We start from the raw sequence: 48208 nt of genomic DNA on the forward strand, positions 1-48208 counted from the left end.
GAACACAGGCCAAAAATGTCAATTTGATAGTATTGAAATCTTGTCAGCCATTTTTGACTTGAGTTCGCTGAGCATCCTAACTTGGAATGGACAATCTTTTACTTTCGTGATTTATTTTCTTTTTAATACACTCCCAACAGCATACCTTTTTTGATAGCAAAAGTACAGGATTCTAAATTAGTCGGGCGCATAAACCGGTCGGCTACGCCTTCCTATTTATAGCCCTCTTCTAATTTAAAATCCCGAAGGTAACAACTATCAAAAAAGGTATTGCGACGGCTCTGGAGGAAGTAAATGAAACAACCAGAACCCGTATACATTTTGATCTACAAATCTATTTTAGTTGAGCAAAAAAGGATTTGCTCAAGATGAAATAAGTAAATGGTTGATGTATGTGATTTAAGTTCCTGTATTTCACTGATTGTTTTTCTTTCACAAGCTTATTGATGACTCTTCCTATAAAAGATTTATCAGGCTCTATTAAAACCTATTAACAGGAATTGTAGACAAAAATTAAGAAGCGACTTTTTTCAAGATAAATGGAAGTGAAAATTTGAGCCGATTATCATTCCTAATCGGCTCATTTTTTGATTATATTTGAGCCAATTAACTACTTTAATCGGCTCATCATGTATAACTGGCAACAGAAAGACTGGCCTAATTTTAAGTATACTACAACTGAAATTGAAGAGAAGCTCTTTGAGTTCAGCCAAAGGGCCGGGCGTGTTAATGGTATATTAGAAGGACTCTCAGATACCATGCAAATGGAAGCTATCTTATCGCTAATGGTTGCTGAGGCTGTTAAAACGTCAGAAATCGAGGGAGAATACCTGAGCCGGGAAGATGTGATGTCTTCTATACGAAACAATATGGGTTATGGTACGCCCAAAGCGGTCAAAGACCCAATGGCACGGGGTGTAGGAGATTTAATGGTGCGCGTTAGGCAAAATTTTGCAGAACCTTTGACAGATCTGAAATTGTTCGAATGGCACAGAACACTATTATCGAGTGCTAAACGCATAAATACCGGGCAATGGCGTAAGCACTCCGAACCGATGCAGATCGTATCCGGTAGCTGGGGCAGGGAGAAGATCCATTTTGAAGCTCCGCCTTCCCAGTTGCTTCCGAATGAAATGCAAGCCTTTATAACGTGGTTTAATGAATCTCATCCAGAAGGAGCCAATCCTATTAAAAAACCACTTATCCGTTCAGCGATTGCACATCTGTATTTTGAGAGTATTCACCCTTTTGAAGATGGTAATGGAAGGATAGGAAGAGCGCTTTCTGAAAAGGCGCTATCTCAAGACTTAAACCGCCCTATTCTGCTGAGTCTTTCAAAAGCAATAGAGCACGATAAACAAGCTTATTATAAGGCATTAAAAAAGGCCCAGCAGTCCAATGAAATAACCGATTGGATTATCTATTTTGTCAATACAGTTTTAGAAGCGCAATCTCAGGCGGAAGAGCTTGTTTCTTTTACGTTAAGAAAAGCCCGTTTTTTTGATCGCTATAGAAATTCGCTCAATGAGCGCCAATTAAAGGTCGTCAATCGAATGCTTGATGAAGAACCGGAAGGGTTTAAAGGGGGGATGACGGCAAAAAAGTATATCGCCCTTACCAAAACATCAAAAGCTACAGCAACGCGCGACCTTCAGGATTTAGCAGCAAAAAAACTATTTATACCTATAGGGGAGGGACGGAGTACACGTTATGAAATCAACTTTGAGGACTAAAGTTTTTTAATAAGCGATCGACTTGAACCCTAGTCTCGTTAAGGGCATTTTTTATACTTAAAAGATATTAAAGACCATCAAATCAGATCAATTTGAATGTTCATTTAAGTATAGTGAATTATTTGGTAAATAGATCGAATAATTCAGCTGCAAGATACAGGAAATATAGGGGGTGAGTTGGTTTGCAAATTCCCTGCCCTCAATTGTTAGTGTGAATCAAATCATAATCGAAGATCAAAATGACTCTTTAGTATTCCTAGCTTCCATTTTACGCATTAAGGCATCCATATCGTCTCCAACTTTCTTTTGCAGTACTCTTGCATAGATTTGAGTTGTTTGTAGCTGTGTGTGGCCTAAAAGCTTTGATACGGTCTCAATGGGTACTCCGTTAGATAGCGTAACCGTAGTTGCGAAGGTATGACGGGCTACGTGGAAGGTTACATGTTTATGTATTTGACAGACCTCAGTTATTTCCTTAAGGTATTTGTTCACTTTCTGATTACTATATAAGGGCATTAATTTGCCGGAGACCTCCAACTCCTCATCCTTTGTATATTTCTTGACCAGTGCCAGAGCCTGGGGCAGGAGGGGAACCTTAACAGGCTCGTTAGTCTTTTCTCGTTTGGTATAAATCCACAAGCGTCCATTAGACGCCGGAATCAACTGGTCTTTTCGTAATGCTTTTAAATCCACATAGGCAAGTCCCGTGTAACAAGCAAACAGAAAGCAATCTCTTACGCGTTCATAACCTTTACTCGTAAACTGCGTTTCTTCAATACGATGTAATTCACGCTGGGTTAAGTAGCAGCGTTCCTTTCGTTCCAATTTCAATTTATAATTGACAAAGGGATCTTTAGGCAACCATTCCATTCTTACTGCCAGATTAACCATTTTTCGAAGCCGTTCTAAATGCTTCCTCGTACCGTTTATGGAGCATGTCTTTCTTTCCTTCTTAGGCTTATAAGTACGTATATAGTGTTCAAACTCTGTTATAAACCGGTAGTTTAAATCAACCAAGAAGAAGTCATCTGATTTATAATGATCTAAGAGATAAGCCTTGATATACTTTTCGGTAGAATAGTAATTTTTCATTGTACCGGGCTTTAGCGACAATCCCATATTATCATTATGATACTTAACAAGTTCTAAGAGCGTCATACGCTCTTCATCTTCGCCCATATAGCGTAATTTGATCGCTTTCGCCGTAATTACTTTTCGTTCTGCATGCAGCTCTTTATGTGCGTTTAAAATTTCAGCCTTCACATCATCCATATAGGAGTTAAGCGTGATAAGTTGATCTGAAGTTTCTTTGGCTTTTACCCGGAGTATATCCCAGTCTTTTACATCAATATCTCGCTTTATACTCATTTCAGAGCGCTTTTTATTGACTGTAATTCTAAGATAGATATCCAGTTTATTGGGGTTGTTTCTTTTGGGGCGTGTAAAGAAGTTCACGCCTAATGTGCTGTTTACAGGCATTTTGTAAGTCTTTTAGTTAAACGATTTTTAGTTAAAGACTACATCCAGATGGCCTAAATGCTATATAAATCTACGATAATTTGCACACCTTATTGCACACCGAATTGTACACATTTACCTTGATTTTAGATGATATCAGATGGTATCATAAAAAATGAAAAGCCTGTTAATTCATTGATTAACAGGCTTTTTAATGTAAACCGTGATTTGGTTCGTCGGGATGAGAGGATTCGAACCTCCGCTCTCGCGCCCCCCAGACGCGCACTTTAACCGGACTAAGCTACATCCCGAAATTTCAGGGTGCAAATATAAATATTTGGGTTAGATAGTAAAGACTTTAGACTAGAATCTATAATTTTTTTAAAGAGAACTATAAAATCAAAATAGTGATTGGAAATAATTAATAAATTCTCCATTTAACGTAATTTTTTAAAAATTACAACGATATAGTTTGTTGATTATTAATTTTTTGTAACTTAATAAGAGATAAATGTTGAATTCCTCAATCTTATGTATTATGAAACTTTCACTTATTACTTTGCTTTTTTTGATCTCTATTTCATCGAGTACTAATCAAATATTCCCAAAACAGGATAACGACGAGTTAATCATAGGCACCTGGGAACTCCAAGGTTTTTATCATTATGATGGAAATGAAATAACAGATACCGTACCCACTACAGATGGTTATCGCCAAATTAAAATGTACACAAAAGATCATGTTATGTGGACACGCTATGTGCCCAAAGACTCTATTGAATGGTTTGGTTACGGTAGCTATGTAGCATCAGAAAATCAACTTATAGAAACGCTTGAATATGGTTCTGAAAGCATGATGAATGTAATAGATACGCTAAGAATATTTACATTTGAACTTCAAATTTCAGAAAATGAATACAGTCAAATCACTGTAGATGAAGAAGGTAATCGAATATTTTCCGAAAATTATAAGCGTATTGAATAGTTATTTTTCAATTTGCGCTACTTCCTTTTCAGTTACCATTTTTGATGATGTGTTGTTCCAGGAATTTAGAATATAATTCATAACATCTGCCACTTCTTCATCATATAAGCCCAACGGAGCCATAATACTCGTGTAGATGGCTCCGTTTACTTTTACTTCTCCTTTTAGCCCATATTTTACAGCTTTTATGGCTTTGACTCTGTTTTCTAATAAAAAGTCAGCTTGTGCTAGAGGAGGAAACGTGCCGGGTATACCTTCTCCTGTTGCCATATGGCACTGCATACAAAAGTCTTCATAAACCACTTTACCACGTTTTATGCTTGCTGTAAGTAAAGTGTCTTGTTGTATGGATATATAGTTTGCACTGAATGTCTTTTCAGGTTTGTTTTGATTACAAACAAACAACCATAAAATACTCGACGCGATAAGAATTAAAGTCTTCAATTTTTGATAAGTTTCACAATTCCTACTCCTTCGACACCTATATATATCAAGCCATCAGGACCTTGAACAACATTACGCACACGGCCAATACCGTCTAGTAGTTTCTCTCTTTTAACAACCTTATCATTTGCTAAATAAAGTGCTTCGAGATAAACAAATTTCAGAGAACCTACTAATATATTTCCACTCAACTCAGGATATTTATTTCCGGTTACCAGAGTCATTCCGCTTGGAGCAATAGAGGGAACCCAATAGTAAAGAGGCTGTTCCATACCTTCTTTTTTAGTTTCGTCTGTTATATCCGTGCCGCTATAATTAATACCGTAAGTAATCACAGGCCAACCGTAATTAGCTCCTTTTTTTATTACATTAATTTCATCACCACCACGCGGACCGTGCTCATGAACCCATATTTCTTGAGTTTCAGGATTAATAATCATTCCCTGCGGATTGCGATGCCCATAGGACCAGATGGCCTCTTTGGCATTTGCTTGTCCTACAAACGGATTATCTGAAGGAATGCTTCCATCCAGATTAAGGCGATACACCTTACCATTATCACGTGTTATATCTTGTGGGTTAACATCTCGTTCGCCGCGTTCTCCTACGGTAAAATAAACATGACCAGAATTATCAAAAACAATTCGGCTTCCCCAGTGTTGCCCTTTAGTAGTATTTGGTGAAGCTTTGTAAAGAACTTCTTGATCTGTTAAGCTGTTCCCGGAAAGTTTGGCTCGCATCAGTGCGGTATTTCCCCCTTTTTCGTCACCTTCGGTAGAAGAGTAGGTGATATAAATCCAGTTGTCCTTCGCATAATCTGGACTTAAGCGTATATCCAATAAACCTCCCTGGCCACGATTATAAACTTCAGGAACTCCCGAAATTTCAGTTTTAACACCTTCTTTGAAGTGAATAAGCTCGCCAGATTTTTCAGTAACGAGCAAACTTCCGTCAGGTAAAAAAGCCATTCCCCAGGGATTTATAAGGTCTGGCACAATAACTTCATGACTATATGCTTCAGAAACTGTTATAGGAATATCATTTGCTTTAACCTCTTTAGGGTTTTGACCGCAGGCTAAAAATGTAGTAAGTAATGCAAGGAATACAAGTGTACCGTTTTTCATATCAATTTATTTGATTTAAAAATAATCAAAACAAACTTCAATGCAATTTTTTTACACGTCTATGTCTGTAAATTTACAATGTTAATAACGACTTATAATTGTGCTTTGTAACTTTTTATAAAGTGTCTTTAAAGAAGTATTTTTGTAAGAATATTTAATGCCTTTTTGCGGCTTCTTATTTTTTATAGAGGTCTTTTATTTAAAATTCCACATTGTGGACTAAAATAATTTATATGTCAGTAGAACGAATTAAATGTCTAATTATAGGATCTGGTCCTGCGGGTTATACCGCTGCAATTTATGCTTCGCGTGCAGATTTAAAGCCTGTGATGTATACCGGAATGGAGCCTGGCGGACAGTTAACTACAACCACAGAGGTTGATAACTTTCCCGGTTATCCAGAAGGAATAGATGGACCTACTATGATGGTGCAACTGCAAAAACAAGCAGAACGTTTTGGTACCGAAGTGCGTATAGGGATGATTACTAAGGTCGAATTTTCTCCTGAAATAGGAGGTATTCACAAAGCAGTTGTAGACAATACAACTGAAATAGAAGCAGAAACCGTAATTATCTCAACTGGTGCAACAGCTCGTTATTTGGGTTTACCTAGTGAGCAAAAGCTGCGTGGTGGTGGTGTATCAGCTTGTGCCGTTTGTGACGGATTTTTCTATAAAAAGCAAAATGTGGCCATTGTGGGTGGGGGTGATACCGCTGCAGAAGAAGCTACCTACCTGGCCAATATATGCGAGCATGTTACCATGTTAGTACGTAAAGATGAGATGCGTGCTTCTAAAGCAATGCAACACCGCGTAAATTCTCGTAAGAATATTACTGTTTTGTATAATACTGAAGTTGACGAAGTATTAGGTGAGCAAGTTGTTGAAGGGCTTAGAATGATTAATAGTGAGACTAAAGAAACTTCTGAAATTGAAATAACCGGTTTATTTATCGCTATTGGACACAAGCCCAATACGGATATTTTTAAAGGCCAGTTAGAGATGGACGATACCGGCTATATTATTACCGAAGCTAAATCTACTAAAACTGCTAAGCCTGGAGTTTTTGCCAGTGGAGATGTGCAGGATAAAGAGTATAGACAAGCAATTACCGCTGCCGGATCTGGCTGTATGGCTGCTTTAGATGCAGAACGTTATTTAGCATCTATAGAAGAGGAAGTAGAAGCTTAACGTTTATTTCAAATAAATCAAATAAAAAATGCTCTCAAATTATTGAGAGCATTTTTTATTTGTAAAGATGTTTGAAAAGGAATTAATCTTCGTCTTCTTCATCATCAGATTCTTCAGGAAGATCTTCATCTTCATCAGCAATTTTCTCAGGAATTTCGCTAATTGGTTCTGTTAGATCTTCATCATCGTAATCGTCTACATCATAATTCTCCATAGAGGTTTCAAGTTTTTTACTCACTTTAACCAGATAGATGGTATCTGCAGTACGAACTTCAACACACTCGATGAGTTCATTTTTTGCATTTTTAAAAGATATGATTTGATCATCATCATATCCGTAGGGATACTTATCAACCAAGAGTGCTAAAATCTCAGGGGTAAGCTTCTTAAAATCAACAATAACGCGACGCATAAATAGTTTTTAATAATTGGTGCAATGTGTGGTTAAATGTAAAAAAAAACGATTGGGTTCTGCAAGACTAATCAATTATTTATTGCTTATTTTTTTATAATAGTCAAAAGCATTAAAAATCAGTTCGTTTGAAACTTCCTGATTTAGTACCGGTTTGCCTATAGCATCAAGGAGTACAAAATAAATGATGCCGTGACTGTTTTTCTTGTCGTATTTGAGCAAAGTAATGATCGCTTCAATATCTTTTTCTTCAAATTTCACATACGGATAAAAGCTTAATATAGCTTTAGAAGTTTCATTGCACGTATCCTTATCTAAAGATCTAAGTGCTGTAGAAAGAAAGTTAGCTAAAACCATTCCTACAGAAATGGCCTCACCGTGAAGTAAACGAGTTTTATCTTTACGTTCCATAAAATAAGACTCAATTGCGTGACCGAGTGTGTGGCCATAATTGAGGCTTTTTCTAATATTCTGCTCAAACGGATCTTCTAAAACAACCTCATTTTTGATAGCAATAGATTGTCTTATCAATTCTCCCAGACTTTCAAGGTCAGTATATTTAGCATCCTTTACCGCATTCCAGTAGCTTTCAGAATTGATAAGCCCGTGTTTCAGCATTTCGGCATAACCACTGCGCAATTCTTCAATAGGAAGTGTACCTAGAAAATTAGTATCAACTAAGACCATTTCTGGGTTACTAATAACTCCTATTTGATTTTTTAAAGAACCAAGGTCTACTCCGGTTTTTCCACCTACGGAAGCATCAACCATCGCAAGTAGAGTAGTGGGGATATTGATAAAATCTATACCTCTTTTAAAGCAACAAGCTACAAAACCGCCTAAATCTGTAACTACGCCACCTCCAAGATTTAGTAAAGCGCTTTTGCGATCGGCATTTAATTCAGATAAAACATTCCAGACTCCTTCACAAGTTTCTAAATTTTTAAACTCTTCGCCTGGATCAATCTCGATGATTTCTATAGTTTGAGTAGTTTCAACGTTTTGAAGAAAAGAAGCTAAACAATTTTCGTGCGTATTGCTATCGACTAAAACAAAAAGTATACTGTAGTTTTTTTCTTTTAATAAGACATTTAGATTTTCGTAGCCATTATTACCAAAAACTACCTTATAATCCTTTGCTTGAATTGCTTGCATGTTAAAATTATTTTGGGCTGTGAAATTAATATCTTTTTATAATAATCCCTTTGCGATTTAGCTATATTTGACGCCTAATTTTTCAATATGTTAGAACAAAGAATATTTGATGATACAAAAACTGCTTTTTCTTTAAAATCAGATAGTGAACTGACTCGTGCCTATTATTTATTTAAAATGATATCGCTTCAGCCATTAGTTAAAATAGGATCGGTTGTTACCAATTTTGCTCTAAATGCAAATCTACCAATAAAGAGACTGGTTAAGGCTACTGTATTTGATCATTTTTGTGGAGGCGAAAGTGAAAAAGAGTGCACCGATACAATAGAAGCAATGTATTCTAAAAATGTACATTCGGTATTAGATTTTTCTGTAGAAGGAAAGGAAACAGAAGAACTTTTTGACGCCGCATTAAAGAGGGTGGTAAGTATTATCGATTTTGCTAAAGATAGAGCAGGTATTCCTTTTGCTGTTTTTAAGCCTACAGGCTTTGGAAGGTTTGAAGTTTTGCGTAAAGTGACTGAAAATGAAAAACTATCAGACAAGGAGCGAGCAGAATGGAAACGCATTCAAGAACGGTTTCATGAAGTTTGCAAAAAAGCCAAATCTTGCGATATAAAACTACTCATAGATGCCGAAGAAAGTTGGATGCAAGGAGCGGTAGATGATTTGGTTTTAGAGATGATGCAAACCTATAATAAAGAAAAACCTATTGTATTTACAACCTTACAATGTTACCGCTGGGATCGTTTAGCATACCTTAAAGAGTTACATCTAGATGGTATTGAAAAAGGGTATCATTTAGGAGTTAAAATTGTTCGTGGAGCTTATATGGAAAAGGAACGCGCTCGTGCAGATAAGCATGGTTATGCTTCTCCAATTTGTAAAGATAAACCCGAGACAGATGCTCATTTTAATGCGATGCTGGTTTATATCTTTGATAATCTTGATGATATTTGGGCCTTTGTAGGAACTCATAATGAAGAAAGTAACTATCTGGCGATAGAAATAATGGCGCAGAAAGAAATTGCAGCAAATGACGACAGAGTCTGGTTTGGTCAACTTTATGGAATGAGTGATCACATCAGTTTCAATCTTGCAGAAGTAGGTTACAATGTAGCTAAATATTTGCCGTTTGGTCCTGTTAAAGATGTAATGCCATACTTAATTAGACGTGCTGAAGAAAATACTTCTGTTGCCGGTCAGACAAATAGAGAACTTACCTTAATTAAGGAAGAATATAAACGAAGAAAGCACAAGAAATAATTTTTGAAAACTGTTTTACTGTTTTCTTATAACAGTTAAAACTTCAAATTTTTCATCACAAAGCTGTAAAGTTGTAATGATTGGGGTTGGCATCGTCTCTCGAGAATTTATGGTGTAGAGACCACAAGGTTTTTTTTGAGTATCACTAGTACTGAAATCTACTTCACCTTCTAAAAAAACCGTATTGAGATCAGTCGTGTCTAGTTTTAAAGCACTGAGTTGTTTCTCGGCATTTTCAGAAATGGAATATCCATTATTTCTAATGGTTTTTAAAACGCGAGCATTTGGCATATAATCGCAAGAGGGTAATTCTACACCACTACCTTTAATGAAAAAAGCCAGTAAAATAAGGCCAATTGCAAAGCCACCCAGATAAAAACCGAATCTATATAAAACTTTCATGTAACTAATTAACAATTAAAAAAACAAGAGATTAATATCTCTAAATGGAAGATCAAACCATTCTGCAACAGATTTGCTAGTGAGAATTCCGCGGTAAAAGTACAACCCGTTTTTCAAACCTTTGTTCATACGCAGACTATTTTCTAGTCCTCCATGTTCACCGATTTCCAGAAGGTAAGGTGTGAAAATGTTACTGATTGAAAGTGAGGATGTTCGGGCATACCTGGAAGGGATATTAGGGACACCATAATGAATAACACCATGTTTTATAAATGTCGGTTTATCATGAGAAGTAACTTCGCTGGTTTCAAAACAACCGCCCATATCGATACTTACATCAATAATAATAGAGCCCGGTTTCATGTATTCGATCATTGTTTCGGTAACAATAACCGGTGAGCGATCATTACCTCTAACTGCTCCTATAGCGACATCGCAACGTCTTAACGATTTTAATAAGTTTTTAGGCTGAATGGTAGAAGTATATAAGGGTCGCCCAACATTCACCTGAAGATTACGCAGCTTTGTCAACGAATTATCAAAGACTTTTACATTGGCACCAAGACCTAGTGCCGATCGAGTGGCAAATTCACCTACAGTTCCGGCACCAATAATAACAACTTCAATAGGAGGAACACCACTTATATTGCCGAACATCAAGCCATTTCCTTCATCTTGCCGAGACATTATCTCAGAAGCGATAAGCACGGATGCAGTCCCGGCAATCTCACTCAATGCTCTAACAGCAGGGTAGGTGCCATCTGCATCTTTTATAAATTCAAACGCAAGTGCTGTTATGCGTTTAGTGGCGAGAACTTTGAAATACTCTTTTTTTTGAGTCTTAAGTTGAAGAGCAGATATAATTACTGTCTGCGGGTTCACCAATTCAAGTTCTTTTAGAGAAGGTGGTTCTACTTTAAGAACCATCGGGCAACCGAATACCTTAGAACGATCTGATGTGATTTCTGCTCCAGCTTCCGAATAATCGTGATCTGTAAAACGAGCATCTTCACCAGCTTTAGATTCCATTAAAACCCGATGACCATGTGCTACTAAAGCTCCTACTGCATCTGGAGTGAGACACACTCGTTTTTCCTGAAAATGATTTTCTTTAGGAATACCTATAAAAAGAGAACCTTTACGTTGCTCTATCTCAAGTTTTTCTTCCTGTGGAATAAGTTGTTCGCGTGTAAACGGACTGTTTGAAATCATTTTAAAAATTATGGAATACTAGACTTCAAAGTAAGTATAAATATATTGAATAGAAAAGATGATTTATAGGAATGACTATCAGATACTAACCCATAAACAAGGGCTCGTCATCATCTTCATCAGTAGAGGAATATGGAGAGGTTAGTTCATCCTCATCTTTAATTTCTCCTTTAAGTGAAACGCGTTTCAACTCTGAAAGATCAATGTTATGGATTCGGTCAAAAATTTTCATTCTTATAGTATACATAAAAATAAGAGCAACTAATATAATAGGAGCCATATAATAAATATCAACACTATCTGCAAAAGCTAAATCATCATTGAACGTACTTACTATTTGAAAGAAATACATACATATAGGAACTAAAATAGCATGATACCACCAATGCTTGCATGTTAAAAACCATATAAGAAAAAGTAACATTGGAATAGCTTTACTAAAAACTATCCAAGCTACCACATCAACACCTACAAAATTTATACTTTCATATTTTAATGTAAGCCCAAAAAAAGAGGTTTCCCAAATTTTTGACTTTGGGAAACCTTCATATAAATAAAAAAAGTATGGAGAAGCAACAATAAATGCTGCTATTAAACTACCCGTTAGTAGGGATAGTGATCCTGCTTTTTTCGATTTTTTTTGATGCATAGTCTGCTTTGCTGTCTTGAACTGTGTAAGTAACTGCTGTTGCACCTGCAATTAAAAGACCTAGGAGTAATGCTTTAATTTTCATAATAAAATGTGTTTGAGTATTAATGATTTGTTGATTCAAATATCATAAACCTCATATACAAATCCGCATTTTATAATAGCACTACTTTTGCATCCTAAATATTTTATTTAACACTTTTCAACGATTATATTTATCAGACTAATTTAGGAATAATTAACTTACTCGTATAATTTTTAAGTACAACTTTTAATGAATGTTCAAAATGTAAGAAATTTCTTCAAAAGGCATATTTACCCATTAACATATATTTAACAATTTAAATGAATTGAATTTTTCGTGTTGCTTCATTTATCGAACTAATTTTCGCTGAATGGACATCGTTTTCAAGTAAAGTGTTAATTTTTTGAGGCCATTCAATTAATTTTACACTATCGCTTTCTAAGATTTCCTCAATACCAAGATCAAAGGCTTCATTTTCGTTCTTTAGGCGGTATAAATCTAAGTGGAAAATACTAGCATTAGTTTCAGTTTTATACTCATTTATAAGCGAAAAAGTTGGACTCGATACGGTATCATTCGAGCCCAACTCTTTAACTAGTGCTTTTATTAAGGTTGTTTTACCTGCACCCAAATCGCCGTAAATTAAAATGGTGTCAAACTTAAGTTGATCAATTAATTCTCGGGCGACCTTGTTCACTTCAGATAAGTCATAATCCAACTCCATAATAGTATTTCTTAATTGAACTAACGGGGATTTAAAACCACAAAAGGAATAATAACCTCTTCTAATGATACACCGCCGTGTTGATAAGTGTTGCGAAAATAACTAACGTAATGGTTATAATTATTGGGGTACGCGAAAAAAAGATCTCCTTTTGCAAAAATAAATGAGCTACTCATATTAATTGTAGGTAAGTGTATTGCTTTTGGTTCTTTTGCTTCTAGAACATCTTTTTTGTCATAAGTAAGGCTTCGACCAGTTTTATACCTCAAGTTTAGACTGGTATTTTTATCTCCAATAACTTTTGAAGGATTCTTCACATTGATAGTTCCGTGGTCTGTTGTTAGAATGATTTTAAAGCCTAATTGCTGAGACTTCTGAATCATTTCTAGTAATGGCGAATTCTTAAACCAACTTTCAGTTAGCGAGCGATACGATTTATCATTGCTGGCTAGTTCTTTAATAACTTCCATTTCAGTTTTAGAATGACTTAACATGTCTACAAAATTATAAACCAACACGGTTAAATCATTATTCTTCAACGAATTGAAATTCTCTACCAATTTCTTTCCACTCTTTAAGTTGGTGATCTTGTGATATTCCCATTTTAAATCCAACCCCAGGCGTTTCAGTTGAGCATCAAGAAATTTGTCTTCATTTAAATTCTTTCCGCCTTCATCAGTATCATTTAACCATAAATCGGGATGTTTTTTTTCCATTTCGCTAGGCATTAAACCTGAGAAAATAGCATTTCTGGCATATTGAGTAGCGGTAGGGAGTATACTGTAATACGTACTTTCACTTTCCTTCTTATAATAATTGCTAATAATAGGTTCAAAAGATTTCCACTGATCGTATCTAAGATTGTCAATTACTATTAATAAGACAGGTTCTTCACTTTCACCTAAATGAGGAACAATTTTGTCTTTAAATAAAGTATGAGACATTGTTGGCCTGTCTTCATTTGTAAACCAATCTTCATAATTACGTTCTACGAATTTAAAGAATTGATTATTGGCTTCCGTTTTTTGAGATTCAAGTATTTCTTGCATACTTTGATCTTCTATGGCTTCTAGCTCTAATTCCCAGTAAATAAGCTTTTGATACAGTTCAGACCATTCCTCGTAAGAGTTGACCTGCGCCATATCCATCGCAATTTTTCTAAACTCCTGCTGATAGCTGAGTGTTGTTTTTTCTGAAACAAGGCGACTGGTGTCTAGATTCTTTTTCAGACTTAGAAGAATCTGGTTGGGATTTACCGGTTTTATAAGGTAATCTGCGATTTTAGAACCTATCGCTTCTTCCATAATATATTCTTCCTCACTTTTAGTAATCATTATTACCGGTAAAGTGTCTCTTTTAGATTTTATTTCACTTAATGTTTCTAGCCCTGTAAGACCCGGCATGTTCTCATCAAGAAAAACAACGTCAAAATTCTGTTCTTCAACTAATTCTATAGCTTCTGTACCACTTTGGCAGGTGGTTACATCATAATTTTTCTTTTCTAAAAAAAGAATATGTGGCTTAAGTAAATCAATTTCATCATCAACCCACAGTATTTTTATCGTACTCATAATAGTATCTTTGTTATAGAACTGGTTATAAAACCAATTCAAATGCGCTTTTGCGTAAATAATTATAAAGCCTTTCTATTGAAGACTTCTAACAAACTTACGATAATTAACGACCCTATATATGGGTTTATTACCATACCTAAAGGACTCATTTTTGATCTCATTGAACATAAATACTTTCAGCGCCTGCGTAGAATCTCGCAGATGGGAATGTCATACTTGGTATATCCCGGGGCACACCATACCCGTTTTCATCATGCTATAGGTTGTTTGCATATTATGCGAAAAGCTCTAGAAAAGCTTGAACAAAAGGGTGTTGAGATTTCTGAAGAAGAAAAGCAAGCTGCTATGATTGCGATTTTGCTCCACGATATAGGTCACGGACCATTCTCGCATGCTATGGAAAATAGTATTGTAGAAGACGTGCATCACGAGCAAATATCGCTTCAATTTATGCAGGCACTCAACGAGGAGTTTAACGGAAGTTTAACCCTTGCACTTAACATTTTTAAGGGAACTTACGATCGCCCATTTTTACATCAGTTGGTGTCTGGACAATTAGATATGGACCGTACAGATTACCTGAAGCGCGACAGTTTCTATACTGGTATGGCTGAAGGAAACATTAATACAGACCGTATTCTTGCCATGCTTAATGTCAAGAACGATGAGTTGATGGTAGAGGAAAAAGGAATTTATACCATTGAAAAATTTTTGGTAGCGCGACGTTTAATGTATTGGCAGGTTTATTTACATAAGACTAGTCTGGTTGCCGAACAAATTTTGGTACGTGTTTTAATGCGTGCAAAAGAGTTGACACAAAAAGGTGTTGAGTTGCCGGCGAGCAAGCCATTAGCTTTCTTTTTAAAAAAGAAAAATGCTGAAGGTGTTTTTGATAAGAATGCGCTTGAAATTTTTGCCACATTAGATGATTATGACATTATATCAGCAATGAAAGCTTGGTGTACCGAAGGAGATTTCGTTTTAAGCAGGCTCTCTAAAATTATCATCAATAGAGAACTTCCTCGGATAAAAATTAAAAAGAAACCCTTTAAAAATGAGTTTATTAAGGCTGAGAAAGACCGTGTTCAGCAGCAATATAACTTGACTGAAGAAGAAGCAGGATACTTTGTTTTTACAGGAACATTAACCAATCAAGCTTATACCTTTAAAAAGGAAGCAATCAATATTTTGACAAAAAAAGGAAAGGTTGTAGATGTTATTTCAGCAAGCGATCAATTGAGTCTTAAGGCTTTATCTAAGGTAATTACAAAAAACTATATCTGTTACCCGAAGCATTTAAATTAACCCTTTTTTTCTATTTTTGCGATGATGAAATTTACAGCTGAACAAATTGCTGGAATTTTAGAAGGTTCTGTTGAAGGTAACCCCGAAATAGAAGTTTCTAAACTTTCAAAAATTGAAGAAGGAAAGCAGGGATCGCTTACATTTTTAGCGAACCCTAAGTATACCTCATATATATATAAGACTAAAGCTTCAGTAGCTATAGTAAATAAAGATTTTCAACCAGAGCATAAAATTGATGTAACGCTCATACGTGTAGATGACGCTTATAAAGCATTTTCAAAACTTCTGGAATATTACAATCTGGTAAAACTTAACAAAACCGGAGTAGAAGAACCTGTTTTTGTTTCTGAAAATGCCACTTATGGTAACAATATTTACCTAGGTGCTTTTGCTTATTTAGGTAATAATGTGAAAATAGGGGACAATGTAAAAATTTACCCGAATGTTTATATAGGTGATAATTGTGTTATAGGTGATAATTGTGTGATTTTTCAAGGAGCTAAAATTTATTCAGATAGCATTTTAGGAGATACTGTTTACGTTCATAGCGGGGCAATAATTGGTGCAGACGGTTTTGGTTTTGCTCCCAATGATTCTGGTGAATATAGCCGTATTCCGCAAACCGGAAATGTTGTTATTGAAGATAATGTTGATGTGGGTGCAGGTACTACAATAGATCGTGCAACTCTAGGCTCTACAATTATTCGAAAAGGGGTAAAACTTGATAACCAGATACAGATAGCTCATAATGTTGAGATTGGCGAGCATACTGCTATAGCTGCTCAAACAGGAATTGCCGGTTCAACTAAAATCGGTAAAAATTGTCTTATAGGTGGTCAGGTTGGTATTGTGGGGCATATTACTATAGGAGATCGTGTTAAGATTCAGGCTCAGTCTGGTATTGGGCGTAATTTGAAAGATGATGAGACGGTTCAAGGCTCTCCTGCATTATCATACAGCGACTTTAATAAGTCGTATGTACATTTTAAAAATTTACCAGGTTTGGTACAACAAATAAATAATTTGGAAAAACAAAAATCCAATGATAAGTAAAGCTGAAGGAAAGCAAAAAACAATCGCCGGTGAGGTTTCCTTAACCGGCGTTGGTTTACATACGGGTAAAAACGTAACCCTAACATTTAAACCTGCTGAAGAAAATACTGGCATGTTTTTTAAACGTGTCGATCTTGAAGGTCAGCCCATCATAGAAGCCAATGCTGATTATGTAGTAAATACTCAGAGAGGAACAAACCTTGAGAAGATGGGAGTTCACATTCAGACTAGCGAGCATGTTCTTGCCGCTTGTGTGGGACTTGGTATTTATAATATTTGTATTGAACTCGATGCTTCTGAACCACCTATAATGGATGGGTCATCTAAGTTTTTTGTTGAAGCTTTAGAAAAAGCCGGAGTTGTTGAACAAGATGCTTGCAGAGAAGAGTATGTGGTAACTGAAGTTATCAGTTATGTAGATGAAAACTCTGGTAGTGAAATTATGCTGATGCCTTCAGACGAGTATCAACTTACTACAATGGTAGATTTTGGGACAAAAATATTAGGTACTCAAAATGCCAGTATCAAGAGTATATCAGAATTTAAAGATGAAATATCAGACTCGAGAACCTTTAGCTTTCTTCATGAAATAGAAATGCTTCTTGAACATGGTTTGATTAAAGGCGGTGATCTTAATAATGCAATTGTATATGTAGATAAAGAATTATCGCCAGAAACAATGGATAAGTTGAGAGAAGCTTTTAATAAAGATTCTATTTCAGTAAAACCTAATGGAATTTTAGATAACCTTACATTACATCATCCTAACGAGGCTGCACGTCACAAATTACTTGATGTTATAGGTGATCTAGCACTCGTAGGTATGCCAATAAAAGGTAAGGTAATAGCAAACAAACCAGGGCATTATGTAAATACGCAGTTTGCAAAGAAACTTAAGAAGATCATTAAATTAGAGAAGCGTAATAACGTACCTCAATTTGATTTATCTAAGCCCCCGGTTAAAGATGTAAACGAGATTATGGCCATGCTGCCTCACCGTTCCCCATTTTTATTAGTAGATAAAATATTAGAAATAACAGATACGGGAGTTATAGGTTTGAAAAATGTTACAATGAACGAGCCATTTTTTGTTGGCCATTTTCCCGGAGCACCTGTAATGCCTGGCGTTCTTCAGGTTGAAGCAATGGCGCAAACTGGTGGTATTTTAGTATTGAGCACGGTACCAGACCCAGAAAATTACCTTACCTATTTTATGAAAATAGATAACGTTCGCTTTAAACAACAGGTTGTACCCGGAGATACATTAATTTTTAAATTAGATTTACTTTCACCTATTCGCAGAGGAATCTGTCATATGCAAGGAAGCGCATATGTTAACGGTAAATTAGTTTCTGAAGCAGAGCTTATGGCTCAAATCGTTAAAGTAAAGAAAGACTAGATTTATGAATCAACCCTTAGCATATGTTCATCCTGGTGCCAAAATCGCTAAAAATGTAGTGATAGAGCCGTTTACTACAATTAATAATAATGTAGTTATTGGCGAAGGCAGCTGGATAGGATCTAACGTAACTATAATGGAAGGTGCTCGCATCGGTAAAAATGTAAGTATTTTTCCGGGAGCTGTTATATCTGCAGTTCCGCAGGATAAGAAATTTGACGATGAAGATACTGTTACCATTATAGGAGACAACACAACGATTAGAGAATGTGTTACGATAAACCGTGGTACTTCTGATCGTATGAAAACTCAAATAGGAAACAACTGTTGGATTATGGCATATAGTCATATTGCACATGATTGTATCGTAGGGGATCACTGTATCTTTTCAAACAACAGCACGCTAGCGGGGCATATCCTGGTTGGTGATTACGTTGTATTAGCAGGTATGGCTGCAGTTCAGCAGTTTTGTACTATAGGTAGCCACGCCTTCGTTACCGGTGGTTCATTAGTACGTAAAGATGTTCCCCCTTATGTAAAAGCAGGTCGCGAACCGCTCTCTTATGTAGGTATCAATTCAATTGGATTGCGGAGAAGAGGTTTTACAACTGAAAAGATTAGAGAGATTCAGGATATTTACAGAATTCTCTACCAAAAAAATTATAACAATACGCAGGCTGTTAACATTATTGAAGCTGAAATGGAAGCTACTCCGGAGCGAGATGAAATCCTTCAGTTTATCAAGAACTCACAGCGTGGTATTATGAAAGGTTATTTTACAACAAACTAATTTTTTCCGCTTTGCGGAATAGCATAGAATTAAAATTTAATTATGGCAAATACATCAGATATTCGTAATGGAATGTGTATTCATTACAACCACGATATTTATAAAATCATTGAATTCTTACACGTTAAACCTGGTAAAGGACCTGCTTTTGTGCGAACAAAACTTAAAAGTGTTACTAACGGAAAAGTGCTGGATAACACATTTTCTGCTGGACATAAAATTGAAGAAGTACGTGTGGAGACTAAAGGATATCAGTTTTTATATGAAGATGGTGAATGGTACCACTTTATGAATACAGATGATTATACGCAGATACGTCTTTTAGAATCTGCTTTAGATCAGCCCGGACTTTTAAAAGAAGGGGAAGTGGTATCTATTGCGATTAATACTGAAGATGGTTTGCCGCTATCTGTAGATATGCCTGCTCACGTTATACTGACCGTTACTGCTACAGAGCCTGGAGTTAAAGGTAATACCGCAACTAATGCAACAAAACCTGCAACTGTAGAAACAGGAGCAGAAGTTTCTGTACCTTTATTTATAAATGAAGGAGATAAGATTAAGGTTGAAACTGAAAAGGGTACTTACAAAGAGCGTATTAAAGAATAACAATTGAAATTTCCACAAAAACATACCTTAGCGCAGATTGCTACAATTCTTGATATTGAATTTGTAGGGGATGCTGAATTTCCTGTTTATGGAATTAATGAAATTCACGTTGTTGAACCGGGGGATATTGTTTTTGTAGATCATCCCAAGTATTATGATAAAGCTTTAGAATCTGCAGCTACAATTGTTTTAATCAACAAAAAAGTAGATTGCCCGGAAGGTAAAGCTTTACTCATTTCAGAAGATCCTTTTTCAGACTTTAATAAATTAACACGCTATTTTAAACCTTTTAAGAAAGCAACATCTTCAATTGCTGACACGGCTCAAATAGGAACAGGGACAATTATCCAGCCTAATTGCTTCATTGGTAATAATGTAAATATAGGAACGGATTGTTTGATTCATGCAAATGTTACTATTTATGATAATGCTGTTATAGGAAATGATGTTATCATACATTCTGGAGCTGTTTTAGGAGGAGATGCTTTTTATTATAAAAAGCGCGATACTGTTTTTGATAAATTAATTTCTGGAGGAAGAGTCGTTATTCAAGACTCTGTAGAAATTGGAGCACTTTGTACAATTGATAAAGGGGTTTCTGGAGATACGATAATTGGTGAAGATTCTAAATTGGATAATCAAGTACATATAGGTCACGACACCCAAATAGGAAAACGCGTACTTATAGCAGCACAGTCTGGGATCGCAGGATGTGTTGTAGTTGAAGATGATGTTGTGATTTGGGGTCAGGTAGGTATTGCGAGTGGAATTACAATTAAAGAAAAAGCGGTAATTTTTGCGCAAAGTGGTGTAGGTAAAACCTTAGAAGGTGGTAAATCGTATTTGGGTACACCGGCAGAAGACAGCAAGAAGAAGTTTAGGGAACTGGCATCAATTCGTCAAATTCCTTATATTTTAGAACAAATAAAAAAATAAAATGAGTAAATCAGCTAAAGACCTTGTAAGAGGTTTGTATGAATCAGATTTTTTTAATGATTCTAGTGTTCTAAAGCAATATTTACATGAAGATGCAGAGTTATATTGGAATGCATCTACGGGTTTCTCAAAAATGACATACAGTGACATTGCTGATATGTCTTCAGAAATGGGAAAATCATTTATATCATTAAGATCTTCTATAAGTCACCTGATTGCTGAAGACGATAAGGTGAGTGCCAGGCTTACATACTATATTAAGGCTGTAGAAAATCCTGATGAAGAAGTAGGTGTTATCCATTTTATGGCAATCTGGGAACTAAAAGATGGTTTGCTTTATAGAGGCTATCAGATAAGTCAGCCTAGTGATGAAGATCCTCAGAATAATGATGCGCACATCCGTATAAAGTCATAAAAATCCTTTAGCATTCATCTATAAAAATTTACTTTTGTACCACAAAATTCAAACAACTCATGAGCGTTTTAGTAAATAAAGATTCCAAAATAATTGTACAAGGTTTTACCGGTAGTGAAGGTACTTTTCACGCGGGTCAAATGATTGAATACGGCACAAATGTAGTGGGTGGTGTAACTCCGGGTAAGGGAGGTCAAAGCCATTTAGACAAGCCTGTTTTCAATACTGTTGAAGAAGCAGTAAAAGAAACTGGAGCAGACGTATCTATTATTTTTGTTCCGCCGGCATTTGCTGCTGATGCGATTATGGAAGCTGCTAATGCAGGAATCAAAGTAATTATAGCAATTACTGAGGGTATTCCTGTTTCAGATATGATTAAAGCTGCTGACTATATTAAAGATAAAGATTGTAGACTCATAGGTCCTAACTGTCCGGGAGTAATCACTCCGGGAGAAGCAAAAGTGGGTATTATGCCAGGTTTTGTTTTTAAGAAAGGTAAAGTAGGTATTGTTTCTAAATCAGGAACACTTACTTACGAAGCTGCAGATCAAGTTGTAAAACAAGGTTTAGGTATTACAACAGCAATTGGTATAGGTGGGGATCCAATCATTGGTACAACTACTAAAGAAGCTGTAGAATTACTCATCAACGATCCTGAGACTGAAGCTGTAGTAATGATTGGTGAAATAGGTGGTCAGTTAGAAGCTGATGCTGCAAAATGGATCAAAGCTAGCGGCACTAAAAAACCAGTAATAGGTTTTATCGCTGGGGAGACTGCTCCGGCTGGTAGAACAATGGGGCATGCAGGAGCGATTGTTTCTGGTGAAGGTGAATCTGCTGCCGACAAGAAAAAAATATTAAGAGAAAACGGAGTTCACGTAGTTGATTCTCCTGCAGAAATAGGTAAGAAAGTAGCTGAGCTTTTAAGCTAATCTTTTACCATTCTTATTTTAAAAACCGACACACCTAATGTGTCGGTTTTTTTATGAGCAAACAGTTCAAGTTTGCTATATTTACCGCTGTTCAAACTAACTAATATTTGATACTCAATTAGAATGAAACTTTTAGAAGGAAAGAATACAATTATAACTGGTGCCAGCCGCGGAATAGGTAATGGCATTGCCAAAGTTTTTGCTCAAAACGGCGCTAATGTTGCCTTTACATACAGTTCTTCTGCAGGACCGGCAGAAGAATTAGAAAAAGAATTGACTTCTTTAGGAGTTAAAGCAAAAGCTTATAAATCTAATGCAGCTTCTTTTGAAGAATGCCAGGAACTTATCAAGCAAATCTCAGAAGATTTTGATTCTATTGATGTTTTGGTAAACAACGCAGGAATTACAAAAGATAATTTATTGATGCGTATGAGCGAGGAGGACTTCGATAAAGTTATTGAAGTAAACCTAAAGTCGATTTTCAACATGACTAAAGCAGTACAACGAACTATGTTGAAACAACGTTACGGAAGCATCATCAATATGAGCTCTGTTGTGGGTGTTAAAGGTAATGCCGGTCAGGCAAATTATGCGGCTTCAAAAGCAGGCATAATAGGTTTTTCAAAATCTATGGCTTTAGAGTTAGGTTCTCGTAACATAAGAACCAACGTAGTTGCTCCCGGTTTTATTGAGACTGAAATGACTGCTAAATTAGACGAAAAAACAGTTGCAGGCTGGAGAGATGCTATCCCATTAAAACGTGGCGGAACTCCCGAAGATATTGCAAATGCTTGTGTGTTTTTAGGAAGTGATATGAGTGCATACGTTACGGGTCAGGTACTTCAGGTAGATGGCGGTATGCTAACCTAAATCTTCACGACACGATACAATCTATGGCAGCATCTACAATTCTATACATCATCCTTAGTGGGATTATAGCATTAGGTGCTGCCATTTTTTTTTACTTCTATAAGCCACAACGATCAAAACAACTAAAATTTATATTAAGTACGCTTCGGTTTTTGACCTTATTTTCGGTATTGATTTTACTTATAAATCCCAGTTTTAAGCAAGTCACATATTCTACTATAAAGCCAAAACTGAGTTTGGCTATTGACAATTCCAGATCGATGGAATATCTGGGAGATACTACTCAAATTCAATCGGTTTTCAATTCTTTTTCTGAAAATGAAGAATTAAACAATCGCTTTGATATTGATTATTACAGCTTTGGTAGAAACCTTAAGCCATTAACAGCGCTTAATTTTGATGAAGGTCAGACCGATATTGCAAAAAGTCTAAAAGATTTAAATCAGATTTATAAAGGAATCGATTTTACTCCTGTTATTGTTACTGATGGAAATTCAAATTTAGGAGCTGATTACCGGTACACAGCCCAGGAGAACAACAGCAATCCATTTTATTTCTTGGCAGTAGGAGATACTTTGGTTTATGAAGATTTAAGTTTAGATCGTATTAATACTAATAAATACGCGTATCTCAATAATGAATTTCCTGTTGAATTGATCACATCGTATACGGGTGAATTTGATGTGAATGCGACGGTTTCGGTTTCTCAAAATGGAAGAATAATACATAAAGAGCAACAGGCTTTTACTCCCGAAAATAGTTCCCAACGTACCAATTTTTATTTGAACGCTTCTTCAATAGGAGTACAGCGGTATCAGGTAACCGTAAGCGGACTAGATAATGAAAAGAATTTAGAAAATAACACAAAGAATTTTGCCGTAGAAGTCATCGATCAAAGGTCTAACGTTTTAATTGTTTATAGTGTTTTACATCCTGATTTGGGAACACTTAAGAAAGGTATCGAAAGTAATCAACTAAGAGCGGTTACCTTAAAAGAGATTTCGGAAGTCAATTTAACCGAGTTTAACGACTACGACCTTGTTATTTTATTTGAGCCCGAAGAATCTTTTTCTTCGGTTTACAAGGAGCTAAATAAGGAGCATAAAAACCGCTTTACTATTATTGGCACTCAAACAGATCTCAGTTTTTTAAACAGTATTCAACAGACAGGGATTTTTCCGAAGAATAATGAGTCTGAATTGGTTCAGCCAGATAAAAATGAATCCTTTGATGCGTTTCAATTAGAAGAACTTTCATTTGACAATTTTCCACCTTTGGCCAGTATTTTTGGAAAAGCTCTATTTACGGGTGATTCTGACGTTTTGTTTTATCAACGAATAAATGGTGTCACTACACAAAATCCGTTACTCGCAGTTACAGAACGTTCAGGAAGGAGAGAGGTGTTTTTACTGGGTACCGGTATTTTTCAATGGCGTAGTCAAAGTTTTATAGACAACCAGAGCTTTGAGAATTTTGATAACTTCATTGATAAGTTGGTTCAATATGCCGCTTCTAATCAGCACAGAAAACGATTAGAAATTAGTTATGAGCAGTTTTATTATAAAGGAAATTTTATAAATATTCAGGCACAATATTTTGATAAGAACTATGTGTTTGATCCCGGCGCGTCGCTTCAGATTGAATTGAGAAATGAAAATTCAGAAGAAACCTATCAATCACCCCTAGTTTTTAAGGGATCTGCATACGAGGTAGAATTATCTAATTTAGAGCCGGGTGACTACACGTTCCGTATAACTGAAACCGATCAAAATGTAAGTTCTGGTGGTAGTTTTACAATAATTCCTTTTGATTTAGAGCGACAGAGTCTAAATGCAAATTTTCAGAAAATGAAAACATTAGCTCAGGAAAGTGGCGGGAACATATACACACTTGAAAATTACAATAGGCTTGTTGACGAATTGCTAAACAGTGACCAGTTTATACCGGTTGAGCGAGCTGTTAAAAAAAACGTACCTTTAATCAACTTCGTTTGGTTATTAGCACTTATTGTTGCTTGTCTGACCGCAGAATGGTTCATTAGAAAATACAACGGACTTATATAAACAAAAATTACATTTTTATGGAAAGGTTACCTAAAATAGGAATACCCGTTATTATTGGTATAATAATTTTAATAGTGATTATTGCAAAATCTGCAGTTACTATAGATTCTGGTGAAGCCGGAGTGCTTTATAAACCTTTTGATGGGGGAGTTGTTACAGACGAACCCCCATTAGGGGAAGGTTTTCATATTGTTGCTCCTTGGAATAAAGTCTTCATTTATGAAGTAAGAAAACAGGAGCTTAAGGAAATTATGAATGTTTTGTCTTCTAATGGTCTCGATATTAAACTAGAGGCTTCTGTGTGGTACAAACCCCAAGCATTAAACTTAGGTAAACTGCATCAGGAAATAGGTGAGGATTACCTAAATAGAATTTTACTACCAACTATTAGATCTGCTGCAAGATCTGTTGTTGGGCGCTATACTCCAGAGCAATTATACTCTTCTAAAAGAGATGCCATACAGGCAGAAATTTTTGATGAAACCCGAAAAATAATTAAAGATCAATATATTGAATTAGATGAAGTTCTAGTGCGTGATGTGACTTTACCAGCGACTATAAAAGAGGCTATAGAGCGTAAGCTGAAACAAGAGCAAGAATCGTTGGAGTATGAGTTTAGATTGATATCTGCTCAAAAAGAAGCAGAACGCCAGGTGATAGAAGCTCAAGGTAAATCTGATGCAAACCGTATTCTAAGTCAATCTCTTAATGATCAAATCTTAAAAGATAAGGGTATTGAAGCGACTTTGAAATTATCTGAATCACCTAACTCAAAGGTTATTGTGATAGGATCGGGCGATGGTGGATTACCTATTATATTAGGGAACAATTAGAAAATGAATTAAGAAGTAGGACTTGATCATTTTACATAAAAAAAGCGAATCTTAACGATTCGCTTTTTTTATGCTTTTTTCATGCGTACCGAACGATCTTTTCTAAGTTTTATACGTTGTTTAGATTGTACTAGCATTTGAGCTTTAGAAACCCAGTTATCATTTACAATACGATCTGGAAAGAACTGGATGAGTTCTGTTACGATTTCAATATCGTGAGAATTGAATTTGCTTATCTGATCAAAAGTGAAGATCCCGATAGTATTGAGTTTCTCTTCCGTGTAGGGGCCAATACCGATAATTTTTTGTAAATCATCTGCATCTTCACTATCTGCATAGCCTATTCTTGAAAAATCAAGTTCTCCGGTATTTGCCTCAGGAGTATCGTAAACTTTAAGCTCTGTAATATTTCTCTGATTTTTAGCCGCAATATTACTTTCTTCTATCTCTTTAAGATCATCTTCATTAAAATCCATATCAATATCGGCAGCAGACTTTGAAGATAATTTTTGACGTAAAGCGCTTATTTTTTTCAGGTATTTTCCCTTTTGATAATAGAATGCAAAAAAGTATCCAATAAGAAACGATACAAGCATTAATACCCCTACTTCTATAAAGATGAAAGGTATTGAGATATTATCATTGGCTTGTATGTATATCAAACTAACCATTAATTAAATATCAATTCGTATCTATTATTCAACTTAATTTTATCTTCCATATCTCTGGTGTAAAGTGGATCATCTTCTCCTTTAGAATATGCAAAAACCTGATTTTCAGGTAAATTAAGGCTTTTTATTAAAAATAACCTAATCTTTTCGGCCTGATCAAGAGCGAGTACATAATTATCTCTATCGTCGCCAATGTGGTCAGTGTATCCAATAATATCAATTCTGGATTGGGGTTTTGCTTTTAATTTGCGTTTTACTTCAGCTAAAAATTCTGCTGCATTTTGATCTCTTACCAATCGTGACATTTTAAATACGGGTCTAAAAGTTATGTCAACATTTCTTACTACGAATTTAGAATTTGATTCGGCTTGTTCTAATTTAGCTAATCTGAGGCGTTCTTGGTCATCCTCCATAGCGTGTTTGGTTCGCTCCAGTCTGCTCTGTAACTCTTCAATAAGCTTGTCATTGGTTCCAGAACTATTAAGGCTGCTGTCTGTATACGTATTCTTAGTTGTAATTTCAGAATCGCTATCATCGAGATTGTCGAATGATTGCGAAGGAGTTAAGGAATCAAGAACTAATTCTTGAATATTATTTTCAATTGGCTTATGCTTTATAAAAAGACTGTTTCTATTTGTGGAGTCGCTAGAATTCAGAAAATACAGACCTATTACGCACCAGCATAGGAATACGGAGAAGGCTATTAAGAAATTTCTCATTATTTCTGAATTTCCTCAAAAATAACACATTGTGATAAAATGATCATCAGTTGGTTAAATCTATTCGATATAATGCAAGTTAATCGTATTTTTTTTTTAAATTCGTCTCGTATTTATGAAAAGAACAGCATTGCATCATCATCATTTTTATTCACGCACTCAAGCGAGGTAAAGATGTTGTATTTGTAATTCACGTATAAAAATAACAATAACCCGTTTGAGTCATTCAAACGGGTTTTCTGTTTAGGGTGGCTCAAGCTAACAAACCAAAGTAAGATGACTAAAAAAATTAGAATCGCTATTCAAAAGTCAGGCAGACTTAATGAAGACTCCCTGCAAATTTTAAAAGATTGCGGAGTATCTATAGATAATGGGCGCGATCAACTCAAGGCAAATGCTGCAAATTTTCCGTTAGAGGTGTTTTATTTGCGTAACGGTGATATTCCACAGTATTTGAGAGATGGGGTTGTAGATATCGCTATCATTGGAGAAAACGTTTTGATAGAAAAAGGAGATGATATAGCCATTGCTCAAAAGCTGGGCTTTTCAAAATGTCGTGTTTCTCTAGCGGTCCCTAAAGGAACCAAATATGATTCTGTAAAGGACTTTGAGGGTAAAAAGATTGCAACGTCTTACCCTAATACTGTTTTAGGATACCTTTCTCAATTTAATGTAAAAGCTGATTTGCATATAATTAACGGTTCTGTAGAGATTGCACCAAATATTGGTCTTGCCGATGCTATTTGTGATATTGTTTCAAGCGGAAGTACCTTATTTAAAAACGGGCTTAAAGAGGTTGAAGTAATGCTCAAGTCTGAGGCTGTGCTTGCTGTTTCGTCTAAAATAGACACAGAGCGTCAAGAAATTTTAGATAAACTACTTTTCAGAATTCAATCTGTTTTAAAAGGTCGCGATTATAAATATGTATTGCTTAATGCACCTAATGATCGCTTAGATGAAATTATAAAAATGCTTCCCGGGATGAAAAGCCCTACTGTTCTACCACTTGCAGAAGAAGGATGGAGCAGTGTACATTCAGTAATTGATAAAAATGAATTCTGGGAGGTTATAGATAAGTTAAAAGATTCTGGAGCTCAGGGAATTCTAGTTAGTGATATCGAAAAAATGGTGTTGTAATTTCGCTAATGCGAAAAGATAAAAGCTATGAATAAAATAGAAAATCCAGATCGTTCTACCTGGGCAGAAATTCTCAAACGCCCAACGCAGACTTACGATCAGATTGAAAGTACGGTTCTTGAGATTTTTGACAAGATCAAATCTTATGGTGATTCTGCTGTTAAGCAGTATACAGAAAAATTTGATGGAATTTTGATAAATAATCTTGAAGTACAGCAAAATGAAATAAATGCTGCTGTAAAGGAACTTTCACAAGATTTAAAGCAAGCAATAGAACTTGCAAAAAAGAACATAGAAGTATTTCACCAAGCACAAAAAACAAATCCTGTAAATGTTGAAACTGCTCCGGGGGTTAATTGCTGGCAAGAGAAACGACCTATTCAAAAGGTTGGACTTTATATCCCTGGGGGTACAGCGCCACTTTTTTCGACAATATTAATGCTCGCAATTCCTGCTAAAATTGCAGGCTGTAAAGAAGTTGTTTTGTGTACTCCGCCAGACAAGGATGGAAACATCAACCCGGCGATTTTGTTTACCGCTCAACTTTGTGGTATTGATAAAATTTACAAAGTAGGAGGTATTCAAGCCATAGGAGCAATGACCTTTGGTACTGAAACTATTTCTAAAGTGTATAAGATTTTTGGTCCCGGTAATCAGTTTGTTACCGTTGCTAAACAAATGGCTACAAAATACAATGTGAGTATAGATATGCCGGCTGGTCCCTCAGAATTACTGGTTGTTGCAGATGATACTGCAGACGCTTCATTTGTAGCGTCAGACTTATTGAGTCAGGCAGAGCATGGTATTGATAGTCAGGTAATTTTAGTTTCAACTTCAAAAGGATTGATAATTTCTGTGGAAGACGAAATCAATATTCAATTGGTTCAACTTCCCCGTAAAAATATTGCCGAAAAAGCTATTGCAAATAGTAAGCTCATTTATGTAAAAGATCATAAAACAGCTCTTGAATTGATAGATGAATACGGTCCGGAGCATTTTATTGTGGCGACCAATGACAATGCATATTATGTAGATAATATCGCTAACGCCGGGTCGGTTTTTATTGGCAATTATACACCGGAAAGTGCCGGAGATTATGCTTCAGGAACCAATCATACATTACCAACAAATGGTTATGCAAAGCAGTACAGCGGTGTAAATCTAGATAGCTTTATGAAGAGTATGACCTTTCAGGAGTTGTCTCCTGAAGGTATAAAAAATATAGGTAACGCGATTGAATTAATGGCTGAAGCAGAAGGCTTACAGGCCCACAAAAATGCGGTTACGTTACGTTTAAATAAATTAGCTAAAGACTAATTATGAGTACTTCAATATTTAATTTAGACAGGCTGGTGCGTGAAAATGTTTCAAAACTAAAGCCGTATTCTTCAGCTCGTGATGAGTTTAAAGATTTTAATAAGGATATGATTTTTCTGGATGCTAATGAGAATCCCTATAATAACGGGGTAAACCGATATCCAGATCCGCAACAAATAACTTTAAAGCAGCATTTATCAACCGCTAAGCGGGTTCCTACAGATCAGATTCTTTTAGGAAATGGGAGCGACGAAGTTTTAGATTTGTTGTTTAGAGCCTTTTGCGAACCTAAAAAGGACAATGTAATTACACTGCCACCTACATACGGTATGTATAGTGTACTCGCAGCTACTAATGATATTGCAAATCGCGAAGTATTGCTTACTGAAAGCTTTCAGCCCAATGTAACGCAAATTTTAGAGCAGGTAGATCACCAGACTAAAATGATCTTTCTATGTTCTCCCAACAATCCTACTGCAAATAGTTTTGAACCAGAAAAGATTAGCGAATTGTTAGAATCGTTTAAAGGAATAGTCGTTGTTGATGAAGCTTATGTTGATTTTATGGAAGGTGAAAGTTGGTCAACAAAACTTCATGATTATCCAAATTTGGTAATTATTCAAACCCTTTCAAAAGCCTATGGTTTAGCCGGAATACGGTTGGGAATCTGCTATGCTTCCGCAGCAATTATAGCGGTGCTTAACAAAATTAAACCTCCGTACAATGTAAATGAACTCACTCAGAAAAAAGCTTTAGAGCGCATATTAGATACAGATAGCATTCAAAAAGAAATCAACTCAATTTTAACTGAAAGAGAAGGTTTATCTAAAGTGTTACTTCAAGTAGGTTTTGTTGACAAAATATTCCCTACAGAGGCTAATTTTATTTTGGCTCGAGTAGATGATGCTGATAAACGATACGATCAATTAATCAAAAAAGGAATTGTAGTACGCAATAGAAGCACACAGGCATTATGTGAAAATACCCTTAGATTTACGGTAGGAACACCAGCTGAAAACAAAAAATTAATAGCCGCTTTAAAAGATTTAGCATAATGAGTAATTTAAGTAAAAATGAATTTAATGGAGTTCCCCCTTTGGGGGCTAGGGGGCAGAAAGTCCTGTTTATAGATCGCGACGGAACGATTATAAAAGAACCACCCGGCTATCAGGTTGATGCTTTTGAAAAAGTAACTTTTTACCCAAAAGTTTTTAGTTATTTAAGTAAAATCGCAAAGGAGCTCGATTATAAACTAGTGATGATTACCAATCAAGATGGTTTGGGGACTGATATTTTCCCTGAAGATACCTTCTGGCCGGTGCATAATTTCATTTTAAAATCCTTCGAAAATGAAGGTGTGATTTTTGACGATGTTTTCATAGACAAAACCTTTCCTGAAGAAAATGCAAATACGCGTAAGCCAGGAACGGGTATGCTTACCGAATTTTTCTCTGATGAATATGATTTAGAAAACAGCTTTGTTTTTGGAGATCGTATTACAGACATCGAACTAGCAAAAAATTTAGGTGCTAAAGGAATTTTTATAAACGATCATACCTATTTAGGTTCTGATGAAATCACGACAAAGCGTGAAGAATTAGAAAATTATATAGCTCTTGAAACTAATGATTGGAAGGAGATCTACGAGTTTTTAAAGTTAGAAGAGCGTACCGCTTCCATTTCAAGAAAAACAAATGAAACCGATATCGAAATCGAACTCAATCTTGATGGTACTGGGAAAAGTGATATTAAAACCGGTTTAGCCTTTTTTGATCATATGTTAGATCAGTTGGCACGCCACGGTTCTATGGATTTAAAAATTCACGTAAACGGTGATCTGGAAGTTGATGAGCACCATACGATTGAAGATACTGCGATTGCTCTGGGAGAGGTGTTTGCCAAAGCTTTGGGGAATAAACTTGGTATAGAGCGTTATGGATTTTGCCTGCCTATGGATGACTGTCTGGCACAGGTAGCAATTGATTTTGGTGGCAGAAACTGGTTGGTTTGGGAAACAGATTTTAAACGCGAGAAAATAGGAGAAATGCCTACAGAAATGTTCTATCATTTCTTTAAATCTTTTACCGATGGAGCAAGAGCGAATCTTAATGTAAAAGCTGAAGGAACCAATGAGCATCATAAAATTGAAGCTATTTTTAAAGCTTTTGCAAAAGCGATAAAAGTAGCTGTTAAACGTGATCCTGACAAAATGGTTTTGCCTAGTACAAAAGGAATGCTATAAGCCACCTAACCCCAAAAGGGGGAATTTTAGAAGTACAACTTTGACTGATCAAAGTTTCAGAATCTGATATATGATTGATAATACTAAAATAGATAAAGAAGCAGAATCAACTCCCCCTTCGGGGGCTGGGAGGCTGGTAATTATAAACTATGGCGCCGGAAATATACAAAGCATCAAATTCGCTTTTAAACGATTGGGAATAGATGCGGTACTTTCTGATGATGCTGAAGAAATAAAAGCTGCGGGTAAAGTTATTTTTCCCGGTGTAGGTGAGGCGAGCAGTGCTATGGCTAAACTGAAAGCTACAGGATTAGATAAGATCATTCCAACCTTAAAACAGCCGGTTCTGGGTATATGTCTGGGTATGCAGTTGATGTGTAACCATTCTACAGAAGGAGATACCACCGGACTTGGGATTTTTAATGTAGATGTCGTAAAGTTTTCAAAAGAGGTAAAAGTTCCGCAAATAGGCTGGAATGAAATTACAGACTTACAAAGCGAGTTATTGACCAGTATTCCTGAAAACTCACATATGTACCTGGTTCATAGTTTTTACGCACCAAAATGTGCTGAAATGATTGCAACGACACATTATGAGCTCGACTATGCTTCGGCTTTGCAAAAGAAAAATTTTTACGGAGTGCAATTTCACCCGGAAAAGTCAGGTGTCGTTGGAGAACAAATACTTAAAAATTTCTTGAGTTTATGAGAATTATACCAGCAATAGATATTATTGACGGGAAGTGCGTACGCCTTTCTAAAGGGGATTATGATACTAAAAAGATTTACAACGAGAGTCCGTTAGAAGTTGCTAAAGAATTTGAAGCACACGGAATTAAATTTTTACATCTGGTCGATCTGGATGGAGCGAAAAGTAAACATATAGTAAACCATAAAGTACTGGAGCAAATAGCTTCGCAAACCTCCCTTAAAATCGATTTTGGAGGTGGCTTAAAAACCGATGATGATTTGCGTATCGCTTTTGAAAGTGGTGCTAGTCAGATTACCGGTGGAAGCATTGCAGTAAAAGATAGAGAGACTTTTAAAAGTTGGTTAACAAATTTTGGTGCAGATAAAATCATTCTTGGAGCTGATGCTAAAGATGAAAAAGTAGCCGTTAGCGGTTGGCTAGAGGAATCTAAAGAAGAATTGATTCCGTTTATACAGGAGTATCAGAAAGAAGGTATTTCATACGTTATTTGTACAGACATCAGCAAAGACGGAATGTTAGAAGGCCCTTCCTTTGATTTGTATCAAAAGATTCTAGAAGAATGTCACCCGGAGCTTGTCGAAGGGCCAGTCAAGAACTTTAACCTAATAGCCTCGGGTGGTATCTCTGATTTTGATGAATTACCAAAGCTAGCTGAACTGGGTTGCGAAGGAACGATTATCGGTAAAGCCATTTATGAAGGAAGAATTTCAATGAAACAATTGGAAGGATTTATAGTGAATCAATAATGAGTTTTCCGCCGAAGTTTATTCTGAATTTATCGAAGGGCGGAAAAGTAAAAAGTAAAATAACGTGCTTACAAAACGAATAATTCCTTGTCTGGATATCAAAAACGGAAGAACTGTAAAAGGTGTCAATTTTGTTGCTTTACGCGATGCCGGTGATCCGGTAGAATTAGCAGCAAAGTATGCAGAAACCGGTGCAGACGAGTTAGTATTTCTCGATATTTCGGCTACTGAAGAGCGTCGTAAAACCTTAGCAGATCTGGTTTTGCGCGTCGCAGAAAAGATCAATATTCCGTTTACGGTAGGGGGCGGAATTTCTTCTGTTGAAGATGTAGATATCTTGCTTCAAAACGGAGCAGATAAAGTCTCTATTAATTCTTCCGCAGTGAAGAATCCACAGTTAATTAATGAGTTAGCAGCAAAATTTGGTTCACAATGTGTGGTGGTCGCCATTGATGCAAAACAGATCAATGGGAAATGGACAGTACATTTGGTGGGTGGTAAAGTGTCCACTGAATTAGACTTGTTTGAATGGGCTCAGGAAGTAGAGCAGCGTGGCGCTGGAGAGATCTTATTTACGTCAATGGATCACGACGGAACTAAAAACGGATTTGCTGATGAAGCCCTGGCAAAACTGAGTGAACTGCTTAATATTCCAATTATAGCTTCAGGCGGAGCAGGAACGATGCAACATTTTACAGATACATTTATTAATGGAAAAGCTGATGCAGCTTTGGCAGCGAGTGTATTTCATTTTCACGAGATTGACATCCCAGAGTTGAAACTCGAATTAAAAAATAAAAATATTCCGGTACGGATTTAAATGAAATTTTCGCCTTTGCGAACTAACTCAAGAGTTATGAAAATTAATTATGATGAAAAAGGCCTGGTGCCTGCAATAATTCAGGATGCTAAAACAAAAACAGTTTTGATGCTGGGTTATATGAATGAAGAAGCATATCTAAAAACCAATGAAACTAAAAAGGTAACTTTCTATAGCCGTAGCAAAAAGCGCCTTTGGACAAAAGGTGAAGAAAGCGGTAATTTTTTAGATCTTGTTTCTATAAAAAACGATTGTGATAATGATACCTTATTGATAAGTGTAATTCCTCAAGGGCCGACTTGTCACACAGGAACAGACAATTGCTGGGGTGAAAATAATGAACAGTCTTTTGGGTTTCTTTCAGATCTTGAGCAAACTATTGCAGAGCGTAAAGCCAATCAGGATAACGAAAAAAGCTATGTTGCCGATCTTTTTAGAAAAGGAATTAATAAGATAGCTCAGAAGGTAGGGGAGGAAGCGGTAGAGGTTGTCATCGAAGCTAAGGATGAAGACGATGATCTGTTTCTTAATGAAAGTGCCGATTTGCTTTTTCATTACCTAATTTTACTTAAAGCTAAAGGTTTTGGACTTCAGGATATTGAACAAGTTTTAATAGATCGAAAAAAGTAATTTCAATACAACTTCCATTAAAAAGGGATAGTTCTAATAGAGCCATCCTTTTTGATTTTGCAGCATTAGTATTTACAATTTGATGTTTTACGTCTCTTTAAGGATGTTTTTCATCCTATTTATTCTTCCAAAAAGGTGTTTTTACTGAAAAATCTTTAAAACAGGTTAATTCAGTTATATTTTACTTGTAGGAATTTTCAGTAGAAAATCAAAATCAAAATAATCTAGTTCAAAACATATTATTAACATATTGTTTATAGGAATTACATTACGTATTTTGATTGATCAGTGGTATCACTTGTTACTGTAAGACCAATTATTTACAAGTATTATCATAAAGGTTAAAGGATTTAGGAAAAACTAAAAAGGGTGTAAACAACTCTTTCAGCAGCTATACTTGCATTTAATCGTATTAATTGGGAATTTAGAATAACCAATTGAAATCGTTTATGCGAAAAGTTTTACTTCTGTTTTTTTTGATGTGCCATGTGATAATATTTAGTCAAGTAGGTATAGGGACTACCGACCCAGATCCTGATGTGATGCTTGATATTAATGGCGGTTTAAGAATACGCTCTTACAATGAGGGGAATGATTCTGCTGCAAAAGATTCTATCGCAGTTTTAGATGGTAGGGGGGTTGTTCATCGTATCGCTACAAAGACCTTGCTTGCTAATATGGATAAGTCTTTAGCTAAAGTAAATATTTCTTCTAGCGCATCATCACTCCTAAGTATATCCGTCGGAGAAAGTTTAATAAAATTTGATAATATTGATTTTGATATAAAAGGAGAATATGATTCCTCCACAGGTTATTATACTATTCAGGATGATGGGTTTTATAGAATTACCGGTCAAATTAAGTCTTCTTCTACAATTTCAACTTTAGTGCTTTTTGGTTTAAGAATGAAAGTACGTAAAAATGGTGTAGGTTCCTTTAATCTTATTGCGGAAACAAATTATACAGGTTTGGGTGCAGTACCGAGAACAGTTTCTACGATACTTGAATTAGATGCTGGGGATCAAATAGCTTTCTATTCCTATAATGGTTTATCTATAGGTTTAATAAATCTAGGTAGCAATGCCTACGATAATTTTTATACCATAGAGCAAGTCCGCTAACTAGCCTTCCATGTCAATCAGAGTTAGTGCTAAGCGTATTTTGTAATAGGGAATCTTCTCTTCAAAATGTTCAAAATAAGGCTTGAGGCCGTCTGGATTGTCTAGATGCTTTTTTGCAGATTTAATTTGTTCAACTTCTGTTTTACTTACGTATGTATATAAATCCAGATCAGCACCATCTTGTGCTAGTTTGGCTAAATGGGAATACACCGTGGTATCTTTCAAGTCTCGCTTTTTAGCTACTTCCTCAACTGAAAGTCCATCTTTTAGCATATTAAAAGTAACCTGATGCGTTGCAGTTTTACTACCTTTCTTTTTCAGCTTTTGTTGTTGAAAATCTAAAATAGCATCAATAAAAGCATCACCGTATACATCTAGTTTACGTTGTCCCACCCCGCTTATTTCAAGAAGCTCCATTTCGGTAGTAGGTCTTACTCGTTCCATTTCTTTTAGGGTCTTATCACTAAAAACTAAATAAGCCGGGATCTCTTCTTCTTTAGCAATTTCAGACCTCAAGACACGAAGCTTTTCAAAAAGATCATTTCCTTTTTTGATTTTAGGTTTCTTCTCCGTAAGAACCTCTTGTTTTATCGCTTCTGTAGGGTGTGTAAGACTAACTTTTTTTCCTTCAAATAAAACAGCTTTGCTAGATGCAGTTAAATGCAGGCTGTTTCTTAGGTGAAAAGCAATCTCGCAATACCCTTGATTGATAAGCTGCAGCATATAATGTTGCCAGTCTTTCCAGGAAACATCAGCTCCTATCCCGTATGTACTAATTTGATCCAAACCAGTATCTAGAATCTGTGCATTTTTCGCACCGCGCAAAATATCTATGATAACACCTATAGGCTGAGTTTCTTTTGCCCGGGCAATGGTAGAAAGTGCTTTTTGAGCTAAAATAGTTCCGTCAAAAAATTGTGGTGGATTTTTACATACGTCACAATTACCACAATCTTGCTCTAGAAACTCACCAAAATAACTCAATAATATTTTTCGCCGGCAGGTAGTTGACTCAGCATATTGCTTCATGCGATCAAGCTTTGCATTTTGCACTTCTTCATTACCTGCGCCTTGTGTAAAACGACGTAATTGTAAAACATCTGCATAACTGTGAAAAAGTAGCGCATGAGATTTTAGTCCGTCACGACCGGCTCTACCGATTTCCTGATAATAGCCCTCCAGGTTTTTAGGCATATTGTAGTGAATCACCCAGCGCACATTAGACTTATCAATACCCATCCCAAAAGCAACGGTAGCGCAAACCACCTGGGTTTTATCATAAATAAAATCTTCCTGAACTTTATTACGCTCATCAAAACTCAACCCGGCGTGATACGAAGTAGCTTCAATCCCTTCGCCCTTTAATGCTTCAGAAACGCTTTCTGTAGTTTTTCTACTCAGGCAATAAATTATTCCGCTGGTATCTGGTCTTTTGGCTAAAAAACGCTTGATTTGATCCAGACGTTTATCTGCAGCACGAACTTCTAACGTGATGTTTTTTCGGTCAAACGAACTTAAAAACTGTTGTGCGTGAGAAATATTGAGTTGGTCTGCGATATCCTGACGCGTAGCTTTATCTGCGGTAGCCGTTAACGCAATAACCGGAGTTTTTGGAAGGGTTTTCTTCAAAAAGCCTAACTGTTGATAAGAAGGTCTAAAATCGTGTCCCCAGCTGGAGATACAGTGCGCCTCATCTATCGCAACACAGCTGATGTAATTCTCATTGAGAATAGGGGACAAGCCTGCTAAACTTTCGGGAGCAACATAAAGTAATTTTAATTTACCCGATGCCGCTTTGTTAATTATACTTTGCTGAAGCGTTGCATCCTGACTGCTATTGTAAAAGTCAGCTTCAATTCCATTCGCTTTTAGACCATCTACTTGATCTTTCATCAATGCGATTAAGGGAGAAATAACCAGCGTTAAGCCTTTAAAATGCAATGCAGGAAGCTGATAACAAATAGATTTTCCACCGCCGGTAGGCATAATTACAATCGCATCAGTTCCGGCAAGAACAGTTTCTATAATCTCACGTTGTTGATTTCTAAAGCTATCGTATCCAAAATAGGTTTTAAGCGTAGTAAGCAGAGTAGATTTTTCAATTTCAGCGGCCATCAGAATCCTTTTTTTTACAAAAAACGGAATTTTTAAGCAGACTTGTGAAGATTTGAGTTCATAAAAAATAAGCAACTTTTCATCAACTAGATTAGTAATACACTAACGTTATAGAAACCCTAAAATCTGTATCTGATTTTTAAACATTATGCATTTTTACACTAACAAAATGAAGAAAGCATAATTCTTAATATTTTGACTTATAAACTAATAGAGACGTTGCTTAATCGTTTAAATTAATTAGTAAACTTGTTTTGTATGAAAGCTAGAAAATATACCATTGCGGTACTGCAATTAAACCTCAATAACACACCAGAAAATAATCTGGAGAAGTGTAAAAAATGGGTACGCAATGCCGCTGCCAAAGGTGGAGAAGTCATTTGTCTACCTGAATTATACAGTAGTCATTATTTCTGTCAGGATGAGGATGTTGATAATTTTAAATACGCAGAACCGCTTTACGATGTCTCGTTTACTGCGTTTAGTGATTTAGCTAAAGAATTAGGTGTGGTAATAATCGTTCCGTTTTTTGAAAAGCGTATGAGCGGCATTTACCACAACAGTGCCTATATCATCGATACAGACGGAAGCGAAGCCGGTCTATACCGCAAAATGCATATTCCTGATGATCCTCACTTTTACGAGAAATTTTATTTCACACCGGGAGATTTAGGGTTTAAAACTACAAAAACTAAAAAAGCAAATTTAGGTACATTAATCTGCTGGGATCAGTGGTATCCGGAAGCAGCACGATTAACCGCATTGCAAGGTGCAGAAGTTTTATTCTATCCTACAGCAATCGGCTGGCATCCTCAGGAGAAAGCCCAATATGGTGTGAATCAACACGCAGCGTGGATGAATGTGATGAAAGGTCACGCAGTTGCTAACGGGGTTTTTGTAGCAGCAGCTAACCGAATAGGTTTAGAGCAATATGTCCCGGATACAAATGGAATTGAGTTCTGGGGACAATCTTTTATTTGTGGGCCGCAAGGCGAAATTTTAGCACAAGCTTCTGTTGATCAGGAAGAACTATTATTGGCGGAAGTAGACTTGGATCTTCAGGAAAATGTGCGCCAGAACTGGCCGTTTTTTAGAGATCGAAGAATTGATTTTTATGGTGAAATAACTAAACGAGCACTCGATTAATATATGAAAAGCAACAGACGTTTACCGGCAGAATGGGAGAAGCAACAAGGAATTCTATTATGTTTTCCCAGTAACGGTAACGACTGGCCCGGCAAATATCAGGCGGTGCAATTTGTATTTATAGATTTTATAAAGAAAATAGCAGAGCACGAGACGGTCTTTCTTTTAGTGGGTCGTGAAAGCATTAAAGATAAGGTGATAGCCCTACTTGAAGCAGCGCACGCCAATATGAGTAAAATCACCTTTATACTTCAAAAAACAAACCGAAGTTGGATGCGCGATTCAGGACCTATTATTGTTAAAAATAATGGGGAGCGAGAAGCTTTAGACTTCAACTTTAATGGTTGGGCGAAATATGGAAACTTCCGGTTAGATAAGATGGTGCCTCGGCGTATTTCAGATTTTTTAGGTATTCCGCTAAAACAGGTTTGCTATAATGGCGAACCGGTGATTCTTGAAGGTGGAGCAATAGATGTTAACGGTAAAGGAACGCTTATTACTTCAGAAGAATGTTTGATGGATCAACATACGCAAGTGCGTAATCCTGGTTTTACTAAAGCTGATTATGAAGCTGTATTTGAAAAATACTTTGGTGTTACCAATACGATCTGGGTAAGTAGTGGTATTGAGGGTGATGATACCCACGGCCATATAGATGACTTATGTAGATTTGTTAACCCTACTACACTTATAACTGTGGTAGAGTACGACAAAACTGATAAAAATTACGAGCCGCTTCAAGAGAATTTAAAGCGACTGCAACAAGCAAAACTTGAAGATGGTGCTCCACCAAAAATCATTGAGTTGCCTATGCCGCGCCGCTTAAATTATGAAGACCTAAGGCTTCCGGCGAGTTATGCTAACTTTTTAATTCTCAATCATTGTGTATTAGTGCCAACTTTTAATGATGCTAAAGATCGTACCGCCCTTTCTATATTAGCAGATCTATTTCAGGATAGAGAAATAATAGGAATAAGCGCACACGACCTGATCTGGGGCCTAGGAACCTTACACTGCTTAAGTCAACAAATTCCCGCTTAAACTGCTTTTACAAAAGCTAAAAACCTATTTTATTTTCCTCAGAAACCTACCCGTTTAAAAACGTACCTTTGCAGCAAAAATACGAGTTATGCAATCTTTTGAAGATTTTAAAATAAATAAGCAGTTACGTTACGCCATTGAAGACCTTGGTTTTTCAGAACCTACACCCATACAGCAAGAAGCTTTTGGAGTAGTACGTTCAGGGAGAGATGTTGTGGGTATTGCGCAGACCGGTACGGGAAAAACCTTTGCTTATATGTTACCGGTACTAGAAGGTTTAAAATTTTCAAAACAAGTAAATCCACGGGTTTTAATTTTAGTCCCTACGCGAGAATTGGTTTTACAGGTTGTAGACCAGATTAAAGAATACGGTAAATACAGTTCTATACGAGTTCTGGGTGTTTATGGGGGTACAAACATCAATACGCAACGACAAGAAGTGGCGCAAGGATGTGATATTTTGGTAGGAACTCCCGGTAGACTTTATGATCTTGCTGTAAGCAGAACTTTACAGCTTAAATCTATAAAACAACTCATCATTGATGAAGTTGATGTCATGTTGGATCTTGGGTTTCGCTTTCAGTTGGTAAATATATTTGATCTGTTACCACCGCGTCGTCAAAACATTATGTTTTCGGCTACGATGACTGATGAAGTTGACGAATTGATGGATACCTTTTTTACTGCTCCAGAGCGTATTCAGGTTGCTTTAAGTGGCACACCCCTTGATGCGATTGAACAGCATTATTATGAGTTGCCTAACTTTTATACTAAGGCGAATCTGCTTATCAAAATGCTTAAAGACAAAGACACTTTTAAAAAAGCCTTGATCTTTGTTTCTAATAAAAAGCACGCAGACCGGCTTTTTCAAACTTTAGAAGAAGTTTACGGAGATTCTGTAGGTGTGATTCACGCCAATAAAACACAAAACTACCGCATTAATGCTATTGAGCAATTTGATGCGGGTACCTATAGAATTCTGGTGACTACAGATGTGATGGCTCGCGGTCTGGATCTTGATCAAATCACACATGTTTTTAATACAGATGTACCGCGTTTCCCGGAAAACTATATGCACCGCATAGGGCGTACCGGTCGTGCCGGAACAACGGGTAGTAGTTATTTATTGGGAACTCCTGATGAAGCAGAACGCAAAGCAGCAATAGAAGAATTGATGGAAATGAAAATCCCTCAATATGACGTGCCTGAGGACCTTGAAGTCTCAAAACGATTGTTGCCGGAAGAGGAGCCTGATTATGTAGAAATAAACAATCCCACCAAACGTAATGAAGAACGGGGAGCTAGTTTTCACGAGAAAAAAGAAAAAAACCAGAAGGTTAACTTAGGTGGAAAATACAAGCGTGAGATCGCCAAAAAATATAAAAAACCAAAAACCCGGGGGGATAAAAGCTTCAACCGTAGGTATAAAAAATAACTTTAGTTTTTAAAAAAAAGATTTTAAGTGTTAAAATAGTATAGATTTCAATCTGAAAATTTAACTAAAAATCCTACTTTTAAGTTTATTGATTCAGCCCAAATCAACTATGCTTAAAAACAATGCACTTTACATTATAGGAGCAGGAGTTAGTGGTCTTATCGCTGCTACTATTCTCGAAAGAAATGGTTTTGCTCCAACCATTTTAGAAGCTTCAGACCGCGTAGGTGGTCGTTTGAAGACAGATATCTTAGAAGGCTATCAGTTAGATCGTGGCTTTCAGGTTATGCTGGATGCATATCCAAAATCAAAAGAATATTTAGACTACGAAAAGCTCCAACTCCAAAAACTCCTTCCGGGAGCTGTGATTTTTGAGAATGGTAACAGTCAAACTCTTGGTGATCCTTTACGAGCACTTTCTCTGGCAATACCTACTGTTTTAGCAGCTTCGGGTAGTATTCGTGACAAGATAAAAGTCATGCGTTTAAACAGCGACCTCGCCTCAAAAGATATTGAAACCATATTTGATACTGAAGAAAGAACTACTTGCCAATATTTACGGGAGTACGGGTTTTCAAATCGGTTTATAGAAGACTTTTTTAAACCCTTCTTTACAGGAATATTTCTAGAGAAAGACCTGCAAACTTCCAGTAGGATGTTTGAGTTTGTTTATAAAATGTTTGGCGAAGGCCTTGCTGTAATTCCAAAAGGAGGAATCGAAGCGATACCAAAACAACTGAAGGCAAATCTTAAGAAAACGACATTTAAGTTCAACACGACGGTTGAGGAAGTTAAAGATGGAGTGATCACATTAAGCGACGGAACTCATTTAGAAAGTTTAGGAACTATTATTGCTACCGAAGCGAGCTTGCTGGTGGCAAATTTAAAGAATCAGCAAACGATCTGGAAAGCGGTAGATTGCCTGTATTTTGAAGTTGAAAATACGGTTCTCGATAAGCCAATAATCGGTTTATTTTCTGAAGATGGACTCATCAATAACATCTTTTATCCCAGCAGTATAGAAACTGAAATTAAGGGAGCAAACCAGTTGCTTTCTGTTTCCGTTGTAAAAAAGCACGAACTTTCAGAAGCCGAGCTTATTACTCAGGTCAAGAAAGAATTAGAAGAACAAGCTAAAATTAAAGTGATTCGGTTTTTAAAGCGCTATAATATCCCAAAAGCCTTACCAAAACTTGAGAATTTAAAATACAGTATTGATCCCGGAGAAACCCGCTTAACAACTTCTATTTTTCTTGCCGGAGACCAGTTGCTTAATGGTTCTTTAAATGCCGCGATGATGACCGGAGAGCGAGCAGCATTGGGGTTGATTCAGGTGCTAGGAAATAATTAGGAAAAAATATTTACTTTTACGGATAAACGTGTAAAATATGTCTAAAACTAAAATAACAATAGCTCTAGGAACAATTATTCTCTTTTTAGGAATTATGCTGTACTATACAAATGTCATAGAAGCTGAACTGACAATTAAAATGTGTATGGTTCCTGCATTTTTACTTCTCGCATCTCAATTTTCTATTGGTAAATTGTTTAAGAAAAAAGAAGCTTAGCATTTTAAGTTTTTAGGACTGCAAGTTCAAACCTCCCCATCCCAAGCTAAAACTTCACCGGGCTGCAACGTATTTAAGTTTATATTTCCCACGCGAACGCGAACTAAGCGTAGCGTAGGGCAATCAATTGCCGAAGTCATTTTGCGCACTTGTCTGAATTTACCTTCTTGTATCGTAATGCTCAACCAAGTCGTGGGTCCGTGACGTGCGTCCCGTATCTTTTTACCACGGTTAGGTAAGTTTGGCGACGCTATCAGGGTTTCGACAGCACAGGGTTTTGTAGTATACTTTTTACCTTCCAGACCTATTTCTATTCCTTGCTGCAGTTGAATGAGTTGTTCTTCAGTCGGAATTCCATCAACAAGTGCATAATATTCTTTTTCAATACCACTACGGTTGATGTGGTTACTCAACTTTCCGTCTGTTGTCATGAGCAATAAACCTTCAGATTTTTCATCTAAACGACCTATAGGCATAATTTCTTCCGGCCAATCGTGCAGTTCTGCTAAGAATTTTTTCTTCCGCCTTTGACGTAAATCATTACTGCTCAACTGACTGATAAAACCATAGGGTTTAAAGACTATAAAATGTTTGTGCTCTGTCAATGTTAAGTTTCTTTTTCGCTCTGCGAAAATAGGAAAACTCACACTAGCAATTGTTCAACAGCTTTAACAAGCCAATACTTTGCCATTAACAATAATGCGCTATTTTTGAGATTCAATGGCTAAATCTAGTACTGCATCTATGACATCACAGCATAAACGAAAACAACAAGCCAAAACACTTAGACAATTTAGAAGCATACATAGAGCCATGGGGGCATTGTTATTTGTATTCTTTTTTGTGATTTCAGTTTCGGGATTATTGCTGGGAATCAAAAAAAATAGCGGTGATATCCTATTACCAAAAACACAAAAAGGAACGACTACAGATCTAACGAAATGGTTACCCTTAGAGGATTTGAAAGAAAAAGCACTGTTGGTTTTGCATGATTCGGTTTCATCAGAATTAGATACTAAGCTAAACCGTATTGATGTCCGCAGTGAAAAAGGAATTGTAAAATTTATTTTTGATAAGCATTATTACGGAATTCAACTGGACGGCGCTACCGGCGAAGTTCTTCATATAGGCAAAAGGCGCTCTGATGTTATAGAAAACATTCACGATGGCTCTATTATAGATAATTATTTAGGTACCAGCGGCTACTTCAAATTGATATATACCGTGATTATGAGTATCGCTCTTTTGTTGTTTACCCTAACAGGTTTTTGGCTGTGGTATGGACCCAAAAGAATGCGTAAAAGCCGAAATTAATACTTAACAGCTAAGAAATGTTGAAACAATTTGGAGGTAAACTCACTCCCGAACTTATAAAAAGATACGAGCAATCGCCTAATTGGTACGACGGTTGTTTTCAAAACCTCGAAGAAACCACAATGGATATTGGTGTTGCCGAAATGCCAGGAATGCTCTACAAGATGTTTTTTAGTAAAGGGAAATCTACTCCAAAGAGCAACCTACCAGTTGAATCATTTGATAAAACAGCTTTTTTGGCGCCAAATGATTCTTTAAAATATATCTGGTATGGTCACGGTGTTTATTTGCTACGCTTAGCAGGCAAAACCATTTTGATCGACCCGATGCTCGGACCTGATTCTGCTCCTATTGCTCCTACAACTACACGTCGTTTTTCAGAGAATACATTAGATCTTATTCAAGATTTCCCCGAGATTGATTTACTGCTCTTAACCCACGATCATTACGATCATCTGGATTATGCGAGTATGAAAAAACTTTTTCCTAAGATCAAGAACTATTACGTAGCCTTGGGCTCCGGTAGACATTTGGAATCCTGGGGTATACCGGCTTCTAAAATTACCGAGTTTGATTGGTGGGACAGGCACAGCTTTGAAGGGATTGAATTGACATTTACGCCAAGTCGTCATTTTTCAGGACGTGGGTTACGCGATCGTGCAAAATCATTATGGGGAGGCTGGGTTCTAAAAACCGAATCTGTTTCGGTGTATCATACCGGTGATGGTGGTTATGGTAAACATTTTAAAGAAATAGGAGCAAAGTTGGGGCCGTTTGATTTTGGCTTTGTAGAATGCGGGCAATACAATGAGCGCTGGCACAGTATACATATGTTTCCTGAGGAAGCAGTTACTGCCGCTCAGGATGCAGGTATTAAACGCGCTACACCATATCACTGGGGTGGTTTTAAACTCGCTTTTCACCCGTGGAAAGAACCTGCAGAGCATTTCGTGGAAGCGGCAATAACTCAAAAGCTAAGTTATACGCTACCCAGATTAGGCCAACTCATGCACCTTGATCAGGTCGCTCAAACTGAAAAATGGTGGGAAACTTTTGAATAGATTCTGCTAGAAATTAATGTTTTATATTTTTATAATGAGGAAAATAGGTTCTTTACAAAACTCGTTGAGAATTGTGTAATTGGTGCCTGGAAATAGACTAGCTTTGCGCCTTCTTAAAAAAGAAGGTTATGAAACGTATTACCGCTTACCGCAAGTTATTCAACACAGATAAAGATGCTGATTTGAAACAACTTAAATCTGCTTACAGAAATCTTGTTAAAGAATGGCATCCTGATAAATTTCAGGAAGGTGATGCGCGTAAAGAAGAAGCTGAACTTAAAAGTCGGGAGATCATTGATGCCTATCATTTTTTAGTGAGTATCGCTCCCGAAACTAAAGAAGCTACTTTAGAAACGTATACAGAAACCATTACCAACTCTGGTATTTCAGATTATCAGCATAAAGGCTTATTGTTAGAAATCACCTTTACTGATGGTAGCACGTATGAATACTTTGGTGTGCAAAAGCCTATGTTTTTAAAATTTCACAACGCAGGTAATCAAGTGCGTTTCGCGAAGCGGAATATCTACAATTCTTTCTTATACCGAAAGTCAAAACGCTTGCTGCAGGAAGCTTAATTTGTAAATTAGCGGCTGATGACTAAAAAAGCCATTTATGCCATTGTAATCGCTGCCCTAATTGCGGGTTCAAACGGTATTCTTATCAAAGCAATGCCCAGTTTGACAACCGGTGCGATTGGTTGGTTTAGAGCAGGAGTCCCGGTTTTATTCTTGTTACCGGGCTTGATCAAGGCTAATGAGTTGCGGGTTAAAGGCAATACTAAAATACTGGTACTGGCCTCTGTCATCAATGCAGTTCGCACATATTTTTTCTTGCTGGCTTTTGTATATACCTCAGTGGGTAATGCAGTTGTATTGTTTTATGTGTATCCACTTTTTATCACGATAATCGAAACGCTGATCTACAAAACACCCATCAAACGCAATCAGATTTTACTGATGCTTTTAGCCTTTGCAGGGATAGCGGTAACCTATGCTGATAAAGAATTCAGCTTTGCGTCAAGAGATTTTATAGGTATGCTTGCAGCAGTTTTGGCTGCTTTGGGCTATGCATTTTTCGTTTGTATTTTTAAAAGACAAACTCATGATTGTAACCGCAATCAGTTATTGTTTTATCAGAATATTGCAGGCGCATTGCTATTTTTACCGTTTCTTTTCGGGCTACAACAGGTTGAATTGGCACACATAGGCATTGGTGTTTTTTACGGTTTATTGATAGGAATCGTACAATTTAGTTTGTTTTTCTTCGGGTTAAAACACTTGAATGCTACTACTGCAGCTTCTTTGATGTATCTCGAAGTTTTGAGTGCCGTAATTCTGAGTTTTTTAATTCTTGATGAACAACTAAGCTGGAATACCTATCTGGGCGGAAGTTTTATTTTACTCAGTAGTTTTTTTATTTCGCGTCTCAACCGTAAAGCTTCTTAAGAGCTTACTGAAGCCAGTATTCCTCAAATCTTAACCTAGGTTAGGCAACTGCGTTAAACTTTATTTAAATCACTTCTCAGCATTTGGGAACCGATAAGCATAGCCGTAATTTGATTCCAAAGCAAGCCTCGGGGAGTAAACCCTTGGTGATACCAATTAAAATTAAAGCTATGAGCGAAGTAAAAGCATATGGAGCTGCTGATTCTAAAGCAGACCTTAAAGAAATAAAAATTGAACGTAGAGTTATTCAACCCAGAGATGTGAAAATCAAGATCACCTATTGTGGGGTTTGCCACAGTGATATTCATACCGTGCGTAACGATTGGGGCGGATCTAAATATCCCGTTGTACCGGGTCACGAGATCATTGGTAAAGTACTAGAAATTGGTAACGAAGTGGAGAATATTAAAGTCGGTGACACCGTTGGCGTAGGGTGTATGGTAGATTCGTGCCGGGAGTGCGAGCCGTGTAAACAAGATCTGGAGCAGTTTTGTGAGCAAGGAATGGTAGGGACTTATAACGGTAGAGACAAACATTTAGGAGGACATACGTTTGGTGGTTATTCTGAAGAAATTGTAGTGGATAATTACTATGTATTACGCGTACCTGAGAATTTAGATGAGAATGCCGTAGCTCCGCTATTATGTGCAGGTATTACAACATTTTCCCCTTTAAATCATTGGAAAGTAAGTAAAGGCGATAAAGTAGGTGTTATAGGTCTTGGCGGATTAGGACATATGGGAATTAAATTTGCGCACGCAATGGGTGCTCACGTTGTCATGATTACAACAAGTCCGGGTAAAGCGGAAGATGCTAAGCGATTGGGAGCAGACGAAGTATTGATTTCTAAAGATACTGATGCGATGAAAAAGCATGCAAATTCTTTTGATTTTCTACTGAATACTGTACCGGTAGGTCACGACATCAATCCGTATTTGAGTTTATTGAAGATCGATGCGACCATGTGTATGGTAGGTGCGGTTGAACCGCTCGAAGCTGTTCACGGTGGAAGCTTAATTATGGGACGTAAAAACGTTGCTGGTTCTTTAATTGGCGGTATCAAAGAAACTCAGGAAATGCTTGATTTCTGCGGAGAACACAACATTGTAAGTGATATCGAAATGATTGATATGCATACTATAAACGAAGCTTATGAGCGCGTTGTAGATGGAGATGTAAAATACCGTTTTGTAATTGATATGGAATCCTTACGAAACTAATACAGAGCACCGTAGATACTAAAAAAATCCGCCTGAGTACTCAGGCGGATTTTTTTAATCTATACTTTGTCCCGTCCTGAAATAGCGATACACTAAAACCTTAGTGTAATGAAAACACCCTCAAAGAGTGGTTATGCAAAAAGAACCCAAAAAGACTACTCGCTTTCTTTTAAGCTTCAGGTTGTCC

48 protein-coding genes and 1 tRNA gene are annotated in these 48208 nt (G+C 36.6%); 34 read left to right on the top strand and 15 right to left on the bottom strand.

All coding sequences use genetic code 11. The features are described from left to right. Window positions 1–629 precede the first annotated feature (629 nt). A complete protein-coding gene (locus DSM02_RS09330; RefSeq protein WP_240674020.1) occupies window positions 630–1733 on the top strand; it encodes a Fic family protein in 1104 nt (367 codons plus the stop codon). Window positions 1734–1967: 234 nt separating this feature from the next. Here the strand turns inward: DSM02_RS09330 and DSM02_RS09335 are convergent, their stop codons facing one another. Together DSM02_RS09335 and DSM02_RS09340 are read right to left on the bottom strand one after the other, a co-directional pair. Beyond that, complete coding sequence (locus DSM02_RS09335) at window positions 1968–3212, bottom strand: site-specific integrase (protein ID WP_128765371.1); 1245 nt, start codon at window positions 3210–3212, stop codon at window positions 1968–1970. Between the two features lie 215 nt (window positions 3213–3427). Next, window positions 3428–3502 (bottom strand) — tRNA-Pro (locus DSM02_RS09340). Window positions 3503–3729: 227 nt separating this feature from the next. Here DSM02_RS09340 and DSM02_RS09345 point away from each other — a divergent pair. Next, window positions 3730–4176 carry a hypothetical protein gene (locus DSM02_RS09345; protein WP_128765372.1) on the top strand — a complete coding sequence of 149 codons (447 nt, stop codon included), beginning with the start codon at window positions 3730–3732 and terminating at the stop codon, window positions 4174–4176. On the opposite strand, the gene DSM02_RS09350 is transcribed toward DSM02_RS09345, so the two are convergent. Together DSM02_RS09350 and DSM02_RS09355 are read right to left on the bottom strand one after the other, a co-directional pair. After that, window positions 4177–4620, bottom strand: coding sequence for a c-type cytochrome (locus DSM02_RS09350; protein WP_128765373.1), 444 nt, complete (start codon window positions 4618–4620; stop codon window positions 4177–4179). Continuing rightward, on the bottom strand, window positions 4617–5744 hold the full coding sequence (locus DSM02_RS09355) for a PQQ-dependent sugar dehydrogenase (RefSeq protein ID WP_128765374.1): 1128 nt from the start codon (window positions 5742–5744) through the stop codon (window positions 4617–4619). Before DSM02_RS09355 ends, DSM02_RS09350 begins: the two co-directional genes overlap by 4 nt. 233 nt (window positions 5745–5977) lie before the next feature. On the opposite strand from DSM02_RS09355, the gene trxB reads away from it, so the two are divergent. Further along, window positions 5978–6934: a thioredoxin-disulfide reductase gene (gene trxB, locus DSM02_RS09360; RefSeq protein WP_382403028.1), complete on the top strand. Its 957-nt coding sequence runs from the start codon at window positions 5978–5980 to the stop codon at window positions 6932–6934. Window positions 6935–7016: 82 nt separating this feature from the next. Here trxB and DSM02_RS09365 read toward each other — a convergent pair whose 3' ends face one another. Further along, a complete protein-coding gene (locus DSM02_RS09365) occupies window positions 7017–7346 on the bottom strand; it encodes a hypothetical protein (protein ID WP_128765375.1) in 330 nt (109 codons plus the stop codon). Window positions 7347–7421: 75 nt separating this feature from the next. After that, window positions 7422–8501: a 3-dehydroquinate synthase gene (gene aroB, locus DSM02_RS09370; protein ID WP_128765376.1), complete on the bottom strand. Its 1080-nt coding sequence runs from the start codon at window positions 8499–8501 to the stop codon at window positions 7422–7424. 87 nt (window positions 8502–8588) lie between these two features. Here aroB and DSM02_RS09375 point away from each other — a divergent pair, with 87 nt between their 5' ends. Further along, on the top strand, window positions 8589–9767 hold the full coding sequence (locus DSM02_RS09375) for a proline dehydrogenase family protein (RefSeq protein ID WP_128765377.1): 1179 nt from the start codon (window positions 8589–8591) through the stop codon (window positions 9765–9767). 15 nt (window positions 9768–9782) lie between these two features. Here DSM02_RS09375 and DSM02_RS09380 read toward each other — a convergent pair whose 3' ends face one another. The 5 genes from DSM02_RS09380 to porX form a co-directional block, all read right to left on the bottom strand. Continuing rightward, window positions 9783–10169 carry a DUF4258 domain-containing protein gene (locus DSM02_RS09380; RefSeq protein WP_128765378.1) on the bottom strand — a complete coding sequence of 129 codons (387 nt, stop codon included), beginning with the start codon at window positions 10167–10169 and terminating at the stop codon, window positions 9783–9785. 15 nt (window positions 10170–10184) lie between these two features. Continuing rightward, complete coding sequence (locus tag DSM02_RS09385; protein WP_128765379.1) at window positions 10185–11381, bottom strand: alanine dehydrogenase; 1197 nt, start codon at window positions 11379–11381, stop codon at window positions 10185–10187. A gap of 85 nt (window positions 11382–11466) precedes the next feature. Next, window positions 11467–12030: a hypothetical protein gene (locus DSM02_RS20360; protein ID WP_164918278.1), complete on the bottom strand. Its 564-nt coding sequence runs from the start codon at window positions 12028–12030 to the stop codon at window positions 11467–11469. Window positions 12031–12371: 341 nt separating this feature from the next. Further along, complete coding sequence (gene tsaE / locus DSM02_RS09395; protein ID WP_128765381.1) at window positions 12372–12779, bottom strand: tRNA (adenosine(37)-N6)-threonylcarbamoyltransferase complex ATPase subunit type 1 TsaE; 408 nt, start codon at window positions 12777–12779, stop codon at window positions 12372–12374. Between the two features lie 20 nt (window positions 12780–12799). Further along, the gene (gene porX / locus DSM02_RS09400) at window positions 12800–14350 is read right to left on the bottom strand and encodes a T9SS response regulator signal transducer PorX (RefSeq protein ID WP_128765382.1); all 1551 of its coding nucleotides are present in this window, start codon (window positions 14348–14350) and stop codon (window positions 12800–12802) included. A 42-nt stretch (window positions 14351–14392) separates the two neighbouring features. Between porX and DSM02_RS09405 the strand changes: the two genes are divergently transcribed. From DSM02_RS09405 to DSM02_RS09455, 11 genes are all read left to right on the top strand, one after another. Then, window positions 14393–15658, top strand: coding sequence for an HD domain-containing protein (locus tag DSM02_RS09405; RefSeq protein ID WP_240674021.1), 1266 nt, complete (start codon window positions 14393–14395; stop codon window positions 15656–15658). 24 nt (window positions 15659–15682) lie between these two features. Continuing rightward, window positions 15683–16711, top strand: coding sequence for a UDP-3-O-(3-hydroxymyristoyl)glucosamine N-acyltransferase (gene lpxD / locus DSM02_RS09410; protein WP_128765423.1), 1029 nt, complete (start codon window positions 15683–15685; stop codon window positions 16709–16711). After that, window positions 16701–18110 carry a bifunctional UDP-3-O-[3-hydroxymyristoyl] N-acetylglucosamine deacetylase/3-hydroxyacyl-ACP dehydratase gene (locus DSM02_RS09415; RefSeq protein ID WP_128765383.1) on the top strand — a complete coding sequence of 470 codons (1410 nt, stop codon included), beginning with the start codon at window positions 16701–16703 and terminating at the stop codon, window positions 18108–18110. The genes lpxD and DSM02_RS09415 overlap by 11 nt, the downstream gene beginning before the upstream one ends. 4 nt (window positions 18111–18114) lie before the next feature. Next, window positions 18115–18900, top strand: a complete 786-nt coding sequence (lpxA, locus tag DSM02_RS09420) for an acyl-ACP--UDP-N-acetylglucosamine O-acyltransferase (RefSeq protein WP_128760788.1) — start codon at window positions 18115–18117, stop codon at window positions 18898–18900. A gap of 42 nt (window positions 18901–18942) precedes the next feature. Further along, window positions 18943–19509, top strand: a complete 567-nt coding sequence (efp, locus tag DSM02_RS09425; RefSeq protein ID WP_073098209.1) for an elongation factor P — start codon at window positions 18943–18945, stop codon at window positions 19507–19509. 3 nt (window positions 19510–19512) lie between these two features. After that, window positions 19513–20445, top strand: coding sequence for a UDP-3-O-(3-hydroxymyristoyl)glucosamine N-acyltransferase (locus DSM02_RS09430; protein WP_128765384.1), 933 nt, complete (start codon window positions 19513–19515; stop codon window positions 20443–20445). 1 nt (window position 20446) lies between these two features. Beyond that, a complete protein-coding gene (locus tag DSM02_RS09435) occupies window positions 20447–20860 on the top strand; it encodes a nuclear transport factor 2 family protein (RefSeq protein ID WP_128765385.1) in 414 nt (137 codons plus the stop codon). Between the two features lie 59 nt (window positions 20861–20919). After that, complete coding sequence (sucD, locus tag DSM02_RS09440; protein WP_128760791.1) at window positions 20920–21792, top strand: succinate--CoA ligase subunit alpha; 873 nt, start codon at window positions 20920–20922, stop codon at window positions 21790–21792. 123 nt (window positions 21793–21915) lie between these two features. After that, complete coding sequence (fabG, locus tag DSM02_RS09445) at window positions 21916–22662, top strand: 3-oxoacyl-[acyl-carrier-protein] reductase (protein WP_128765386.1); 747 nt, start codon at window positions 21916–21918, stop codon at window positions 22660–22662. Window positions 22663–22685: 23 nt separating this feature from the next. Continuing rightward, window positions 22686–24725, top strand: coding sequence for a VWA domain-containing protein (locus tag DSM02_RS09450; RefSeq protein WP_128765387.1), 2040 nt, complete (start codon window positions 22686–22688; stop codon window positions 24723–24725). Between the two features lie 17 nt (window positions 24726–24742). Next, complete coding sequence (locus DSM02_RS09455; protein ID WP_128765388.1) at window positions 24743–25558, top strand: prohibitin family protein; 816 nt, start codon at window positions 24743–24745, stop codon at window positions 25556–25558. 68 nt (window positions 25559–25626) lie between these two features. On the opposite strand, the gene DSM02_RS09460 is transcribed toward DSM02_RS09455, so the two are convergent. Both DSM02_RS09460 and DSM02_RS09465 read right to left on the bottom strand, forming a co-directional pair. Further along, window positions 25627–26220 (bottom strand): hypothetical protein, encoded by a 594-nt coding sequence (locus DSM02_RS09460; RefSeq protein WP_128765389.1) that lies wholly within the window; start codon window positions 26218–26220, stop codon window positions 25627–25629. Between the two features lie 8 nt (window positions 26221–26228). Continuing rightward, window positions 26229–26948, bottom strand: a complete 720-nt coding sequence (locus DSM02_RS09465) for an OmpA family protein (protein ID WP_128765390.1) — start codon at window positions 26946–26948, stop codon at window positions 26229–26231. 276 nt (window positions 26949–27224) lie between these two features. On the opposite strand from DSM02_RS09465, the gene hisG reads away from it, so the two are divergent. The 9 genes from hisG (at window position 27225) to DSM02_RS09510 (ending at window position 35673) form a co-directional block, all read left to right on the top strand. Further along, window positions 27225–28085: an ATP phosphoribosyltransferase gene (gene hisG, locus DSM02_RS09470; RefSeq protein ID WP_128765391.1), complete on the top strand. Its 861-nt coding sequence runs from the start codon at window positions 27225–27227 to the stop codon at window positions 28083–28085. 27 nt (window positions 28086–28112) lie between these two features. Next, window positions 28113–29402 carry a histidinol dehydrogenase gene (gene hisD, locus DSM02_RS09475; RefSeq protein WP_128765392.1) on the top strand — a complete coding sequence of 430 codons (1290 nt, stop codon included), beginning with the start codon at window positions 28113–28115 and terminating at the stop codon, window positions 29400–29402. Between the two features lie 2 nt (window positions 29403–29404). Continuing rightward, window positions 29405–30457, top strand: coding sequence for a histidinol-phosphate transaminase (gene hisC, locus DSM02_RS09480; RefSeq protein WP_128765393.1), 1053 nt, complete (start codon window positions 29405–29407; stop codon window positions 30455–30457). Then, complete coding sequence (hisB, locus tag DSM02_RS09485) at window positions 30457–31644, top strand: bifunctional histidinol-phosphatase/imidazoleglycerol-phosphate dehydratase HisB (protein WP_128765394.1); 1188 nt, start codon at window positions 30457–30459, stop codon at window positions 31642–31644. The genes hisC and hisB overlap by 1 nt, the downstream gene beginning before the upstream one ends. Before the next feature lie 70 nt (window positions 31645–31714). Next, a complete protein-coding gene (gene hisH, locus DSM02_RS09490; RefSeq protein WP_128765395.1) occupies window positions 31715–32353 on the top strand; it encodes an imidazole glycerol phosphate synthase subunit HisH in 639 nt (212 codons plus the stop codon). Continuing rightward, window positions 32350–33102 (top strand): 1-(5-phosphoribosyl)-5-[(5-phosphoribosylamino)methylideneamino]imidazole-4-carboxamide isomerase, encoded by a 753-nt coding sequence (gene hisA, locus DSM02_RS09495; RefSeq protein ID WP_128765396.1) that lies wholly within the window; start codon window positions 32350–32352, stop codon window positions 33100–33102. The genes hisH and hisA overlap by 4 nt, the downstream gene beginning before the upstream one ends. Window positions 33103–33166: 64 nt before the next feature. Beyond that, window positions 33167–33922 (top strand): imidazole glycerol phosphate synthase subunit HisF, encoded by a 756-nt coding sequence (gene hisF, locus DSM02_RS09500; protein ID WP_128765397.1) that lies wholly within the window; start codon window positions 33167–33169, stop codon window positions 33920–33922. 36 nt (window positions 33923–33958) lie between these two features. Then, complete coding sequence (hisIE, locus tag DSM02_RS09505) at window positions 33959–34552, top strand: bifunctional phosphoribosyl-AMP cyclohydrolase/phosphoribosyl-ATP diphosphatase HisIE (RefSeq protein ID WP_128765398.1); 594 nt, start codon at window positions 33959–33961, stop codon at window positions 34550–34552. A 449-nt stretch (window positions 34553–35001) separates the two neighbouring features. Next, entirely contained in the window at window positions 35002–35673 is a 672-nt protein-coding gene (locus DSM02_RS09510; RefSeq protein ID WP_128765399.1) for a C1q-like domain-containing protein, read from the top strand. Here DSM02_RS09510 and recQ read toward each other — a convergent pair whose 3' ends face one another. After that, window positions 35674–37788: a DNA helicase RecQ gene (gene recQ / locus DSM02_RS09515; protein ID WP_128765400.1), complete on the bottom strand. Its 2115-nt coding sequence runs from the start codon at window positions 37786–37788 to the stop codon at window positions 35674–35676. A 258-nt stretch (window positions 37789–38046) separates the two neighbouring features. On the opposite strand from recQ, the gene DSM02_RS09520 reads away from it, so the two are divergent. The 5 genes from DSM02_RS09520 (at window position 38047) to DSM02_RS09540 (ending at window position 42978) form a co-directional block, all read left to right on the top strand. Beyond that, window positions 38047–38934: a carbon-nitrogen hydrolase gene (locus DSM02_RS09520; protein WP_128765401.1), complete on the top strand. Its 888-nt coding sequence runs from the start codon at window positions 38047–38049 to the stop codon at window positions 38932–38934. A gap of 3 nt (window positions 38935–38937) precedes the next feature. Continuing rightward, window positions 38938–39975 (top strand): agmatine deiminase family protein, encoded by a 1038-nt coding sequence (locus tag DSM02_RS09525; protein WP_128765402.1) that lies wholly within the window; start codon window positions 38938–38940, stop codon window positions 39973–39975. A gap of 88 nt (window positions 39976–40063) precedes the next feature. Further along, window positions 40064–41410, top strand: coding sequence for a DEAD/DEAH box helicase (locus tag DSM02_RS09530; RefSeq protein WP_128765403.1), 1347 nt, complete (start codon window positions 40064–40066; stop codon window positions 41408–41410). A gap of 109 nt (window positions 41411–41519) precedes the next feature. Beyond that, complete coding sequence (locus DSM02_RS09535) at window positions 41520–42761, top strand: FAD-dependent oxidoreductase (RefSeq protein ID WP_128765404.1); 1242 nt, start codon at window positions 41520–41522, stop codon at window positions 42759–42761. A 37-nt stretch (window positions 42762–42798) separates the two neighbouring features. Beyond that, a complete protein-coding gene (locus DSM02_RS09540) occupies window positions 42799–42978 on the top strand; it encodes a hypothetical protein (protein WP_128765405.1) in 180 nt (59 codons plus the stop codon). A gap of 26 nt (window positions 42979–43004) precedes the next feature. Here the strand turns inward: DSM02_RS09540 and DSM02_RS09545 are convergent, their stop codons facing one another. Continuing rightward, window positions 43005–43583: a pseudouridine synthase gene (locus DSM02_RS09545; protein WP_128765406.1), complete on the bottom strand. Its 579-nt coding sequence runs from the start codon at window positions 43581–43583 to the stop codon at window positions 43005–43007. A gap of 139 nt (window positions 43584–43722) precedes the next feature. On the opposite strand from DSM02_RS09545, the gene DSM02_RS09550 reads away from it, so the two are divergent. From DSM02_RS09550 to DSM02_RS09570, 5 genes are all read left to right on the top strand, one after another. After that, entirely contained in the window at window positions 43723–44292 is a 570-nt protein-coding gene (locus DSM02_RS09550) for a PepSY-associated TM helix domain-containing protein (RefSeq protein ID WP_128765407.1), read from the top strand. 17 nt (window positions 44293–44309) lie between these two features. Then, complete coding sequence (locus tag DSM02_RS09555; RefSeq protein ID WP_128765408.1) at window positions 44310–45353, top strand: MBL fold metallo-hydrolase; 1044 nt, start codon at window positions 44310–44312, stop codon at window positions 45351–45353. 128 nt (window positions 45354–45481) lie between these two features. Further along, window positions 45482–45931 (top strand): KTSC domain-containing protein, encoded by a 450-nt coding sequence (locus DSM02_RS09560; RefSeq protein ID WP_128760814.1) that lies wholly within the window; start codon window positions 45482–45484, stop codon window positions 45929–45931. Window positions 45932–45949: 18 nt separating this feature from the next. After that, a complete protein-coding gene (locus tag DSM02_RS09565) occupies window positions 45950–46801 on the top strand; it encodes a DMT family transporter (RefSeq protein WP_128765409.1) in 852 nt (283 codons plus the stop codon). A 170-nt stretch (window positions 46802–46971) separates the two neighbouring features. Further along, complete coding sequence (locus DSM02_RS09570) at window positions 46972–48021, top strand: NAD(P)-dependent alcohol dehydrogenase (protein WP_128765410.1); 1050 nt, start codon at window positions 46972–46974, stop codon at window positions 48019–48021. Window positions 48022–48208: the final 187 nt, after the last annotated feature.

The sequence above is a fragment of the Leeuwenhoekiella polynyae genome, assembly GCF_004104075.1.
GTDB lineage: Bacteria > Bacteroidota > Bacteroidia > Flavobacteriales > Flavobacteriaceae > Leeuwenhoekiella > Leeuwenhoekiella polynyae.

What these genes read in the sequence shown, in the direction of transcription:
- recQ (WP_128765400.1), bottom strand. Translation starts at nt 37,788, where the DNA reads ATGGCCGCTGAAATTGAAAAATCTACTCTGCTTACTACGCTTAAAACC.
- DSM02_RS09345 (WP_128765372.1), top strand. Translation starts at nt 3,730, where the DNA reads ATGAAACTTTCACTTATTACTTTGCTTTTTTTGATCTCTATTTCATCG.
- hisD (WP_128765392.1), top strand. Translation starts at nt 28,113, where the DNA reads ATGAATAAAATAGAAAATCCAGATCGTTCTACCTGGGCAGAAATTCTC.
- DSM02_RS09435 (WP_128765385.1), top strand. Translation starts at nt 20,447, where the DNA reads ATGAGTAAATCAGCTAAAGACCTTGTAAGAGGTTTGTATGAATCAGAT.
- DSM02_RS09560 (WP_128760814.1), top strand. Translation starts at nt 45,482, where the DNA reads ATGAAACGTATTACCGCTTACCGCAAGTTATTCAACACAGATAAAGAT.
- lpxA (WP_128760788.1), top strand. Translation starts at nt 18,115, where the DNA reads ATGAATCAACCCTTAGCATATGTTCATCCTGGTGCCAAAATCGCTAAA.
- sucD (WP_128760791.1), top strand. Translation starts at nt 20,920, where the DNA reads ATGAGCGTTTTAGTAAATAAAGATTCCAAAATAATTGTACAAGGTTTT.
- efp (WP_073098209.1), top strand. Translation starts at nt 18,943, where the DNA reads ATGGCAAATACATCAGATATTCGTAATGGAATGTGTATTCATTACAAC.
- DSM02_RS09335 (WP_128765371.1), bottom strand. Translation starts at nt 3,212, where the DNA reads ATGCCTGTAAACAGCACATTAGGCGTGAACTTCTTTACACGCCCCAAA.
- DSM02_RS09380 (WP_128765378.1), bottom strand. Translation starts at nt 10,169, where the DNA reads ATGAAAGTTTTATATAGATTCGGTTTTTATCTGGGTGGCTTTGCAATT.
- DSM02_RS09550 (WP_128765407.1), top strand. Translation starts at nt 43,723, where the DNA reads ATGACATCACAGCATAAACGAAAACAACAAGCCAAAACACTTAGACAA.
- DSM02_RS09535 (WP_128765404.1), top strand. Translation starts at nt 41,520, where the DNA reads ATGCTTAAAAACAATGCACTTTACATTATAGGAGCAGGAGTTAGTGGT.
- DSM02_RS09565 (WP_128765409.1), top strand. Translation starts at nt 45,950, where the DNA reads ATGACTAAAAAAGCCATTTATGCCATTGTAATCGCTGCCCTAATTGCG.
- lpxD (WP_128765423.1), top strand. Translation starts at nt 15,683, where the DNA reads ATGAAATTTACAGCTGAACAAATTGCTGGAATTTTAGAAGGTTCTGTT.
- DSM02_RS09555 (WP_128765408.1), top strand. Translation starts at nt 44,310, where the DNA reads ATGTTGAAACAATTTGGAGGTAAACTCACTCCCGAACTTATAAAAAGA.
- DSM02_RS09385 (WP_128765379.1), bottom strand. Translation starts at nt 11,381, where the DNA reads ATGATTTCAAACAGTCCGTTTACACGCGAACAACTTATTCCACAGGAA.
- DSM02_RS09570 (WP_128765410.1), top strand. Translation starts at nt 46,972, where the DNA reads ATGAGCGAAGTAAAAGCATATGGAGCTGCTGATTCTAAAGCAGACCTT.
- DSM02_RS09520 (WP_128765401.1), top strand. Translation starts at nt 38,047, where the DNA reads ATGAAAGCTAGAAAATATACCATTGCGGTACTGCAATTAAACCTCAAT.
- DSM02_RS09525 (WP_128765402.1), top strand. Translation starts at nt 38,938, where the DNA reads ATGAAAAGCAACAGACGTTTACCGGCAGAATGGGAGAAGCAACAAGGA.
- hisH (WP_128765395.1), top strand. Translation starts at nt 31,715, where the DNA reads ATGATTGATAATACTAAAATAGATAAAGAAGCAGAATCAACTCCCCCT.
- DSM02_RS09455 (WP_128765388.1), top strand. Translation starts at nt 24,743, where the DNA reads ATGGAAAGGTTACCTAAAATAGGAATACCCGTTATTATTGGTATAATA.
- tsaE (WP_128765381.1), bottom strand. Translation starts at nt 12,779, where the DNA reads ATGGAGTTGGATTATGACTTATCTGAAGTGAACAAGGTCGCCCGAGAA.
- DSM02_RS09375 (WP_128765377.1), top strand. Translation starts at nt 8,589, where the DNA reads ATGTTAGAACAAAGAATATTTGATGATACAAAAACTGCTTTTTCTTTA.
- DSM02_RS09465 (WP_128765390.1), bottom strand. Translation starts at nt 26,948, where the DNA reads ATGAGAAATTTCTTAATAGCCTTCTCCGTATTCCTATGCTGGTGCGTA.
- hisB (WP_128765394.1), top strand. Translation starts at nt 30,457, where the DNA reads ATGAGTAATTTAAGTAAAAATGAATTTAATGGAGTTCCCCCTTTGGGG.
- DSM02_RS09540 (WP_128765405.1), top strand. Translation starts at nt 42,799, where the DNA reads ATGTCTAAAACTAAAATAACAATAGCTCTAGGAACAATTATTCTCTTT.
- aroB (WP_128765376.1), bottom strand. Translation starts at nt 8,501, where the DNA reads ATGCAAGCAATTCAAGCAAAGGATTATAAGGTAGTTTTTGGTAATAAT.
- fabG (WP_128765386.1), top strand. Translation starts at nt 21,916, where the DNA reads ATGAAACTTTTAGAAGGAAAGAATACAATTATAACTGGTGCCAGCCGC.
- DSM02_RS09330 (WP_240674020.1), top strand. Translation starts at nt 630, where the DNA reads ATGTATAACTGGCAACAGAAAGACTGGCCTAATTTTAAGTATACTACA.
- trxB (WP_382403028.1), top strand. Translation starts at nt 5,978, where the DNA reads ATGTCAGTAGAACGAATTAAATGTCTAATTATAGGATCTGGTCCTGCG.
- hisG (WP_128765391.1), top strand. Translation starts at nt 27,225, where the DNA reads ATGACTAAAAAAATTAGAATCGCTATTCAAAAGTCAGGCAGACTTAAT.
- DSM02_RS09415 (WP_128765383.1), top strand. Translation starts at nt 16,701, where the DNA reads ATGATAAGTAAAGCTGAAGGAAAGCAAAAAACAATCGCCGGTGAGGTT.
- porX (WP_128765382.1), bottom strand. Translation starts at nt 14,350, where the DNA reads ATGAGTACGATAAAAATACTGTGGGTTGATGATGAAATTGATTTACTT.
- DSM02_RS09450 (WP_128765387.1), top strand. Translation starts at nt 22,686, where the DNA reads ATGGCAGCATCTACAATTCTATACATCATCCTTAGTGGGATTATAGCA.
- DSM02_RS09510 (WP_128765399.1), top strand. Translation starts at nt 35,002, where the DNA reads ATGCGAAAAGTTTTACTTCTGTTTTTTTTGATGTGCCATGTGATAATA.
- DSM02_RS20360 (WP_164918278.1), bottom strand. Translation starts at nt 12,030, where the DNA reads ATGCATCAAAAAAAATCGAAAAAAGCAGGATCACTATCCCTACTAACG.
- hisIE (WP_128765398.1), top strand. Translation starts at nt 33,959, where the DNA reads ATGAAAATTAATTATGATGAAAAAGGCCTGGTGCCTGCAATAATTCAG.
- hisC (WP_128765393.1), top strand. Translation starts at nt 29,405, where the DNA reads ATGAGTACTTCAATATTTAATTTAGACAGGCTGGTGCGTGAAAATGTT.
- hisA (WP_128765396.1), top strand. Translation starts at nt 32,350, where the DNA reads ATGAGAATTATACCAGCAATAGATATTATTGACGGGAAGTGCGTACGC.
- DSM02_RS09365 (WP_128765375.1), bottom strand. Translation starts at nt 7,346, where the DNA reads ATGCGTCGCGTTATTGTTGATTTTAAGAAGCTTACCCCTGAGATTTTA.
- DSM02_RS09405 (WP_240674021.1), top strand. Translation starts at nt 14,393, where the DNA reads ATGCGCTTTTGCGTAAATAATTATAAAGCCTTTCTATTGAAGACTTCT.
- DSM02_RS09355 (WP_128765374.1), bottom strand. Translation starts at nt 5,744, where the DNA reads ATGAAAAACGGTACACTTGTATTCCTTGCATTACTTACTACATTTTTA.
- DSM02_RS09530 (WP_128765403.1), top strand. Translation starts at nt 40,064, where the DNA reads ATGCAATCTTTTGAAGATTTTAAAATAAATAAGCAGTTACGTTACGCC.